This is a genomic window from Streptomyces sp. NPDC060064, from assembly GCF_042736455.1.
In the GTDB taxonomy this organism is placed as follows: Bacteria; Actinomycetota; Actinomycetes; order Streptomycetales; family Streptomycetaceae; genus Streptomyces.
In genome coordinates, this window is record NZ_JBHWWF010000049.1 from 1 (window position 1) to 45376 (window position 45376).

The 45376-nt window shown below is 68.8% G+C and carries 57 protein-coding genes and 2 pseudogenes; 31 read left to right on the forward strand and 28 right to left on the reverse strand.

The features are described from left to right. From ACFWDI_RS36255 to ACFWDI_RS36400, 30 genes and pseudogenes are all read left to right on the forward strand, one after another. Positions 1–414: pseudogene (locus ACFWDI_RS36255) on the forward strand (cell division protein FtsK); the annotation flags it as partial. A gap of 212 nt (positions 415–626) precedes the next feature. Then, positions 627–827: a hypothetical protein gene (locus ACFWDI_RS36260; RefSeq protein WP_385310757.1), complete on the forward strand. Its 201-nt coding sequence runs from the start codon at positions 627–629 to the stop codon at positions 825–827. A 178-nt stretch (positions 828–1005) separates the two neighbouring features. Further along, positions 1006–1260 (forward strand): hypothetical protein, encoded by a 255-nt coding sequence (locus ACFWDI_RS36265; RefSeq protein WP_385310759.1) that lies wholly within the window; start codon positions 1006–1008, stop codon positions 1258–1260. A gap of 16 nt (positions 1261–1276) precedes the next feature. Next, on the forward strand, positions 1277–1549 hold the full coding sequence (locus tag ACFWDI_RS36270; protein ID WP_385310761.1) for an HNH endonuclease signature motif containing protein: 273 nt from the start codon (positions 1277–1279) through the stop codon (positions 1547–1549). Between the two features lie 4 nt (positions 1550–1553). Beyond that, positions 1554–1991 (forward strand): hypothetical protein, encoded by a 438-nt coding sequence (locus ACFWDI_RS36275; protein ID WP_385310764.1) that lies wholly within the window; start codon positions 1554–1556, stop codon positions 1989–1991. 295 nt (positions 1992–2286) lie between these two features. After that, positions 2287–2574, forward strand: a complete 288-nt coding sequence (locus ACFWDI_RS36280; protein ID WP_385310766.1) for a hypothetical protein — start codon at positions 2287–2289, stop codon at positions 2572–2574. After that, positions 2507–4039, forward strand: a complete 1533-nt coding sequence (locus ACFWDI_RS36285; protein ID WP_385310768.1) for a terminase — start codon at positions 2507–2509, stop codon at positions 4037–4039. Before ACFWDI_RS36280 ends, ACFWDI_RS36285 begins: the two co-directional genes overlap by 68 nt. Positions 4040–4052: 13 nt before the next feature. Continuing rightward, positions 4053–5201, forward strand: coding sequence for a phage portal protein (locus ACFWDI_RS36290; RefSeq protein ID WP_385310769.1), 1149 nt, complete (start codon positions 4053–4055; stop codon positions 5199–5201). Next, positions 5198–5914 (forward strand): HK97 family phage prohead protease, encoded by a 717-nt coding sequence (locus ACFWDI_RS36295; RefSeq protein WP_385310771.1) that lies wholly within the window; start codon positions 5198–5200, stop codon positions 5912–5914. Before ACFWDI_RS36290 ends, ACFWDI_RS36295 begins: the two co-directional genes overlap by 4 nt. An 86-nt stretch (positions 5915–6000) precedes the next feature. Beyond that, entirely contained in the window at positions 6001–7218 is a 1218-nt protein-coding gene (locus ACFWDI_RS36300) for a phage major capsid protein (protein WP_385310772.1), read from the forward strand. Positions 7219–7282: 64 nt separating this feature from the next. Next, on the forward strand, positions 7283–7528 hold the full coding sequence (locus ACFWDI_RS36305; protein ID WP_385310775.1) for a hypothetical protein: 246 nt from the start codon (positions 7283–7285) through the stop codon (positions 7526–7528). 10 nt (positions 7529–7538) lie between these two features. Next, positions 7539–8090: a head-tail connector protein gene (locus tag ACFWDI_RS36310; RefSeq protein ID WP_385310778.1), complete on the forward strand. Its 552-nt coding sequence runs from the start codon at positions 7539–7541 to the stop codon at positions 8088–8090. Continuing rightward, positions 8091–8558, forward strand: a complete 468-nt coding sequence (locus tag ACFWDI_RS36315; protein WP_385310779.1) for a hypothetical protein — start codon at positions 8091–8093, stop codon at positions 8556–8558. A gap of 30 nt (positions 8559–8588) precedes the next feature. After that, on the forward strand, positions 8589–8801 hold the full coding sequence (locus tag ACFWDI_RS36320) for a hypothetical protein (protein WP_385310781.1): 213 nt from the start codon (positions 8589–8591) through the stop codon (positions 8799–8801). Positions 8802–8804: 3 nt separating this feature from the next. Further along, complete coding sequence (locus tag ACFWDI_RS36325) at positions 8805–9791, forward strand: phage tail tube protein (RefSeq protein WP_385310783.1); 987 nt, start codon at positions 8805–8807, stop codon at positions 9789–9791. Between the two features lie 13 nt (positions 9792–9804). Then, the gene (locus ACFWDI_RS36330) at positions 9805–10320 is read left to right on the forward strand and encodes a hypothetical protein (RefSeq protein ID WP_385310784.1); all 516 of its coding nucleotides are present in this window, start codon (positions 9805–9807) and stop codon (positions 10318–10320) included. Positions 10321–10329: 9 nt separating this feature from the next. Further along, positions 10330–10881: a hypothetical protein gene (locus tag ACFWDI_RS36335; RefSeq protein ID WP_385310786.1), complete on the forward strand. Its 552-nt coding sequence runs from the start codon at positions 10330–10332 to the stop codon at positions 10879–10881. Between the two features lie 73 nt (positions 10882–10954). Continuing rightward, positions 10955–13585: a hypothetical protein gene (locus tag ACFWDI_RS36340; protein ID WP_385310788.1), complete on the forward strand. Its 2631-nt coding sequence runs from the start codon at positions 10955–10957 to the stop codon at positions 13583–13585. A 4-nt stretch (positions 13586–13589) separates the two neighbouring features. Next, on the forward strand, positions 13590–15887 hold the full coding sequence (locus ACFWDI_RS36345) for a carbohydrate binding domain-containing protein (RefSeq protein ID WP_385310790.1): 2298 nt from the start codon (positions 13590–13592) through the stop codon (positions 15885–15887). A gap of 11 nt (positions 15888–15898) precedes the next feature. Next, positions 15899–16438 (forward strand): hypothetical protein, encoded by a 540-nt coding sequence (locus ACFWDI_RS36350; protein ID WP_385310792.1) that lies wholly within the window; start codon positions 15899–15901, stop codon positions 16436–16438. 3 nt (positions 16439–16441) lie between these two features. Further along, the gene (locus ACFWDI_RS36355) at positions 16442–16999 is read left to right on the forward strand and encodes a hypothetical protein (RefSeq protein ID WP_385310794.1); all 558 of its coding nucleotides are present in this window, start codon (positions 16442–16444) and stop codon (positions 16997–16999) included. Between the two features lie 67 nt (positions 17000–17066). After that, the gene (locus tag ACFWDI_RS36360; RefSeq protein WP_385310796.1) at positions 17067–18137 is read left to right on the forward strand and encodes a hypothetical protein; all 1071 of its coding nucleotides are present in this window, start codon (positions 17067–17069) and stop codon (positions 18135–18137) included. Positions 18138–18161: 24 nt separating this feature from the next. Continuing rightward, a complete protein-coding gene (locus ACFWDI_RS36365) occupies positions 18162–18380 on the forward strand; it encodes a holin (protein ID WP_385310798.1) in 219 nt (72 codons plus the stop codon). A 17-nt stretch (positions 18381–18397) separates the two neighbouring features. Further along, positions 18398–18691, forward strand: a complete 294-nt coding sequence (locus tag ACFWDI_RS36370) for a hypothetical protein (protein ID WP_385310800.1) — start codon at positions 18398–18400, stop codon at positions 18689–18691. Further along, entirely contained in the window at positions 18688–19308 is a 621-nt protein-coding gene (locus ACFWDI_RS36375; RefSeq protein WP_385310802.1) for a collagen-like protein, read from the forward strand. The genes ACFWDI_RS36370 and ACFWDI_RS36375 overlap by 4 nt, the downstream gene beginning before the upstream one ends. Before the next feature lie 103 nt (positions 19309–19411). Further along, positions 19412–20668, forward strand: a complete 1257-nt coding sequence (locus ACFWDI_RS36380) for a helix-turn-helix domain-containing protein (protein WP_385310804.1) — start codon at positions 19412–19414, stop codon at positions 20666–20668. A gap of 101 nt (positions 20669–20769) precedes the next feature. Beyond that, on the forward strand, positions 20770–21006 hold the full coding sequence (locus tag ACFWDI_RS36385; RefSeq protein ID WP_385310806.1) for a hypothetical protein: 237 nt from the start codon (positions 20770–20772) through the stop codon (positions 21004–21006). Further along, positions 21006–21278 (forward strand): hypothetical protein, encoded by a 273-nt coding sequence (locus ACFWDI_RS36390; RefSeq protein ID WP_385310809.1) that lies wholly within the window; start codon positions 21006–21008, stop codon positions 21276–21278. Before ACFWDI_RS36385 ends, ACFWDI_RS36390 begins: the two co-directional genes overlap by 1 nt. Positions 21279–21369: 91 nt before the next feature. Next, on the forward strand, positions 21370–21711 hold the full coding sequence (locus tag ACFWDI_RS36395; RefSeq protein ID WP_385310811.1) for a DUF397 domain-containing protein: 342 nt from the start codon (positions 21370–21372) through the stop codon (positions 21709–21711). A 3-nt stretch (positions 21712–21714) separates the two neighbouring features. Further along, positions 21715–21897, forward strand: coding sequence for a hypothetical protein (locus ACFWDI_RS36400; protein WP_385310813.1), 183 nt, complete (start codon positions 21715–21717; stop codon positions 21895–21897). A 612-nt stretch (positions 21898–22509) separates the two neighbouring features. Here ACFWDI_RS36400 and ACFWDI_RS36405 read toward each other — a convergent pair. Continuing rightward, entirely contained in the window at positions 22510–23022 is a 513-nt protein-coding gene (locus tag ACFWDI_RS36405) for a glycine-rich domain-containing protein (RefSeq protein ID WP_385310815.1), read from the reverse strand. A 546-nt stretch (positions 23023–23568) separates the two neighbouring features. Here ACFWDI_RS36405 and ACFWDI_RS36410 point away from each other — a divergent pair. Beyond that, complete coding sequence (locus tag ACFWDI_RS36410) at positions 23569–24330, forward strand: XRE family transcriptional regulator (RefSeq protein WP_385310817.1); 762 nt, start codon at positions 23569–23571, stop codon at positions 24328–24330. 56 nt (positions 24331–24386) lie between these two features. Here ACFWDI_RS36410 and ACFWDI_RS36415 read toward each other — a convergent pair whose 3' ends face one another. The 27 genes and pseudogenes from ACFWDI_RS36415 to ACFWDI_RS36545 form a co-directional block, all read right to left on the reverse strand. Then, positions 24387–25007 carry a collagen-like protein gene (locus ACFWDI_RS36415; protein ID WP_385310819.1) on the reverse strand — a complete coding sequence of 207 codons (621 nt, stop codon included), beginning with the start codon at positions 25005–25007 and terminating at the stop codon, positions 24387–24389. Next, positions 25004–25285, reverse strand: a complete 282-nt coding sequence (locus ACFWDI_RS36420; RefSeq protein ID WP_385310821.1) for a hypothetical protein — start codon at positions 25283–25285, stop codon at positions 25004–25006. The genes ACFWDI_RS36415 and ACFWDI_RS36420 overlap by 4 nt, the downstream gene beginning before the upstream one ends. A 35-nt stretch (positions 25286–25320) precedes the next feature. Beyond that, entirely contained in the window at positions 25321–25539 is a 219-nt protein-coding gene (locus ACFWDI_RS36425; RefSeq protein WP_385310822.1) for a holin, read from the reverse strand. 27 nt (positions 25540–25566) lie between these two features. Beyond that, positions 25567–26457, reverse strand: a complete 891-nt coding sequence (locus ACFWDI_RS36430) for a peptidoglycan-binding protein (RefSeq protein ID WP_385310824.1) — start codon at positions 26455–26457, stop codon at positions 25567–25569. 75 nt (positions 26458–26532) lie between these two features. Next, positions 26533–27951 (reverse strand): D-glucuronyl C5-epimerase family protein, encoded by a 1419-nt coding sequence (locus tag ACFWDI_RS36435; RefSeq protein WP_385310826.1) that lies wholly within the window; start codon positions 27949–27951, stop codon positions 26533–26535. Positions 27952–28014: 63 nt separating this feature from the next. Continuing rightward, entirely contained in the window at positions 28015–28572 is a 558-nt protein-coding gene (locus ACFWDI_RS36440; RefSeq protein WP_385310828.1) for a hypothetical protein, read from the reverse strand. A 3-nt stretch (positions 28573–28575) separates the two neighbouring features. Next, entirely contained in the window at positions 28576–29103 is a 528-nt protein-coding gene (locus tag ACFWDI_RS36445; protein WP_385310830.1) for a hypothetical protein, read from the reverse strand. Positions 29104–29114: 11 nt separating this feature from the next. Beyond that, positions 29115–31412 (reverse strand): carbohydrate binding domain-containing protein, encoded by a 2298-nt coding sequence (locus ACFWDI_RS36450; protein ID WP_385310832.1) that lies wholly within the window; start codon positions 31410–31412, stop codon positions 29115–29117. A 4-nt stretch (positions 31413–31416) separates the two neighbouring features. Continuing rightward, positions 31417–34044 carry a hypothetical protein gene (locus ACFWDI_RS36455; RefSeq protein ID WP_385310833.1) on the reverse strand — a complete coding sequence of 876 codons (2628 nt, stop codon included), beginning with the start codon at positions 34042–34044 and terminating at the stop codon, positions 31417–31419. Between the two features lie 73 nt (positions 34045–34117). Next, on the reverse strand, positions 34118–34669 hold the full coding sequence (locus ACFWDI_RS36460) for a hypothetical protein (RefSeq protein WP_385310835.1): 552 nt from the start codon (positions 34667–34669) through the stop codon (positions 34118–34120). A gap of 9 nt (positions 34670–34678) precedes the next feature. Continuing rightward, complete coding sequence (locus ACFWDI_RS36465) at positions 34679–35194, reverse strand: hypothetical protein (protein ID WP_385310837.1); 516 nt, start codon at positions 35192–35194, stop codon at positions 34679–34681. Positions 35195–35207: 13 nt separating this feature from the next. After that, positions 35208–36194 (reverse strand): phage tail tube protein, encoded by a 987-nt coding sequence (locus ACFWDI_RS36470; protein WP_385310839.1) that lies wholly within the window; start codon positions 36192–36194, stop codon positions 35208–35210. Positions 36195–36197: 3 nt separating this feature from the next. Beyond that, positions 36198–36410, reverse strand: coding sequence for a hypothetical protein (locus tag ACFWDI_RS36475; RefSeq protein ID WP_385310841.1), 213 nt, complete (start codon positions 36408–36410; stop codon positions 36198–36200). Positions 36411–36440: 30 nt separating this feature from the next. Next, positions 36441–36908: a hypothetical protein gene (locus ACFWDI_RS36480; RefSeq protein WP_385310843.1), complete on the reverse strand. Its 468-nt coding sequence runs from the start codon at positions 36906–36908 to the stop codon at positions 36441–36443. Further along, positions 36909–37460 (reverse strand): head-tail connector protein, encoded by a 552-nt coding sequence (locus ACFWDI_RS36485; protein WP_385310845.1) that lies wholly within the window; start codon positions 37458–37460, stop codon positions 36909–36911. Between the two features lie 13 nt (positions 37461–37473). Beyond that, on the reverse strand, positions 37474–37734 hold the full coding sequence (locus ACFWDI_RS36490; protein ID WP_385310847.1) for a hypothetical protein: 261 nt from the start codon (positions 37732–37734) through the stop codon (positions 37474–37476). 59 nt (positions 37735–37793) lie between these two features. Further along, positions 37794–39161, reverse strand: a complete 1368-nt coding sequence (locus ACFWDI_RS36495; protein ID WP_385310849.1) for a phage major capsid protein — start codon at positions 39159–39161, stop codon at positions 37794–37796. A gap of 146 nt (positions 39162–39307) precedes the next feature. Continuing rightward, positions 39308–39985, reverse strand: coding sequence for an HK97 family phage prohead protease (locus tag ACFWDI_RS36500; protein ID WP_385310851.1), 678 nt, complete (start codon positions 39983–39985; stop codon positions 39308–39310). A 10-nt stretch (positions 39986–39995) separates the two neighbouring features. Next, complete coding sequence (locus tag ACFWDI_RS36505; protein WP_385310853.1) at positions 39996–41153, reverse strand: phage portal protein; 1158 nt, start codon at positions 41151–41153, stop codon at positions 39996–39998. Then, entirely contained in the window at positions 41150–41326 is a 177-nt protein-coding gene (locus tag ACFWDI_RS36510; protein WP_385310855.1) for a hypothetical protein, read from the reverse strand. Before ACFWDI_RS36510 ends, ACFWDI_RS36505 begins: the two co-directional genes overlap by 4 nt. 11 nt (positions 41327–41337) lie before the next feature. Continuing rightward, positions 41338–42870, reverse strand: coding sequence for a terminase (locus ACFWDI_RS36515; RefSeq protein ID WP_385310857.1), 1533 nt, complete (start codon positions 42868–42870; stop codon positions 41338–41340). Continuing rightward, complete coding sequence (locus ACFWDI_RS36520) at positions 42803–43090, reverse strand: hypothetical protein (RefSeq protein ID WP_385310859.1); 288 nt, start codon at positions 43088–43090, stop codon at positions 42803–42805. Before ACFWDI_RS36520 ends, ACFWDI_RS36515 begins: the two co-directional genes overlap by 68 nt. A gap of 296 nt (positions 43091–43386) precedes the next feature. Then, positions 43387–43824 (reverse strand): hypothetical protein, encoded by a 438-nt coding sequence (locus ACFWDI_RS36525; RefSeq protein WP_385310860.1) that lies wholly within the window; start codon positions 43822–43824, stop codon positions 43387–43389. Between the two features lie 4 nt (positions 43825–43828). Continuing rightward, positions 43829–44101 carry an HNH endonuclease gene (locus ACFWDI_RS36530; protein ID WP_385310862.1) on the reverse strand — a complete coding sequence of 91 codons (273 nt, stop codon included), beginning with the start codon at positions 44099–44101 and terminating at the stop codon, positions 43829–43831. Positions 44102–44117: 16 nt separating this feature from the next. Next, positions 44118–44372: a hypothetical protein gene (locus tag ACFWDI_RS36535; RefSeq protein ID WP_385310864.1), complete on the reverse strand. Its 255-nt coding sequence runs from the start codon at positions 44370–44372 to the stop codon at positions 44118–44120. 177 nt (positions 44373–44549) lie between these two features. Next, positions 44550–44750 carry a hypothetical protein gene (locus tag ACFWDI_RS36540; protein ID WP_385310866.1) on the reverse strand — a complete coding sequence of 67 codons (201 nt, stop codon included), beginning with the start codon at positions 44748–44750 and terminating at the stop codon, positions 44550–44552. 212 nt (positions 44751–44962) lie between these two features. After that, positions 44963–45376, reverse strand: a pseudogene (locus tag ACFWDI_RS36545) (cell division protein FtsK); the annotation flags it as partial.

A 45376-nucleotide genomic window follows, 5' to 3' on the forward strand; every position in this document is an offset into this window, starting at 1 on the left:
CCCGCCTCGTACACCACCGTGAAGAACGACCTGCTCACCACGGCCGCCTTCAACTCCATGTGCATGAAGGGCCGCAAGCTCCGCGAGGACGCAGGCCAGCTCACCGGCGACGCCACCGGCGACATGACCGCGGCCGCCGAAGCCAACGGCGTCACCATCGCCCCCGTGCTGTCCGACTGCCTCACCGTCATGCGCCACAGCCCCAAGATGCACACCGCCGACATCCTCGCCCGCCTCGAGAACATGGACGAGGATTACGGCGACTGGGATGCCGAACGCCTCGCCAAGGAGCTCGAGGACGCGGGCGTGAAGCGCACCACCAAGCAGGTCAACATCGGCGGCAAGAACCTCGCCGGATACCGCCGCGAAGACCTCGAGAACGCCGTACCGGCCGAGCTCCTCACCGCCCGGTAGAGGGGGAGGGCACTACAACCCCCACTACGAGACCCCCCTCTGGACCCTCGCTACCCGGCGAGTGGATCTAGAGGGGGGTCTCTACCGCCGTAGAGCCCCCTGTAGTGGCCCGTGACCAGCCAAGTAGTGGGGCTAGAGGGGGCGATGGCCGACCCTCGAGGAGCCCGTGAGCGGCCCCATCGAGGTACGCGCCCATAGGTCACACTGAACCCATGGAGCCCCTGTACGCCCCGCCCGGCTACCTCACCGCCCACCAGGTAGCCAAGCTGCTCGGCATCGCCCTCGGCGGCGTCCGGCAGCTCGTACACCGCGGCCAGCTCACCCGCGCCGGCGGCAGCCCACGACAGCCCCTGTTTGCCGTCCACGACGTCACCGCCCTTGACACCAAGCGCCGCATGCGGGCTGCCGCTTGACGCGCAGGTCAGCGGGGTGTAACGATCTCGGTGTACAGCTGTGCCTAAAACCGGCTGACCACCAGCTCATGAAGACCCCGACCAGACGGGCGGTCGGGGTCTTCGCCGTTCCCCTGCCCCGATCACCCGACGTGCCCGATGATGTCCCCCTCATCACGCAACGTCCTTGGGGGAAGCCATGCCCAGCACCTACAGCGACATTCAGCGGGCCGTGAGCCGAGAGAAGTTCCAGATCTGGTTCGCCTGGCTGTGCGGCTGGATCATCATGCTGTTGATCGAAGACGCGACCAAGGACGTCCACATCGTCAGCGTCATCACTCAGACCCTGCTGGTCGTCCTCGGCATCCTGTCCACCGTCGCCGCGGTGACCATGACGAACCGGCTCAACCGCAAGGCTGCCGCTGCCCGCAAGGACGTCCTCGACGACCTGTAGACGGAGGTGAGCGCCCGTGGCCGGCAACCCGCGCAACGGGCGCCCCTACCGCCGTCTCTGCGCCGAGGTGAAGGCCCTCGGGATGCCGTGCGCCCGCTGCGGCCACAACATCGACCCCAACCTCGACCCGCGGCACCCGATGTCGTTCACGCTCGACCACATCGTCCCGCTATCCAAAGGCGGCAGCCTCCTCGACCCGGCCAACGCCCGCAGCATGCACCGCCGCTGCAACAGCGCCAAGGGCAACCGGACGGGCCCGCAGCCGCTCAACACGTCGCGGAGGTGGTGACCCGGTGCTGTACGTCATCAGCGGCCCGCCAGGCGCCGGCAAGTCCAGCTGGATCCGGGCGCACGCCAAGCCCACAGACATCGTCATCGACTTCGACCTGCTCGCCCTCGCCCTCGCCGGCCCCGGCGCAGCCAACCGGAACTACAGCCGCACCCTGGAGAAGGTGGTGCACAAGGCCCGGTGGGCCGTCATCCGGGAGGCGGAGCAGCACCTCGACAAGGTCGACGTCTACCTGATCAACACCAGCCCCAGCCCCCGTGACCGTGCCAACTATCAGCGGCTCGGGGCCAAGCTCATCACCGTCGACCCCGGCCGCGACATCGTGATGCAGCGCATCAAGGACATGCGCCGGCCCGGCATGGAAGCGGTAGCCGAGCGCTGGTACAAGCGGCACAAGCGCCGGTCACCCTCAGCGATGCCTCAGGCATCACGGACGTGGTGACCACTGCATCAGGCTGCCGACGGCGGCATGTCACGCAGAGCTATCAACGTCCGTGGGTGATCGAGAGGCACATCCGAGCCCTCGGATCATGATCGGCTGACTGAGCCCGGCCATTCTTTGGTCAGGAGCACGGGCGACCCAAAAGCCCTTGTCGCTCCCACTTTTTTGCGCGGCCGATTTGAAGATCGTTTACACCGATTCCATGATCCAATGTCGAACCGGGACGTAACGCACTGTCACCAGTCAGATCTGACGCTAAGTCACATTGCGGGACGCGACGGGCGGAGAGGTGATCATGTCAATCGCCGACGAGATCCGCGACGAGATTGATCAACTCGGGGCGGCGAAGTCCACCCCCGGCCTGGCCGCCGTCGCAATCCGGCTCGCCCAAGCACTCGATGCCATCCCCATAGACGAAGCCCCCACCTCTCAGGCCGTCGTGGCCGACAAGCTCACGGCCGCGATGACCAAGCTCCGCGCCCTGGCGCCGGTGAAGGAGGAGGGGGACGCGGTCCATGACATCGCTCGTCAGCGAGAGAAGCGCCGGGAAGCTGCCGCCCAAGCCGTCGGCCGGTCCGTCTGACGGCCCGCTCTACGGCGCCCAGCGCCCGCGGATCCTCACCGCCCCTCCCACCCAGGTCTCCAGCGCCGGGCAGGAAGCGGTCGACCTGGCTGCCCGAGCCGGGCTGAAGCTGGATCCGTGGCAGCAGTTCGTCCTCGACCTGGCCATGGCGGAGAACGCGGAGGGCGGGTGGGCGGCCGAAGAGGTCGCGATCAACCTTCCGCGCCAGAACGGCAAGGGCGCGATCATCGAAGCGCGCGTCCTGTGGGGCCTGTTCATCGGCGGCGAGAAGCAGATCCTGCTGAGCGCGCACGAGTTCAAGACGGCCATGAGCGCGATGAAGCGGATCGAGCGACTGATCCGCGGGTGCCCTGACCTGCACAAACGCGTCAAGCACTACCACAAGACGGTCGGCCGCGAGGGCGTCGAGCTGCACGACGGCCGCGAGCTGCGGTACATCGCGCGCTCCAGCGGCTCGGGCCGGGGCTTCACCGCCGACTGCGTGATCATGGATGAGTGCATGGTCCTCGGTGACGACGCCATGGCGGCGCTCGCCCCGACGTCTGACGCTGTCGACAACTCCCAGCTCTGGTACCTGGGCAGCGCCGGTATCGGCCATCCCTCGGTGCAGATGGGCAGGCTGAGGCAGCGGGCGCTGTCCGCGCTGGAGACTGGCGTGCCGGATCCGTCGCTGGCGTACATGGAGTGGTCGATCGACCCGCACATGGACGAGTGCCAGCCCGGGTGCACGGAGCATGACGACGTCGACTCGGTCGCCTCGCTGCTGAAGTCGAACCCCGCGGTCGGCTACCGGCTGCAGGTCGAGAAGACGATGAACCGGCGCCTGACGCTGGGCAATGCCCTGTACTCCCGTGAGCGGCTCGGTGTCGGCACTTATCCGGCGGATGCGGCCGAGACGTGGCAGGTCATCGGCGAGGACGCGTGGCGGGCGCTGGCCGACGCCAAGTCCTGCCCGGAGGGTGCGGTCGCGTTCGCGATCGACATGACGCCCGAGCGGTCGCATGCGGCCATCGCTGTGGCGGGGGCGTGGCGGGGCGGCACGCATGTCGAGGTGGTAGACCACCGGCCCGGTACGGGCTGGCTGATCGAGCGGGCGAAGGATCTGCACGCGAAGCACAAGCCGCGCGTGTGGGTCGTGGACGCGGGCGGCCCGGCCGGCTCGCTGATCGTGGACCTGGCCGAGGCGCTGGGGGTGGAGATCGTCAGCCCGAAGACACGCGAAGTCGCGCAGGCAACGGGCCAGTTCTACGACGCGGTCATCGAGCAGTCGCTGTCGCACATCGACCAGGCGCCCCTGGCTACGGCCCTGGCGGGCGCACAGAAGCGCTCCCTGGGCGAGGCATGGGCGTGGGCCCGCCGCAGCCCTGGCGTGGATATCAGCCCGCTGGTGGCCGCGACGCTCGCCAAGTGGGGACTGGGCGCAGAGGTCGAAGAGCCCGTCGATACCAACAACATGGTGTGGTGAGAAGGGTGGACCGATGAGCTGGTGGTGGCCCTTCCGTCGCAAGGAGAAGCGATCCATCTCGTACCAGGACGTGTGGGGTTCGGGCTCCGACCCTTCTCTGCTCGGCGGTGGCGGGCAGGAGCGGGCGCTGCGTCTGGCGCCCGTGTACGCCGCCACACGGCTGCTGGCCGACTCGGTGGCGTCCCTGCCGCTGCGCAGCTATCAGGAGGCGGGAGCGGGGCGCAGGCCGATCCTGTCGCCGCAGGTGTTCCGCCGTCCCTCGGTGGTCGGCACCCGCTACGACTGGATGTACCGGTGCATGACGTCGCTGACCCTGCGCGGCAACGCCTACGGCCTGGTCGTCGGGAGCGATCAGAACGGGTGGCCTTCACAGATTGAGTGGCTGCATCCGGACGACGTGCACGTCGAGGACAACTTCGCACCGCGGCCGGTCTGGTACTACAAGGGCCGGCGCCTCGAGGACGGGCAGCTGTTTCACATCCCGGCCTACACGCTGCCCGGCCAGATCCTGGGACTGTCCCCGATCGCCTACTACGCGGCGACGACGGACACGGGCCTGCTGGCTCAGCAGTTCGGGCGGGACTGGTTCGCCAACGGGTCGACGCCGGCGGCCGTCCTGGAGACGGAGAGGGAGGTCGACAGGCCTACCGCTCTCCTCCTGAAGGAGCGGTTCAAGGAAGCTGCCGCGGGTCGGGACGTGGCGGTCGTGGGCATGGGCGCGAAGTACCGGCCCATCTCCGTGCCCGCGAACGAGTCGCAGTTCCTGGAGACCATCAAGGCGTCGGCGAATCAGATCGCCGCGTTCTACGGGGTGCCCGCAGAGAAGATCGGCGGCACGACCGGCAACCCGCTCACGTACACCACGGTCGAGCAGAACAGCATCGACCTGCTGACGTGGACGCTCCGCCCGTGGCTGACCCGCCTGGAGGAGGCGTTCTCGCTCCTGCGGCCGGAGGCGGAAGAGGTCGCGTTCGACGCGGACGCCATGCTGCGGACCGACACCCTGACCCGCTACCAGACGTACCGCATCGCCCGAGCCATCGGCCTGAAGAGCGTCGACGAGCTGCGGGCCCTCGAGGACATGACTCCCCTGCCGAACGGCCAGGGGCAGGACTGGATGCCACTGGGCACGGTGGCCCCCGACGAAAGCGAGAATCCGTGAACGGCGACACTGAGCGCCGGTTCACCCGCGGCCTCGTTGAGGTCCGGGCCGCCGGCGACACCAGGACGATTGGCGGGTACGCCGCCAAGTTCAACACCTTGTCCCGCAACCTCGGCGGGTTCGTCGAGCGGATCGACCCTGGGTTCTTCTCGAAGAGCGAGGGCGACGGCTGGCCCGAGGCGATGGCCCGCTACAACCACGACGACAGTCGCCTGCTCGGCACTTCGGACGCGGGCACGCTGCGGCTGCAGACGGACGGCACGGGCCTCGACTACAGCGTGGATGTGCCGCACTCCCGCGAGGACGTGTACGAGCTGGTGCAGCGCGGTGACGTGCGGCGCTCCTCGTTCGCGTTCTACACGTTCGAGGACGACTGGAGCATGACCGACCAGGGCTTCCCCGTGAGGACGCTGCTGTCGGGCTCGCTGGTCGATGTGGCGCCGGTGAACACTCCGGCGTACCTCGACACCTCCACGGGGCTGCGGTCGCTCGCTGAGCGGGCAGGCGCGGCGCTGGAGGAGGTGCGGGCTGCGTCTGCGGCCGGCGACCTCAAGCAGTTCCTGGACGCGCCCGCGGCGCCGGCCGTCATCGACCTGGCCGCGTCCCGCGACACCACCAAGACATCAGCGCCGGAGGGCGGGCAGGGCGACACCCACCCGCCGCTGGCACTGCGGCAGCGGCGCGCCGAGCTGTACCGGCGCCGCACCTTCTGAGGCAGGGCGACACCCACCTCGACATCCATTCACCTGACACCCCGGCCGCCGGCTGCGGGTGTCTTCGTCATGCCCAGGAGGGCGACGTGAGCGAGTTCATCAAGCGGCTGCAGGAGCGCCGTGCCAACGTGTGGGAGCAGGCCAAGGCGCTGCTCGATGCGGCCGAGGGCGAGAAGCGGGACCTGTCCGCGGAGGAAGAGCAGACCTACCAGGCCCTGAACGCGGACCTCGACAAGATCGATGCCCGGGTCAAGGACATGGCCGACTCGGAGCAGCGGGCCAAGGACGCCGAGGCTTCGTTCGCCAGCCTGCTGGCCAAGCCGCAGACGGACGTCCGCAAGGGCGATGACGGGAACTCGGAGCTCCGGCAGTTCCTGCGCGGCGAGCGCCGCAACTACGACATCCGCCCCGAAGGCAAGGTCAACTACCGTGACCTCGTCAAGGGGACGGCGACCGCGGGCGGCAACACCGTCCCGACCACGTTCTACAACCAGCTGCTCGCCCACCTCATCGAGGTGTCCGGCATCATGATGGCCGGCCCGACGGTCCTCAACACCGCGACCGGCGAGAGCATCGAGGTGCCGGTCACCACCGCCCACTCCTCGGCGGCGATCACGGCCGAGGGCGCGACCATCTCCGAGTCGGACCCGGCGTTCGCCAAGCGGACCCTGGGCGCCTACAAGTACGGCGTCCTCGTGCAGATCTCCACCGAGCTGCTCACCGACACCGGCGTGGACCTCGAGGGCTACCTGTCCATGCAGGCCGGCCGGGCACTGGGCAACGCGTTCGGTGCGCACGCCATCACCGGCACCGGCTCCTCGCAGCCGACCGGCGTGGTCACCTCGGCCAGCACCGGCGTGACCGGCGGCACCGCCGTAGTGGGCGCGTTCACCGCGGACAACCTGATCGACCTGTACTTCTCGGTCATCGGCCCGTATCGCAACAGCCCGTCCTGCGGCTGGCTGATGCGCGACGCGACCATGGCCGCTGTCCGCAAGCTCAAGGACAGCCAGGGCCAGTACCTGTGGCAGCCGTCGGTGCAGCTCGGTGTCCCGGACCTGCTGCTGTCCAAGCCCGTCTACACCGACCCGACCGTGGCGGCCGTGGCGCTGTCGGCGAAGTCCGTCGTCTTCGGCGACTTCTCCTCGTACTTCGTGCGCCTGGCGGGCGGCATCCGCTTCGAGCGGTCGGACGAGTTCGCGTTCAACTCCGACCTGACGACCTTCCGCGCGATCCTCCGCGCGGACGGCCTGACCGTCGACCAGACCGGCGCCATCAAGGTGTTCGCCGGCGGCGCGAGCTGACCACCTCTGGCAGGGGGCAGCGTGCCGCGCTGCCCCCTCCCCAGCCCCGAAGGGAGAGACACCCATGCGCGTGCGCATGAAGGCCTCGCTGTCCGGCACCCGCGACGGCGTCGACTGGCCGAAGGCGGGCGGATCCATCGAGCTGCCCGACGACGAGGCCGAGCACCTGGTGGCGGCCGGCCTGGCGGTCACCGACGTGGCCGAGGAAGTACTGCCCGCGGAGGAGAACGCCGCGGCACCGGCCGACGAGGAGAAGGCCGTACCCGCCCGCAAGACCACAGCGCCCCGCAAGGCGACGGCCAAGAAGTAGGGAGGCCGCCGTGGCGCTGCTCACCCTGGCCGAGGCCAAGGCTCAGCTCGACATCGATACGACCACGAACGACACCGAGCTGCAGGCGTACATCGACTCGTTGACGGCGGTCATCGAGCGGTTCGTCGGCCCGGTTGAGAGCCGCGCGGTGTCGGAGGTCATCGAGGGCCGCGGCCCCACCCTGTGCCTGGCCCACGTACCTGTCGTGTCGCTGACGTCGGTGCTGCCTGTGCTGACCGGCGGGCAGTCCATCGACGTCGCCGACCTGGTGACGGACCTGCCCCTCGGGGTGGTCCGGCGCCGGAATGGTGGCTCGTTCCTCGGCGGGCTGTGGACCGTCTCGTACACGGCCGGGCGGGGCAGCGTCCCGCCGACCATCAACCTCGCCGCGCGGATCCTGCTGCAGCATCTGTGGAGCACTCAGTACGGGGCAGCCCGCGGCAACGTCGGCGGGGTCAGCGACTACAGCGTGAGCGAGCCTGTGGCGGGCTGGGGCTACGCGGTGCCCAACCGGGTGCTGCAGCTGCTCGAGCCGTACAAGGTTCCGCCGGGGGTGGCGTAGATGGCGACCACCTCGCGCGTGCCCGCTGCGGTCGATGCGCTGCTCGCGATCCTGCGGGCAGCGCCGGCACTCGAGGCCGTGCACATCGTGGACGGGCCGCCGTCCGTGAACCTCACCGAGCGGCAGCGGATCTATGTCGGGTGGCAGCCGTCGGGTGAGGCCTCGGTCGCGCTGACACAGGACTTCGCCGCGGCGGGCGCCCGGACTCGGGACGAAGCTTTCGAGATCTTCTGCTACGCCGAAAGCCGCGGCGGCGACAAGGACATGGCGCTGCAGCGGACCCGCGTCTTCGAGCTGGTCGCCGCGGTCGAGACGGCGCTCCGTGCGACGGACCTGGCGCCCGAGGCTCCGACCCTGAACGGCACCGTGCTGTGGTCGCACATCACCGCAGGCAACCTCACGCAGCAGCAGGACCAGGGCGCCCTTACCGGGCTGGACTTCACCATCACCTGCCGCGCCCGAATCTGACGAACACCCCACCCCAGTCAAGGAGTAGCCATGGCGCGTGTGCGCTTTCTCGGCCCGGAGCCGGTCACCGTGCCGGAGCTCGGGTCACGAGAGGTCCAGCCGGACGAGGTCGTACAGGTCCCGGACGAGCGGTTCGAGGGCTACGTCTGCCAGCCGCAGACGTGGGAGTCGGTAGAGGAGCCGGGCGGCAGCGTCACGGCGAAGAAGACCGCGGCCAAGAGCGCGTCGCAGAAGGAGGGCTGACCCATGGCGATCGGATCCGGGCTCGGCGCACAGCTCGGCATCGCGGCCGAGTCGACGTATGGCACCTACGTCGCGCCGACGAAGTTCCCCGAGTTCTCGAAGGAAAGCCTCGTCTTGAAGAAGACGACGGCGCAGTCTGCGGGCATCGCGGCGGGGCGGCTGATGCCGCTGTCGACGCGGCGCGTGCTGACGCAGAAGGAGGTGTCGGGCGGCATCGACCTCGAGGTGCCCAACAAGTCGTTCGGGCTGATCCTGCAGGCGCTCATGGGCACCTCCGTCACGCCGGTACAGCAGGCAGCGACCACGGCCTACCTGCAGACGCACACGCTCGCGGACAACTTCGGCAAGAGCCTCACGATCCAGAAGGGTGTGCCGCTGACCAGCGGCACGGTGACCCGCAAGAACTTCCTCGGCTGCAAGGTCATCAGCGCGGAGTTCTCGTGCGAGGTCGGCGGGATGCTGACCTGCTCGCTGGAGATCGACGGCAAGGACTGCGAGGAAACCTCGGTCCTGGCGACCGCGTCGTACCCGACCATGAGCCCGTTCCACTTCGGGCAGATGGCGCTCAAGACGGGGACCTACGCGTCGGAGACGGCGCTGGACGGTGTCCGCAAGGTCAGCGTCAAGATCGAGCGCCCGTCGGCCACCGACCGGTTCTACGCGAACCAGAGCGCCCTGAAGAAGGAGCCCATCCTCAACGACCTGACGAAGATCACCGGGTCGCTGGAGATGGACTACGTCGCCACCACCATCGACGACCTGCACACCACCGACGGGGCGACCAGCCTCGTGTGGGAGTTCGTCGGACCGATCATCGCAACCACCTATGCGGAGACGTTCCGGATCAAGCTCCCCGCGATCAAGGTCGACGATGCGCCGCCGACCGTCGAAGGCTTCGACGTCGTGCGCCCGAAGTTCTCGTTCACCGCCCTGTACGACGGGACCAACCTGACCGCCATCGAGTACATGTCGACGGACGTCACGCTCTGACGGAGGTGGCGCCGTGGCGCAGTCCGTACAGATCATCGGCACGGGCCAGCTGCTCGAGCTGAGCCGACGGCTCAAGGCGGCGGGCGGGCCGCGGCTCAAGGCCAACTTTGCCCGGAGGATCCGGCACGCTGCCGAGCCCCTCGCGACGGGCATGCAGCAGACCATCCGCAGCCTGCCCATCAAGGCCGACCCTCGCAAGGCCGGCAAGCGCGGCGGCCCGTCCCCGACGACGCGGCCGCTGCGGGCGACGGTCGCCGGCGCTGTCCGTATCAGCGTCCGTACCGGGGGGAATCCCGGCGCCCGTATCTGGGTCGACAAGGGTCGCCTGCCGGCCGACCTGCGGAACATGGCGTCGGCCATGAACCGGCCCGACGGCCGGATCAGGCACCCCGTGTTCGGCAACAAGAAGCGGTGGGCCAACCAGTGGACGACACCGCTGTGGTGGGAGAAGACGGTCCGCGCCCACAGGCCGCGCATGGAACGCGAAGTCGCCCGCGTCGTCGACGACGTCAAGAACGACCTCAGCTAGGAGAACCCCTTGTACATCGTCTACACGCCCGCGGGCGGTGAGCCCGAGCACTACAACGCCCGGTCGCTGCTGGTGTCCGAGGCGTCGATCGTGGAGCGGACCATCGACCGGAAGTGGCCCGCCATCAAGGAGGGCCTGTCCGAGGACGACCTCGACGCCATGCGCGGGGTGGCGTGGATCCTCAAGAAGCGGAGCAATCCCACCCTCAGGTTCGGGGAGTTCGACCCCGGCATCGAGGAGCTCGCCACGCGTCTCGACAAGGACGAGATCGAGAACTACGTGGCCGAGGCTGTCGCCATCGCCAGGATGAACCCGGACGTGACCGGCGAGCAGATCGCCGGCGCACTGCAGCACCTGCCTGGCGTGTCCATGGACCCGGCACATGCCGAGGCCGTCATCAAGGAAATGACGGAGGACCCAAAAGACGAGGCCGCCCCCGAGGCGACGGAGCCGGCCGACGCGGCGACCAGCCCGAGCCCGGCATTGCAGAGCGGCGACACCACTACCTCGGACTCTTCGGGCACCTCCAGCACCTTGGCCCCCGCGCCGTCGACGCCCTGACCGTCGGGGACTTCGACGTACTCATCGCCTGGATGGATGCCCACCTGGCCCAGCAGTCCGGAGGTGAGCAGTCATGAGCTCGACGACGATGAACTTCATCCTGCAGGGCCGGGACAGCCTGTCGGATGCGCTGAACCGTGCGGGCGACTCGGCGATCATGCTGCACAGTCGGCTCAAGGACACCGAGGACCACGGCGCCAAGGCCATCGAGGGCCTGAAGAAGACGGCGCTGTCGCTTGCCCCGGCCATCATCCCGGCCGCTGCGGCCATGGCTCCGCTGGTCGCGTCGACTGCGGCGGCGGGTGTGGCTGTCGCCGCCTACGGTGCGGCACTGGGCCCGCAGATCGCCGCCATGGCCGAAGCGTCGCAGGCGGAGAAGAAGTACACCGACGCGGTCGAGAAGTCGGGAGCAGGTTCCAAGGAAGCCGTTGCGGCGCATGAGGCGTACCGGCAGGCGATGGCGAAGTTGCCGCCGGCCACGCGTACCGCGGCGGCCGCCCTGTCGGTCCTGAAAGACCAGTACAAGAGCTGGTCGGATTCCCTGGCCCAGGACACCATGGGCCCGGTCGTCAAGGGCATGGCCATCTTCGGCGGGCTGCTGCCCAAGCTGACACCGCTGGTGAAGGGCACATCGGTCGAGCTGAACCGCATGATGACCCTGGTTGCCGGCGGGGTGGCGTCGCCCGGATTCGACAAGCTGATGGGGAAGTTCAGCGCGTTCTCCACCGGTGTACTGCAGCGGGCGAACGACAGCATCGTGCACCTGCTCCGCACGCTGGACACCGGCAAGGTCGGCGGCGGCCTGTCCGAGTTCATGGACTACGCCCGCGCGCAGGGCCCGCTGCTGGGCAGCGTCCTGAAGAACATCGGTACGGCGCTGATGAACGTCATGCGGGCGAGCGCCGACGTCGGCGTCGGGATGCTGCAGGCGGTCAACGCACTGGCCAAGCTGGTCGCGGCTGTACCGCCGGGTGTCATCACCGTTCTGCTGCAGCTGGCTGTTGCCATGCGTGTCGCGAAGCTGGCGGCGATCGGACTGGCCGCGAGCCGCGCCGCGGTGGCGGCATTCGGCGCGCAGCTGCTGGCGATGCGTACCGCAGCCGGCGGCGCGTCCGGCGGGCTGGCCTCCTTCACCGCGGCGATCGGTGCCATGTCGCGGGGCGCGAAGATTGCCATGGCCGGCACAGCGATTGGCCTGCTCGTCATCGCCATCTCCGCGTTGTCGCAGATCGGTAAGAAGGCGCCGCCCGACGTCGACCGGCTCACTACGGCGCTGGGCAAGCTCGGCCAGACCGGCAAGGTCACCGGCGAAGCGGCGGAGCAGTTCGGTACGCACTTCGAAAAGCTGAAGTCGCGGATCGACGAGGTGACCAACCCCAGCGTGGCGGAGAGCATCAACAACTGGGGAGCCAAGGTCACGGGCGGTCTGCTGGACGCTGGCGAGGCCACCGAGGAAGTCACCGAGTCTTTCGACTCGATCGACGAGTCTCTCTCCAACCTGGTCCGCAGCGGCAAGGCCGACCTGGCCGCGGCCGCGCTCGAGAACATGCTCAGCCGCATGAAGCCGGAACAGGCTGAGAAGCTGAAGGGCAGCATCGACAAGTACAAGGATGCGCTCGCTGATGCGGCGTTCGAGCAGGATCTCGCCGCACAGGCGATGGGCCTGTTCGGTGCGCAGGCCCAGTCGGTGCAGACGAAGCTCAATGCGCAGAAGCAGAGCGCGGACGGGCTCACGCAGTCCATCAACGCCCTGACCACCGCCACGCTCACCGCTCGCGGCGACATGCGCGGCCTTGAGGAAGCCATCGACGCCGCCGACGCGGCAGCGAAGAAGAACGGCAAGACCCTCGACATCAACACGGAGAAGGGCCGCGGCAACAGCGCCGCCCTTGATGCGATCGCCGCGTCGACGATAAAGGGGGCCGAATCCGCCAGGGCGAACGGTGCCGCCTGGTCGACCGTGAACGGCATCTATGACCGCGGCTACGACGCGATGGTCAAGGCCGCTCGGGCAATGGGCCTGGACGAGACCGCGGCCCGGAAGCTTGCCGACCAGATCCTCAAGACACCCAACAAAACGGCTCGCCTCAAGGGCAACATGGAGGACCTGCAGGCGAAGCTGAACAGCGCCAAAGCCCAGCTGAAGAAAGTTCCGGACTCGCGCAAGGCAGCGATCCGCGGCGAGATCTCCGACCTTCAGTTGGCGATCGCGCAGGCCAAGTACGCCCTCAGCAACATGGACAAGGACTACACGGTCTGGGTCCACTACAAGACCACCGGTTCGCCTTACCGGCCTTCGGGCGGCAGGGAGTACGCCACGGGCGGCCTCGTCGGCTTCCCCAGCGGCGGCCCCGTCCGTGGTCCGGGGACCGGCACGTCGGACAGCATCCTCGCCCGGCTGTCCAACGGCGAGTACGTCATCCCGGCCGAGCGGGTCGATCAGTACGGACTCGGCCTGTTCGACGCGATCCGGTCCGGTCGGCTCGGCATGTCCAAGCCCGCACCCCGGCCGATGGCTCCGACCCGGCCGGCTGACCCTGGCCGGGCTGCAGGCAGGGGTGGGACCACCACTGTGATCCATAACGAGATCCACATCCACGACGCCATCGACACCACGGCGGTCGGCCAGAAGCTCGAAACGATTCTGGCGAAGTACCAGCGGGACAAGGGCGGGTCGCCCCTCAACTTCAAGACCAAGGGGTGACGGGATGACGCGGCTGGTGGTGGAAGTGGGGTTCGGGTCGACGCTGTCCACCCCGCCCGCGTCGATCACGTGGACGGACATCACGCAGTACGTCGACATCGACAGCGCCGCGGTCACCATCAACCGGGGCGCGCAGGACGAGCAGTCCGAAACCCAGATGGGCAGCGCGTCGCTGACCCTGGACAACTCCGACGGCCGGTTCACCGCCGGCCTCGCGTCGGGCGCGTACTCCCCGAACGTCCTGAAGAACGTGCCGTGCCGCATCAGGGTCATCAGCACCGCGAAGAACCTGCTGCCGAACCCCAGCTTCGAGAGTGGGGTCACGGCGTGGATCAGCTCTGGCACCCCGACCCGGGCCACCTCGACGACGCATGTGCAGCACGGCGCGCAGGCCATGCTCATCACCTGGGGCGCTGTCGCATCCCAGACGATGACGTCTCCGCTGATCCAGGGTCTGAACATCGGCACCCGCTACACGTTCTCCGCCTACGTGTGGGTCCCGACGGGTGATGCTCCGGTGCGGCTGACCGTGGCGGACGTGACGACCGGTGCGCAGAACACCGTCTTCGACGCCTTCCAGCGGCTGACCGTTTCGTGGACGGCGACGTCGACGACGCATCAGGTGCGGGTCGGGGCGATCGGTACACCGGTCGCCGGGGACGTGGTGTGGGTCGACGCGGGTCAGATCGAAGAGGCCAGCTCGGCGACCACGTTCGACTCGGACGGCCCGCAGGATCACGAGCGGATCTATGGCGGGGTGAACGCCTGGCCGACGACGTGGAAAGGCCTGTACTCCACCGCCAGCATCACGATCTCGGATACGTTCAAGCCGCTGGCGAAGCCGAGCCTGCAGACGATGCTCACCGAAGAGGTGCTGCTCGATGACCCGCTGGGCTACTACCCGCTGACCGAGCCCTCGGACTCGACCAGCGCCGGTGACCTGTCCGGGACGACGGCCGGCCCGCTGAGCACTGTGGCGGTCGGCTCGGGCGGAGAGCTCGCGTTCGCCGCCAGTGATGCCGGACCGGACGAACAGGGTGCGCTCACCCTCACCCCGGCCACGATCAGCAACGGCAAGTTCCTGACCGGCGACCTGGGCGGCGACTTCGAGAACTCGTCCACGCTCGCGTTCGTCTTCGCCGAGTGCTGGTTCTCCACCGCCACCGTCAGCCGCGTCATCTTCGGCCTGACCTCCGCCGACAACCGCTATCAGCTCGTGTTCAGCCTTAGCGCCGGCGGGCTGCTCACGATCGAGTCCACCAATACCGGCGCCGCCCTGACCTCCTCATCGCCTGTCACGGGCAACCTCGCCGACGGCGCACAGCACCACATGGTGTACGACGAAGAGGCGGCGACCGTGTGGGTCGACGGCGTCGACTACGCGGTCGGCGTGGACATCATGTCCCACCTTCGGCTGCTGACCGTCGGCGCGTTCACGAACTCCCGCCTATGGTCCGGCAGCATCTCGCACCTCGCCCTGTACGCACCTGGCCCGAGCGGCGACATCACCCAGTACGTCGGCCACTACACGACCGGCACCACCGGACATGTGGGCGAGACCGCCGCCACGCGTGCATCCCGTATCGCCTCCTATGTGGGCGCCACCGTCACCGCGGTGGGGTCGACGTTCTCGGGCATCGCCTCGCAGGCCGCGCTCGGATCCTCGCCACTGCAGCACCTGCAGGAAGTGGCGCAGACCGAGGGCGGCGTACTGATCGCAGCGCGGGACAGCGCCGGCCTGATCCTGCAGAGCCGCGACCTCCGGTACAACCCGACCGCCGCCATCTCGATCGCCCACCCGGACACCGAAACCGACAGCGTCGCGTTCGACGACGACGACCAGAAGCTGTGCAACATCGTCATCGGCAGCCGGCCGGGTGGCGCCACACAGCGGGTCATCAACCAGGCCAGCCGCGACACCTACGGCCCCTATGAGAAACAGCTGACGCTCCTCAAGACGACGGACGCCGAGCTGGTCGACGCAGCGCAGTGGACAGTGAACCGGTTCGCCGACCCGCCGCCGGAGATGAGGCAGCTGCCGCTCGAGGCGTACACCCTGCCGCTCGCCACGTACCGGGCACTCCTGGACGCGGACGTATCCACCGTCTTCGGCGTGACAGGCCTGCCGGCCCAAGCCCCGGCATCGACCACGACCGTGACCGTCGAGGGCTACACCGAGACGATCAAGAACAAGCAGCACCTCATCAACTTCCGCGTCAGCCGTACCGACACGGCCACGGTGTGGGTCCTCAACGACAGCACGTACTCGGTGCTCGGCACCTCGACACGCCTGGCCTATTGACAGGGGGGACGATGGCACGTCTTGAACAGCGGCCGCGCCGCACGGTGCGCCGGGCGGAAGACTTCTACTCGCCACCGCCGCAGGAGCCCGCGAACGCGTGGGACCTCATGCCGCCGGCGGAACGCGTCGTCGCCTACATGGAGCGGGTGCAGCAGCGGCGCCTGCCCTGCCCGAAGCAGGTGACGCCGGGCGAGGTGCTCATCGCACGTATCGACGCCGGCCGTTGGGTGGCGCAGTGCCCGCACTGCTCGTCTGCGCAGGTCGTCTCGCCCGGCGATCCGCGCATGTGGTGCGTCGAGTGCCTGCCGGACGGCTGGTCCCGTGTCCGGTTCCCCGCCGACCCGGCCGCCACCGAGGCCACTGTCGAACTGCTCCCGTCGCGAGAGCGGTTCTGGTGGGCGGACGACGACACCGCGTGGAACCGTCGGCCGCCGCCGCCCGAGCCCCTCACGCCGAAGCAGCAGAGGGCGGCCGCACAGCGGGATGTGGACAACCTGCCGGGCAATGAACCTCCCGCCGACGAACCTGCGCCCGTCGAGAGGAAGGTGTGACCGGTGCCTCTCGCCACACCTCGCACCTACGTCGTCGGTGAGGTCATGACCGCGGCCATCCTCAACGCCGAGATCCGCGACCAGTTCAACTCCCTGATCGCCGACTTTCAGCAGGTCTACAAGACGGCCGACGAGTCGGTCACCAGCAGCACCGTCCTGCAGAACGACAACCACCTATTGGTCAGCCTCGTTGCGAACGCGCGGTACGAGATCATCGTGCGCCTGGCCGTGAACGGCGCCTCGGGTGGCGACGTCAAGACCGCGTGGACCATGCCCGCGGGCGTCACCTCGCAGCGGTACAGCTTCGGCCCGGACGTGTCCTCGGCGACGAGCACGGCGGGCACCACGGTCCGGGCGAGTGCCATCACGAACGGGCACCTCGTCGAGATCAACTACGGCATCTTCTCCACCGGTCAGCAGAGCTACATCGAAGAGACGCTGTACGTCATCACGGCCGGGACCGCCGGGACCGCGCAGCTGCAGTGGGCGCAGAACGCCAGCTCCGCCACTGCCACCACCGTCGAAGAGGGCTCGTACATCACGGCCCGCCGCATTGCCTGACCGCTCTACCCCGCAGCCCCGAGCCCATCGGCCGGGGCTTTCTTCATGCCCAGAATTGGGGGAGACCGTGGCCAAGACAGGCCCGCAGAAGTACCCGGGCGCCTCGACTGCGTACTGGTGGCAGTCGAAGTTCGGAGGCTCCGCGATGGAGTCGAACGTCGGCGTCATGCACACCACCGAGGGGCGGACCGTCCCCGACTACGGCGGCGGCGCATCTGCGCCCAACTTCACCGCCATGCCTGACATTTCGAACAAGCGGCTGCGCTGGTTCCAGCACTTTGACTTCGATGTGTCGTCCCGCGCCCTCGTCAACAAAGCGGGCGGCGTGGACACCAACACCGCGAACGCCGTGCAGATCGAACTCGTCGGCACCTGCGACGAACGGCACGCCACCAGCTGGGACGGAAAGCGCGCCGGCGTCGACTACATCTTCTGGCCCGACGCCCCCGACTGGGCACTCGCCGAACTCGGCAAGTTCGTCAAGTGGGCGCACGACGAGCACGGCATCCCGCTCCGCTCCACCGTCACGTGGAAGCCCTACAACAAGGGGCAGGCCGGCGGCTCCTACGGCGCCAACGGCGTCCGCCTGAGCGGCTCCCAGTGGAACGCCTACTACGGCTGGCTCGGCCACCAGCACGTTCCCGAGAACGACCACGGCGACCCGGGCAACCTCGACTTCGCCCGCGTCCTGGCCCACGCAACCGGCATCACGACGAAGCCGACCGCCCCCGCCCCGTCCAAGGAGATCAGCGTGCCCGACGCTCCCGACATGCTCGACGCCAACAACGCCAACGACGTGGACCTGCCCGTGGCGTGGACACTCCTCGCGCTGCCGGCCGAGGGCGGCGTGATCCTCATGGGGCCGGGCAGCTACGACGCCGGCGTACACCTGTCCCTCACCGGCCTGCCGCCCGGCACCCGCGTACAGGGCCGCTTCCACTGGAACAACGGCCACGACCGGATCCGGTCCGACCGGCGCCCGCAGTACGCCTACGCCGCGGCCGACGGAACTGTCGAGTTCCGGTACACCGACGCCGGCACGCTCGGCCTGGCCACCGACCTGCGCTTCGAGGTCCGGCCCGACGCCCCGTGCACCCTCATCCACCGCGCCGTCAACGGCCCGCACTGGACCGTCTGAACCCTCGAGAGGAACGGAACTGTCATGGCTGCACCTGTTGAGAAGAAGGTCACCGCCGCATCCGCCGCGACGTACCTGGGATCCACCGGGCTCCTCGCGAGCCTCGCCGCGGCGCAGGGCAACGCCGAGCTCGTCGGCTTCCTCCCGGACGCCGTCGCCCCGTTCATCCTCGCCGTCATCCCCACGGCGATCGCTTTCGTCTCGGGCTGGGCGGCGAAGCACAGCCCGCGCATCCACGCCTGATCTGATCGGAGCAAGCCGTGGCCGATGAGCCGTCGAATGGGGAGCTCGGGCGGCTCATCCAAGCCCTGCGCGACGACTGGCGCGAGGACATGGGGCAGCTCAACCAGCGCCTCGACAAGGTCGTCCCGATGAACGTCTACACGGTCGAGCGGAACCAGCTGATGGACCGCGTCGTCGCGCTGGAGACGCATCGAGAGAAGGACGCCGAGCGCCTGGTGGCGACCCGCCGATGGATGCTCGGAGTCGTCATCACCGTGGTCGTGGCCGTGCTGCCATACCTGGCAACGATCGTGAGGGGGGCGGCGGCTTGAAGCGGCGAACCGATGAACCGAGGCGGTCCTGGCCGGGCAACATCGTCGCAGTGCTGGGCGCCCTGCTGGCCGGGGCTGCACTGCTGACGGTGCAGAACCTGGCCAGCGACCTGCGCGAGGCGAACGCCGCCCGCGACGCGCTCGCAGCCCAGGTGCAGCAGCTGGGCGGCACGCCCGTCGCCGGAGAGCCGGGCAGCCGCGGTGAGCCTGGTCTCACCGGACAGCCCGGTGAGAAGGGCGACCCGGGAGAGCCCGGCCCGATCGGACCCACCGGACCCATCGGTCCGTCCGGCCAGCCAGGCGATGACGGCACGAACGGCATCGGCCAGACCGGAGCCGCCGGCAGCCCGGGCGCGGACGGGCAGTCGGTTGTCGGTCCGCAGGGTCCGGCCGGCGACACAGGCCCGCCTGGTCCACAGGGCGAGCAGGGGGCGCCTGGCGCCGACGGTAAGGATGGCCACGACGGACAGGCGTGCCCGGCCGGCTACAGCTGGCAGGCGCCGAAGGATGACCCCGACGCGCTCGTCTGCCGCAAGGACAGCGCGCCGCCGCCCAGCGAGAAGCCAGGCCTGCTGTCCTCCGGCGCCCTCAATCCGCAACGCCGCCAGTACCCGTAACGCAATACGTAACGCAATGCGCCCCTCTCACCTTCGGGTGGGAGGGGCGCCTTTCGCTGTCTCCCCACGGGGCCCGCACCGGCCTTACGCTGACCGTGCTGCTGTGGCAACAGAGAAGGGGCACACCGTGGATATCCCCGACGACCTCACTACCGGCCAGCGAATCCGGCTCCTGCGCGAGTCCCGAGGCATGTCCCGCGAGATGCTCGCCGGCATGTGCGGCCGCGGCACGGACTGGCTGAAGAAGATTGAGAACGGGGAACGGCAGCTCCGCCAGAACGCCCTCGTTCACCGGCTCGCCGCCGCGCTCCAGCTGTCGGACGCATCGGTCATCACAGGGACTTCAGGCGTCAGCCAGCCCGTACAGCTCGGCCGCCTGCACCACCCCGGCATGCCCCCGATCTGGGACGCCGTGATGAACCGGCGCCTCACCATCGCCCGCCCGACGCGGCCGGTCGACGTCGCGGCACTCCAGGGGCGCGTGGATCAGACCTGGATCCTGTGGCACTCCTCCGGCAACAACCGCACGGAGGTGCTGCGGCTCCTGCCGGCGCTCATCCGGGACGCTGAGACGGGCGTGCGCTCCCTCGAGGGAGACGAGCGACGTGCCGCGCTGGTCGCCACCTCCGACATCTATCGCCTCACCGGGCAGGCCACCGCCTACATCGCGCCTGCCGAGCTCGCGTGGGTGGTCGCCGACCGGGCGCTGTCCGCCGCGCAGGACGCTGACCAGCCGGCCGCGATAGCTGCCGCGGCCTGGAACATGGGCAACATCCTCCGCGAGACGTCGTACCCCGAGGAGGCGTTGCAGGTCGTGACCGAGGCGGCCGACCTGATCCGCCCGCACCTGGAGGAGGCGCCCGACGACTGGCGCGGGGTGTACGGCGCGCTGCAACTGCACGCCGCGGTGACGGCCGCGAGGGACGGACGGTCCGGGGATGCGTGGCGGTACTGGGGCGCCGGCGACCAGGTCGCCAAGTCCCTACCCGCCAGCTACGTACACCCGTCGACAGTGTTCGGCAGGGCCAACGTGGACTTCCACGCCGTGAGCGTGGCCACCGATCTGCGCACGTCCCGCAAGGCACTGACCCTGGCCGACGACATCGACCCGGACGCCATGCCCTCGGTCGAGCGGCGCGCCCGCCTGTGGGTCGAGGTTGCCCGCGGACACCTGCAGCGCGGCGACCACACGGCGGCACTGCATGTGATGCAGCTCGCCCATCAGATCGGTGCGGAGACTGTCCAGTTCACCCCGTCGGCGCTCACTGCGGTCACGGACCTGTGGCAGGGCGCCCCGCGCGCGCTGCGTCCGGAGGCTGCCCGCCTGGCCGAGAAGATCGGTCTCCGCGAAGTGGGCTAGGGGGACAGTTTGGGTACCGGGGACACTCTGTCCCCGTTACCCGCCGGTATCTCTCTTATGGTGACGGTCCGTCAACGGCCGCTCACCACACGGGAGATCAGATGGCCGCCACGCCCTGGCATGCCTCACCCCGCCCCAACGCCTCACCCAGCGGGGATACGACCACCGGCGAGATCCGCGTGCCCCTGGAGCTCTGGTCCGTGGACCGCTCGCAGGGAAACGCCGACCTCGTGCTGTCGCGCGTCGAGGCTGAGCACCTGCACGCGCACCTGTCGTACCTGCTGCGCCGGGACAAGGTGGCCCAGGTCAGCTCGGCCCGCGTCTCCGGGCTCGTGTGATGGCAGTCCGCTCGGTCATCAAGATGGCCGACTGGACGATCGGCGCGGACCGTACTCCGGGCGCCTCGCCGCCGATCCGCGAAGTCGAATGCACCAGCTGCCGCGAGCGCTCCGACGCCGACACCGGGCAGCTCGGCCCGGACGTGTGGGCCATTGGCCACGCCGGGGCCACTGGCCACACCGGTTTCCGCGAAGTCGTGACCGCGTTCCTCCGCGTCGTCCCCGCCCCTGGTAACCCGCTGCACCAGGAGCAGCAGAGCAGCAGCCACTGAGCCCCCGTCCCGGCCGGAGCACCTCGCCAGGAAACCCGGCCGGGACGGGTTGCAAGGACAGAACACATCCCACGAGAAAGGACACACCACTGTGGGCAGCATCAGCAATGGCCACGCCACGAAGGCATTCGAGAACCTCAACGCTCTCGGGCTGGACTGGCGCAAGAGCAGCCGGACGGACCTTGACCCGATCCTGAAGGACTGCGTCATCGTCGCCGAGGCGCCGGACGCCAAGGACCACCCGCACTTCAGCATCCCGGACGGCACCCGCATGGTCGCCCTCTCCGACGACAAGGACGAGGCCAGCGCCGTCCTGTACTTCAGCCGCGCCGAGCTCACCAAATTCGCCGAGGGCATCAAGGACGGCGAGTTCGACGACCTCATGGCCACCGACGCGGAGATGGAGCAGGCCGCCGCCGTCGCGGCCGTCTGATCCATGGACACGCAGCAGGTAGGACAGGCGTTCGCGAGCATCGAGCAGTTCCGCCACACCCCGTGCCGGGAATGCCAGAGTCAGCAGACTGTCCCGCTGATCAATCAGGGCGTGGTCATCGTCTCCTGCGAGAACTGCGGAGGCGCCACCCGCAAGGGCCGTCTCAGGCAGCCGGCCACCGCCTAGTTCCCTGACCGCCCCGGTCTGTCTGCGTCCCCCGTCGCGGACAGGCCGGGGCTCTTTCATGTCCGGGCTGGGTGCGAGACAATGGCTAAGACACCTGGTCAGCCCAGGTGCGGGAACTACGGATTGCGTGAGCGCTGCGTGAGCGGGGATCCCGGAGCGACCCAGAATTGCCGGAGTGAGCCGGAGTGAACAGACTTCATATCCAGGCGTTTTCAGGGTTACCGGAGTGAGCCAGAGTCACTCAGTCGCACAGCCCAGGACTTTTAATCCGTTGGTTGTGGGTTCGAGTCCCACACGGCCTACCGCTAAGCCCCAGGTCAGAGCACATCTGATCTGGGGCTGACTGCGTTTCGGGGGCCTTGAAGATCGATAGCTCGGCCGTCGCTCGGCCGAAGTGCAAACGATCAAGGCACGAAAGAGCCCCGGCCTGTCCGCGACGGGGGCGCGGGCAGACCGGGGCCGATTGAGCGTCAGGCCTTGGGCGGGAGGACGAATCCCCTCACGGGCCTGGGTTGCGGATCGCGTGAGTTGGGCGTCTGCGCGCGCTTCCACGCTGCGACGAGCTCCGCGTACCGCGGGTCAATCCACTCGGCCATGAGCCACCTCCTGCGCTCAGACTACGGGCGGCTGAGGGGTCGGCATGGGGCGGATCGTGCACTCCGGTGCGTGCTGGCACTTCGCCGCCACCGACACGAGCGTCTCGTCCGACGGCGCGCTCCACAGCTCCGGGTCGGCCATGTACCCCACGCTGGCGATCATCTCCCGTGTGCGGTCGAGGATCGCCGGGTCGTAGTGCGTGGGGTCGTAGCCCGGGTAGTGGTGGACGAAGCTGCCGAGCTCGTCGCACAGCTCGGCGTACATCGCCGTGTGGAGGATCAGCGCATGCCATCCCTCGTCGACGATCCGGGACGGGGCGAGCCCGACCGCGGAGTACCGCGAGCAGGCGACCACGAACTTGAGGGCCTCCTCGATAATGCGGCCGGCCATCTCCTCGGCCATGTCCGGGTTGGCGTCCATCACGGTCTTACGGCAGCTGGTGAACTGCTTGTCCGTGATCAGCTGCCGGGCTAAGGCAGGGATCGGACTGCCGGGCGGGTCCGGGTACGGGGACGGAGGTACGCTCACGGTGATCTCCTCTGGTTGGGGATCGCTCCGCCCCGGCTGGGGTTTCCTGGCCGGATGCATCGGCCGGGGCGGGCGTCACTGGGTTGGCCGACGTGCAGTCGGCAGGGTTGGCGCACATGACGATGCGGATATCCGCGCCGGACGCGCGGGTTATCCAGCGGACTGTCCCGTTGCTCGTGTGCTGGCCGCAGGCGATGCACGTCCCGGGCCCTCGTTCGGGCTCGTCGTCCCACATGGGGCTCATCGGGTGCTTGCCCGGCCTGTGCAGCGGGGGCAGCGGCAGGGCGGGAAGGCGCCGGTTGCCATCGGCCCATCGGCCGGGGTGAGGGTGCACGCCTTGACCGGTGTACGGGTGTTCGTCTCCCGGTCTACCCGGTAGACGCTGATGGTCAGGCCCTTGCCCGTACTGCTGTTGCCTGTAGTCGTCACGGATTCAAGATGGCGCGGCCACGGAGAGTTGCGCGGCGTCGGTGCAGGCGTCAAAGCGGCGACATACGGGGCGTCATTTCGGTGTCACTCTGAGCGGTCGAGGTCTACCGTGAGCGCATGACCACACCGAACGCCGCGCTCAGAGCGGTGCGCATGGGAATGCTGATGTCTCAAGACGATTTCGCCCGCGCCGTCCGGGATGCCGGCGCCCGCGTGGGCCAGCCCAACGATGCCAACAAGCGGCTCGTGCAGCGGTGGGAATCCGGCGCCACCACAGCCCCCCGCCCCGTCTACGCCCGTGCCCTCGAGTCCGTCACGGGCATGCCCATCGAGTCGCTCGGGTTCGCGATCACCGTGCCGGTGGCGCGCGTCACCGACGACGGGCAGGGAGGGCACGACATGGAACCGTCCGCCTCTGGTGTCGCCCCGCCGGCCGCCCGCCCTCAGTCCGAGCCACGCGCGCCCCGAGGCAACTACTCGGGGGTGTGGCTGTCCCGGTACGAGTACTTCTCGAGCGGCCGTGACGCGGCCTTCGCGGGGCTGCACTACGTGGTGCTGCTGCAGCACGGCAACCGGCTGACGGTGCGCAGCCTGCCCGGGTCGTCAGACTCGCCGCTCACCATGGACCTGGAATTCGACAGCCATGTGGCCACCGGCACGTGGACCGAGCAGACCGAGACCGATGGCTACTACCGGGGCGCCCGCTACCACGGGGCGATTCAGCTGCTCGTCGAGCCGACCGGCCGCCGCATGACGGGCAAGTGGGTGGGGTTCGGTAAGGAGTTCGATGTGAATACCGGTCCGTGGGAGCTGGTCTTTCAGGACGGGTCGACGAACAAGGCGACGCTCGAGGCGTACAACAAGCGTCCTGACGCCTGACCCTGGACGCACGAATGCGCCCCCTCCCACCCGAAGGTGAGAGGGGGCGCATTGCGTTACGGGTACTGACGGCGGGTCGGGTCGAGCGCACCGGAGGACAGCAGGCCCGGCTTGTCGCTGGGCGGGGGTGCCCCGTCCTTGCGGCACACGAGGGCGTCGGGGTCGTCCTTCGGCGTCTGCCAGCTGTAGCCGGTCGGGCAGGCCTGCCCGTCGTGGCCATCCTTACCGTCGGCGCCAGGCGCCCCCTGCTCGCCCTGCGGACCAGCCGGACCGGTGTCGCCGGCCGGACCCTGCGGACCGACGACGCTCTGCCCGTCCGCGCCAGGGCTGCCAGCGGCTCCGGTCTGGCCGACCCCGTTCGCGCCGTCATCGCCCGGCTGGCCGGACGGACCAATGGGCCCGGTCGGACCGATCGGACCGGGCTCGCCCTGGTCGCCCTTCTCGCCGCGCTGTCCGGCGAGACCGGGCTCGCCGCGGCTGCCCGGCTCTCCGGCGACGGGCGTGCCGCCCAGCTGCTGCACCTGGGCTGCGAGCGCGTCGCGGGCGGCGTTCGCCTCGCGCAGGTCACTGGCCAGGTTCTGCACCGTCAGCAGTGCAGCCCCGGCCAGCAGGGCGCCCAGCACTGCGACGATGTTGCCCGGCCAGGACCGCCTCGGTTCATTGGTTCGCCGCTTCAAGCCGCCGCCCCCCTCACGATCGTTGCCAGGTACGGCAGCACGGCCACGACCACGGTGATGACGACTCCGAGCATCCATCGGCGGGTCGCCACCAGGCGCTCGGCATCCTTCTCCCGATGCGTCTCCAACGCCGTGACACGCTCGGTGATCGTGGTCTTCTCGATGGTGTAGACGTCCACCGGGACGACCTTGTCGAGGCGGGCGTTGAGCTGCCCCATGTCCTCGCGCATGTCCTCGCGCAGGGATTGGATGAGCCGCCCGAGCTCCCCGTTCGACATCGACGGCTCATCGGCCACGGCTTGCTCCGATCAGATCAGGCGTGGATGCGCGGGCTGTGCTTCGCCGCCCAGCCCGAGACGAACGCGATCGCCGTGGGCACGATCGCGAGGATGAACGGGGCCAGGGCGTCGGGCAGGAAGCCGACGAGCTCGGCGTTGTCCTTCGCCGCGGCGAGGATCGCGAGGAGACCGGTCGACGCGAGGTACGTCGCCACGGTCCCCGCGGTGACCTTCTTCTCAACAGGTGCAGCCATGACAGTGATCCGTTTCTTCAGGAGGGGTCAGACGTTGGGGACGTGGAGCTTGTCCCAGGAGGTCTTGCCGGGGGTTCCGTCTGCGGCGCCGCCCGTGTATCCGAGCTTGCGCTGCCAGGCGGCGTAGGACAGTTCGTCGCCACTGCCCCACACGTCGCTGTTGGCCGAGGACTTGTAACGCCCGCAGCCTTCGGCGACGAGCCGCTTGTGCATCGCGGCAATGACCGGGCTGCGACGTCCGGAGTGGAAGAACGCCGCCCCGGGGAACGGCTCGTACTTCACGGCCGGCTTCGGGGTCGGCGGCTTGGCGGGCGGCTTGGGCATGGTCGCCTTCAGCCGGTCGGCGATCTGGCCACGCAGCCAGTCCATGCCGAACCCGCGGGGGTCGACCTTGCCGGGCTGCCACTCGAGGTGGCCGACGACCGAGCGGTACGTCCAGCCGTGCGCCCGGCAGATCGCGGCCGCCGCCCGCTCGATCGCCTCGAGCTGGACGGCTGGCCACGGGTCGGCGCCGTTGCCGAGGTTGATGCACTCGAAGCCGTAGAAGTGGCGGTTGCCGTCGGTGTTCGCTTCGTTGTCCGGCGGCAGCGGCTGCTCGTCGATGACGGCGCGCAGCACGTCGTCGTCGCCGAGACCCGCATGATTCGTGCGGCCGTTGCCGACGAGGTGGACGACGCCTTCCTTGTCGATGACGCCATGGCAGAGCGGGCCGGGCAGCTCGGAGTGGCCGTTGTAGCAGAGCTCCACCGAGCTCGTGGTGCCCGAGGTCACGGTGTGGTGGATCATCACGCCGTGCATCGGACCGAACGGGCCCTTGTGGTTGCGGTTGTGGGTGCGCCAGCCGGCGTGCTCCTGCACCCGCAGGCCCTCGTCGCGTAGTGCCTTTATCAGTCGGTCAGCGGTCATCGGTTCGGCCATGAGCCCTCCAAGTCCGGGCATAGAAAAGGCCCCGGCCAACGGGCGGGGCTGCGGTGTTGCGGCTGGGTGGGCGGCTCACCCCACGGCGGGCTCGGCGTCGATGGTGACGGAGCCAGCCGGGACCCAGTAGCCGGTGAGTCCGCCCGCGGTGATCTGGAACATGGGCCGGCCGTTGACGATCGCCCGCCTGTCGGTCGGTGCGTTCGACGGGTTGGCGAAGGCGACGGTCTTGACGCTCAGTACGGTGCCGTCGGCCGCGACGCGGTACGTGTCGACCGGCACGCTGCCGCCGGGGAACGTGACCGTGCGCGTCGGCCGGTAGACGGTCGTCAGATGCTCGCCAAGGAGGTACGCCTTGGACCAGGACTCCCCGACCCACCAGCCCGCATACGCGCCCGCGCTGATCAGGTAGTAGATGCCGCGGCCCTGGATCCGGCGCCGCATCGACGCGGGCGCCTGCGTGTCCTGGGCGAACGTGACGCCCTTCGACTCGAGCAGTGCGTCACCCTTGCCTGATACCCAACCACCGCTGGCCGCGGTGTCGAACTGGTACAGCACGTGCGAGCCAGCCTCGAACGCCACCGTGCCCGCGACTCCGGGCGCCGGGTAGTCGTCGACGAGCCGGTCCACATGGTCGGCGAAGTCCGGGCTCGAGGTCTGCCAGTTCAACTGGCCGAACAGCTCGATGTGGTGCTGGTGATAGGTGTACGCCGGGATGCGGTGCGTCTGGCAGTAGAAGCTGCACCACTTCGCGTTCCGCAACAGCGGCCAATAGCGGGCGATGGTGGTTGCGCACGCGTCGTACAGGGCTGCGGCCTCTGGGCTGCTGGTCGCCTGGTAGTAGTCCCAGACGCCGAACATCGCGTAGATCATCCCGTTGTACGTGTAGTCCCCGGCGCCCGGCTCCGCGCCCGGGTACTCCTGGATCCACAGATATCCGGCGCTGTCCACGTTGGTGGCCCACGGGTAGCCGTCGTCGACGACCTGCAGCGATGCGAACGCCGCATCGGCCGCCGCTAGGTACGCGGCCCGCTCGTCGTCGGTGAGCGCGTCGAGTTCGGCGAGCTGCACAAACAGGCTGATGGCCTCGCCCTGCGCCATGCCCGAGTACCAGGGCGCCTTGTAGGAGACGCCGGAGTGCACGGTGTGGGTGAAGTCGAAGCCGTAGGGGAACCACCAGGCGCTGCGATCCTCGAAACGGCGGGCTATGAGCCGGTCGGCCTGCGCCTTCGCCCGGGTCAGGAACAGAGCCTTGCGTGCGGGGTCGGTCTCGGTGCGGTAGCTGGCAATGCAGCCCAGCCCGAACTGGCACTGGCCGACAGGGTGGTCGTAGCCGGTACTCCCGCCGCCCGGGTAGTACAGGTATACGCCATCCGCGTTGAGCCGGTACGCGCCGCTGCTGGGAGAGGCGTTCTCCCACGCGACGGGCCGGTCACGCCAAGGCCGCATCTCCTCGGGCAGGTCGGGGGAGAGCTGGTAGCCAGCCTGGTTCATGAAGTCTCCGGACATGAGAGAAGCCCCGACCAGCTGGCGGGGCGAGTGTTGGGGCAGGTCAGGTCAGGCCTTGCGGATCACCGTCATGTACGACCCCGCCTCGACCGTGGTGGCCGTCGCGTCGATGACGTTCTGCGCCCACTGGAGCTGAACCGTGCCAGCCGTCCCACCGGTGGAGATGTAGAGAATCTCCTCGATGAAGGACTGCTGCGAGGTCGAGAACACCCCGTAGTTGATTGCCGTTGCGTGCCCGTCGGTCAGGCCGTTCGACCGCACCGTCGTGGCCGCGCTGCTACCGGCGGACGACGTGTCGGGCCCGCGACAGAACCGCTGTGACGTCGATCCGGCGGGGACGGTCCACGCCAGTTTGATGTCGCCCGAGGCGGAGCCGTTGGCGCACATCCTCAGGACGATCTCGTATTCGGCGTTCGCCAGGACGCTGACCAACAGATGGTTGTCGTTCTGCAGGGTCGCCGAGCTGGTCACGGATTCGTCGGCGGTCTTGTGGACGCTGGCATTGTCCGCGATCAGCGCGTTCATCTGGTCGCGGATCTCGGCGTTGAGTTCGGCCGCGGTGACAACCTCACCGACGACCCATGTGCGGGGCGTTGCCAGGGGCATCGGTCACACCTCCGGTTCGACGGGTGGGGGTTCCTCGGCAGGTGCGGGCGGGTTGTCCACGTCCCGGGCTGCTGCGGCCCGCTGCTGCTTCCGCGTCAGCGGCTGTCGTGGGCGGCGCCGGTTCCAGGCCGTGTCGTCGTCCGCCCACCAGAACCGCTCTCGTGTGGGCTGGCCCTCGACAGTCGCCTCGGTGGCGGCCGGGTCGGCGGGGAACCTCACCCTGGACCAGCCGTCGGGCAGGCACTCGACGCACCACATGCGCGGATCGTCGGGCGTCACGACCTGTGCGGACGAGCAGTGCGGGCACTGCGCCACCCAACGCCCGGCGTCGATGCGGGCGATGAGTACCTCGCCCGGCAGCACGCCTTGGGGGCGAGGCAGGCGCCGCTGCTGCACCCGCTCCATGTAGGCGATCACGCGCTCCGCTGGTTGCAGGAGGTCCCACGCGTTCGCGGGCTCCTGCGGCGGTGGCGAGTAGAAGTCTTCCGCCCGGCGCACCGTGCGGCGCGGCCGCTGTTCAAGACGGGCCATCGTCCCCCCTCTCAATAGGCCAGGCGCGACGAGGTGCCGAGCACCGAGTACGTGCTGTCGTTGAGGACCCACACCGTGGCCGTGTCGGTACGGGAGACGCGGAAGTTGATGAGGTGCTGCCTGTTCTTGATCGTCTCGCTGTAGCCCTCAACGGTCACCGTCGTGGCCGATGCCGGGGCTTGGGCCGGCAGGCCGGTCACGCCGAAGACGGTGGACACGTCCGCGTCCAGGAGTGCCCGGTACGTGGCGAGCGGCAGGGTGTACGCCTCGAGCGGCAGCTGCCTCATCTCAGGCGGCGGGTCCGCGAACCTGTTCACCGTCCACTGCGCCGCGTCGACCAGCTCGGCGTCCGTCGTCTTGAGGAGCGTCAGCTGTTTCTCGTAGGGACCGTAGGTGTCGCGGCTGGCCTGATTGATGACCCGCTGCGTGGCGCCGCCCGGCCGGCTGCCGATGACGATGTTGCACAGCTTCTGGTCGTCGTCGTCGAACGCGACGCTGTCGGTGTCGGTGTCCGGGTGGGCGAGCGAGATAGCGGCGGTCGGGTTGTACCGGAGGTCGCGGCTCTGCAGGATCAGGCCGGCGCTGTCCCGTGCCGCGAGGAGTACGCCGCCCTCGGTCTGCGCCACTTCCTGCAGGTGCTGCAGCGGCGAGGATCCGAGCGCGGCCTGCGAGGCGATGCCCGAGAACGCCGACCCCACCGCGGTGACGGTGGCGCCCACATAGGAGGCGATACGGGATGCACGCGTGGCGGCGGTCTCGCCCACGTGCCCGGTGGTGCCGGTCGTGTAGTGGCCGGTGTACTGGGTGATGTCGCCGCTCGGGCCAGGCGCGTACAGGGCGAGGTGGGAGATGCTGCCGGACCACAGGCGGGAGTTCGTGAACGCGCCGACCGTCAGGAGCCGCAGCCGGGACACGATGTCCACGCCGACCGTGTAGGAGACGCCGTCAACCCACACGAGCTGTGCCTCTTCGTCGTACACGAAGTGGTGCTGGGTACCGTTCGCGAGGTTGCCCGTGGCGGGCGATGAGGAGGTCAGGGCCGCGCCGGTGTTGGTCGACTCGATCGTGAGCAGCCCGCCGACGCTAAGGCTGAACACGAGCTGATAGCGGTTGTCGGTGGAGGTCAGGCCGAAGATGACGCGGCTGACGGTGGTGGTGGAGAACCAGCATTCGGCAAAGACGAACGCCGCCGAAGACGAGCTCTCGAAGTCGCCGCCCAGGTCGCCGGTCAGGAACTTGCCGTTGCTGATCGTGGCCGGGGTGAGGGTGAGCGCACCCTGTCCGTCCGGTCCCGCATCACTGGCGGCGAACGCCAGCTCCCCGCCCGAGCCGATCGCCACAGTGCTCAGCGGGCCGGCCGTCGTGCCGGACAGGTCACCGGCGCTGGTCGAGTCCGAGGGCTCGGTGAGCGGGTAGTAGCCCAGCGGGTCATCGAGCAGCACTTCCTCGGTGAGCATCGTCTGCAGGCTCGGCTTCGCCAGCGGCTTGAACACGTCCGAGATCGTGATGGCCGCGGTGGAGTACAGGCCTTTCCACGTCGTCGGCCACGCGTTCACCCCGCCATAGATCCGCTCGTGATCCTGCGGGCCGTCCGAGTCGAACGTGGTCGCCGAGCTGGCCTCTTCGATCTGACCCGCGTCGACCCACACCACGTCCCCGGCGACCGGTGTGCCGATCGCCCCGACCCGCACCTGATGCGTCGTCGACGTCGCCGTCCACGAAACGGTCAGCCGCTGGAAGGCGTCGAAGACGGTGTTCTGTGAACCGGTCGTCACGTCCGCCACGGTCAGCCGCACCGGAGCATCGCCCGTCGGGACCCACACGTAGGCGGAGAACGTGTAGCGGCTGCCGATGTTCAGGCCCTGGATCAGCGGCGACGTCATCGTCTGGGATGCGACGGCGCCCCAGGTGATGAGCATCGCCTGCGTGCCGTGCTGCACGTGCGTCGTCGAGGTGGCGCGGGTCGGGGTGTCCGAGCTGATCCACGCCGTGACGCCGCTCTCGAACGAGGGGTTGGGCAGCAGGTTCTTCGCGGTGCTGATGACCCTGATCCGGCACGGCACGTTCTTCTTGACGTTCGGGTAGTACGCCCCCGACGCGAGGCCGGCGGTGAACCGCCCGGTGCTGTTGTCCAAGGTCAGCGACGCGCTGCCCATCTGAGTTTCGGACTGCTCGTCCTGCGCGCCCCGGCTGATGGTGACCGCGGCGCTGTTGATGTCGACGTACTGCGTAATGTCCGTCCACGTGATCGACGCGGCCGGGGTGGACAGCGTCGACCCGAACCCCACTTCCACCACCAGCCGCGTCATCCCGTCACCCCTTGGTCTTGAAGTTGAGGGGAGCCCCGCCCCGATCGCGCTGGTACTTCGCGAAAATCGTCTCGAGCTTCTGGCCGACCGCCGTGGTGTCGATGGCGTCGTGGATGTGGATCTCGTTATGGATCACTGTGGTGGTCCCACCCCTGCCTGCAGCCCGGCCAGGAGCAGCCGGGAGGGTCGCAGCCATCGGCCGGGGTGCGGGCTTGGACATGCCGAGCCGACCGGACCGGATCGCGTCGAACAGGCCGAGGCCGTACTGATCGACACGCTCGGCCGGGATGACGTACTCGCCGTTGGACAGCCGGGTCAGGATGCTGTCCGACGTGCCGGTTCCCGGGCCGCGGACGGGGCCGCCGCTGGGGAATCCGACCAGGCCGCCCGTCGCCATCTCCCGCCCACCCGAAGGCCGGTAGGGAGAGCCGGTCGTCCGGTAGTGCAGGGTGATCGTGTAGTCCTTGTCGAGATTGCTGAGGGCGTACTTCGCCTGCGCGATCTTGAACTGAAGGTCGGAGATCTCGCCCCGGATCGCCGCCTTGCGCGAGTCCGGAACCCTCTTCAGCTGCGCCTTGGCGTTGTTCAGCTTGGCCTGCAGGTCCTCCATGTTGCCCTTGAGGCGAGCCGTCTTGTCCGGCGTCTTCAGGATCTGCGAGGCGAGCTTCCGGGCCGCGGTCTCGTCCAGGCCCATGGCCATCGCGGCCTTGACCATCGCGTTGTAGCCGCGGTCGTAGATGCCGTTGACGGTCGACCAGGCAGCACCGTTCGCCCTGGCGGACACGGCCCCCTTGATCGTCGATCCGGCGATCGCATCGAGGGCGGCGGAGTTGGCGCGTCCCTTCTCCGTGTTGATGTCGAGCGTCTTGCCGTTCTTCTTCGCCGCCGCGTCAGCGGCATCAATGGATTCCTCAAGGCTGCGCATGTCGCCGCGAGCCGCGAGCGTCGCAGCAGTCAGGGCATTGATGGACTGGGCGAGCCCGTCCGCGCTCTGCTTCTGCGCGTCCAGCTTCTTCTGCACCCCAACGGCCTGCGTGCCGAACAGACCCATCGACTGGGCGGCGAGCTGCTGCGCGAACGCTTGATCGGCCAGCGCGCTGCGGTAGTCGCCGAGCTCCTTGTTCAGCTCGGCAGTGGTCATGCCCTGGCTCTTCGCACGCGCCGCGAGTTGATCGAAGGCTGCGGCAGCGAGCTCGGTGTTGCCGGACTTGACCATGTTCGCAAGGGACTTGTCGACGTCGTCGAGGACGCCCTTCCACTCTTTGACAGGCGTGCTGTCCATGCCGAAGAAGTGGGTGATGCCCTGCTGGATCTGAGCCAGCTCGTCCGGGCGGGCCATCCCTCTCAATGCCTCGTCGAACTCCTTGAAGTCCGAGCCGAGAACCTTCGCCGCCTCGCCGGACAGCTTGCCCGACTGGCCGAACTGGCCGAGCGAAGTGGTCATCCGGTCCAGGTCCGTTGGTGCGCGCTTGCCGATGTTCGCCAGCTCGGAGATGGCGATGACGAGCAGGCCGATAGCCGTGCCCGCCAGCGCGACCTTCGCCCCACGCGACATGGCGCCGATCGCCGCGGTGAAGGAGGCCAGTCCGCCCGACGCACCGCCGGCTGCGGTGCGCATGACGACCAACTGTCCGCCGAATGCCGCGATCGCGGCACGGCTTGCGCCCAGTCCGATCGCTGCCAGCTTCGCGACGCGCATCGCTACCGACAGCTGCAGCAGCACGGTGATGACACCGGGCGGTACCGCGGCCACCAGCTTGGCCAGGACGTTCACGGCTTGCAGCATCCCGACGCCCACGTCGGATCCGGCTTTCATGAGGTTCATCAGCGCTTGGCCGATGTTCTTCAGGGTGTTGCCGACCAGAGGACCCTGTGCGCGGGCGTAGTCCATGAACTGGCTGAGGCCGCCGCCGACCTTGCCCGTGTCGAGCGTCCGCATGAAGTGGACCAGGCCGTTGTTCGCGCTCTGCAGGACACCCGTCGAGAACCCGGTGAACTGCTTGATGAGCCGGTCCACTCCGGGCGAGGCCATCCCTCCGCCGACGAGCGTCATCATCCGGTCGAGCTCTGCCGACGTGCCCTTCACCAGTGGCGTCAGCTTCGGCAGCAGCGCGCCGAAGATGGCCATGCCCTTGGTGACCGGGCCCATGGTGTCTTTGGCGAGGCCGTCACTCCAGCTCTTGTACTGGTCTTTCAGGACCGACAGGGCGGCGGCCGCGGTACGCGTGGCCGGCGGCAGTTTCGCCATTGTCTGCCGGTACGCCTCGTGGGCGGCGACCGCTTCCTTGGAACCTGCTCCCGACTTCTCGACCGCGTCGGTGTACTTCTTCTCCGCCTGCGACGCATCGGCCATGGCGGCGATCTGCGGGCCCAGTGCCGCACCGTAGGCGGCCACAGCCACACCCGCGGCCGCAGTCGACGCGACCAGCGGAGCCATGGCCGCAGCGGCCGGGATGATGGCCGGGGCCAGCGACAGCGCTGTCTTCTTCAGGCCTTCGATGGCCTTGGCGCCGTGGTCCTCGGTGTCCTTGAGCCGACTGTGCAGCACGATCGCCGAGTCGCCCGCGCGGTTCAGGACATCCGACAGCCGGTCCCTGCCCTCGAGGATGAAGTTCATCGTCGTCGAGCTCATGACTGCTCACCTCCGGACTGCTGGGCCAGGTGGGCATCCATCCAGGCGATGAGTACGTCGAAGTCGGCGACGGTCAGGGCGTCGACATCTCGGGGTCCGAGGTGCTGGAGGTGCCCGAAGAGTCCGAGGTAGTGGTGTCGCCGCTCTGCAATGCCGTGCTCGGGCTGGTCGCCGCGTCGGCCGGCTCCGTCGCCTCGGGGGCGGCCTCGCCTTTTGGGTCCTCCGTCATTTCCTTGATGACGGCTTCGGCGTGCGCCGGGTCCATGGACACGCCGGGCAGGTGCTGCAGCGCGCCGGCGATGGCCTCGCCGGTCACGTCCGGGTTCATCCTGGCGATGGCGACAGCCTCGGCCACGTAGTTCTCGATCTCGTCCTTGTCGAGACGAGTGGCCAGCTCCTCGATGCCGGGGTCGAACTCCCCGAACCTGAGGGTGGGATTGCTCCGCTTCTTGAGGACCCACGCCACCCCGCGCATCGCGTCGAGATCGTCCTCGGCCAGGCCCTCCTTGATGGCGGGCCACTTCCGGTCGATGGTCCGCTCCACGATCGACGCCTCGGACACCAGCAGCGTCCGGGCGTTGTACTGCTCGGGCTCACCGCCCGCAGGCGTGTAGACGATGTACAAGGGGTTCTCCTAGCTGAGGTCGTTCTTGACGTCGTCGACGACGCGGGCGACTTCGCGTTCCATGCGCGGCTGGTGCGCGCGGACGGTCTTCTCCCACCACAGCGGTGTCGTCCAGTTGTTGTGCCAGCGCTTCCTGTTGCCGAACACCTGATGCCGGATCCGGCCGTTGGCGCTGTTCATGGTCGAGGGCATGTCCCGCAGGTCGAGCGGCAGCGAGGCCCGGTCGATCCATACGCGGGCGCCGGGATTGCCCGAGGTGCGGATGCTGGTGCGGACAGCGCCGGCGACCGTCGCCCGCAGCGGCCGCGTCGTCGGGGACGGGCCGCCGCGCTTGCCGGCCTTACGGGGGTCGGCCTTGATGGGCAGGCTGCGGATGGTCTGCTGCATGCCCGTCGCCAGCGGCTCGGCAGCGTGCCGGATCCTCCGGGCGAAGTTCGCCTTGAGCCGCGGCCCGCCCGCCGCCTTGAGGCGCCTGCTCAGCTCCAGCAACTGCCCGGTGCCGATGATCTGTACGGACCGCGTCACGGCGCCACCTCCGTCAGAGCGTTACGTCGGTGGCCATGTACTCGATGGCGGTCAGGTTGGTCCCGTCGTACAGGGCGGTGAAGGAGAACTTGGGGCGCACGACGTCGAAGCCTTCGACGGTCGGCGGAGCGTCGTCGATCTTGATGGCGGGGAGCTTGATGCGGAACGTCTCGAAGTACGTGCTGGCGATGTTCGGGCCGACGAACTCCCACACGAGACTCGTCGCCCCGTCGGTGGTGTGCAGGTCGTCGACCGTGGTGGCGACGTAGTCCATCTCCAGCGAACCGGTGATCTTGGTCAAGTCGTTGAGGATGGGCTCCTTCTTCAGGGCGCTCTGGTTCGCGTAGAACCGGTCGACGGCCGCCGGGCGCTCGATCTTCACGCTGACCTTGCGCACACCGTCCAGCGCCGTCTCCGCGCCGAACGTCCCGGTCTTGAGCGCCATCTGCCCGAAGTGGAACGGGCTCATGGTCGGGTAGCTGGCGGCAGCCAGGACCGAGGTTTCCTCACAGTCCTTGCCGTCGATCTCCAGCGAGCAGGTCAGCATCCCGCCGACCTCGCAGCTGAACTCAGCTGAGATGACCTTGCAGCCCAGGAAGTTCTTGCGGGTCACCGTGCCGCTGGTCAGCGGCACACCCTTCTGGATCGTGAGGCTTTTGCCGAAGTTGTCGGCGAGGGTGTGCGTCTGCAGGTAGGCCGCGGTCGCCGCCTGCTGCACCGGCGTGACCGTCGTACCCATGAGGGCCTGCAGGATCAGCCCGAAGGACTTGTTGGGCACCTCGAGGTCGATCCCGCCGGCCACCTCCTTCTGCGTCAGCACGCGGCGCGTCGAGAGCGGCATCAGCCGCCCGGCAGCGATTCCCGCGGACTGCGCCGTCGTCTTCTTCAAGACGAGGCTTTCCTTCGAGAACTCGGGGAACTTCGTCGGCGCCACGTAGGTGCCATACGTCGACTCGGCCGCAATGCCGAGCTGTGCGCCGAGACCGGATCCGATAGCCATGGGTCAGCCCTCCTTCTGCGACGCGCTCTTGGCCGCGGTCTTCTTCGCCGTGGCGCTGCCGCCCGGCTCCTCTACCGACTCCCACGTCTGCACCTGGCAGACGTAGCCCTCGAACCGCTCGTCCGGGACCTGTACGACCTCGTCCGGCTGGACCTCTCGTGACCCGAGCTCCGGCACGGTGACCGGCTCCGGGCCGATGAAGCGCACGCGCGCCATGGCTACTCCTTGACTGGGGTGGGGTGTTCGTCAGATGCGGGCGCGGCAGGTGATGGTGAAGTCCAGCCCGGTGAGGGCGCCCTGGTCCTGCTGCTGCGTGAGGTTGCCTGCGGTGATGTGCGACCACAGGACCGTTCCGTTCAGGGTCGGAGCCTCGGGCGCCAGGTCCGTCGCACGGAGTGCCGTCTCGACCGCGGCGACCAGCTCGAAGACGCGCGTGCGCTGCAGCGCCATGTCCTTGTCGCCGCCGCGGCTTTCGGCGTAGCAGAAGATCTCGAAAGCTTCGTCCCGAGTCCGGGCGCCCGCCGCGGCGAAGTCCTGTGTCAGCGCGACCGAGGCCTCACCCGACGGCTGCCACCCGACATAGATCCGCTGCCGCTCGGTGAGGTTCACGGACGGCGGCCCGTCCACGATGTGCACGGCCTCGAGCGCCGGGACGGCCCGCAGGATCGCGAGCAGCGCATCGACCGCAGCAGGCACGCGCGAGGTGGTCGCCATCTACGCCACCCCCGGCGGAACCTTGAACGGCTCGAGCAGCTGCAGCACCCGGTTGGGCACCGCGTAGCCCCAGCCCGCCACGGGCTCCGAGACGCTGTAGTCGCTGGCCCCGCCGACGTTGCCGCGGGCTGCCCCGTACTGCGTGCTCCACAGGTGCTGCAGCAGGATCCGCGCGGCGAGGTTGATGGTGGGCGAGACGCTGCCCCGTCCGGCTGTGTAGACGAAGATCCACGGCCCGCCGTAGAACGTGCCGCCGTCCAGACGGCGGACGATGCCCGCGTCGCCGTCCAGCACCAGGTCCCCCACGTCGATGGCCAGCCCGCCGTTCAGGACCGGCGTGACCGAGGCGAGGGACACGGCCGGCACCTGAGCCAGGGCCAGCATGGTGCCGCGGCCGCTCACCGTCTCGGTCACCGACCGGTTCTCCACCGGGCCCGTGAACCGCTCAATGACCGGGGTCAGCGCGTCGATGTACGCCTGCAGCTCGGTGTCGGACGTGGTCGTGTCGATGTCGAGCTGGGCCTTGGCCTCGGCCAGGGTGAGCAGTGCCACGATGCCCCCTCGGTCAGGCGGTCTCGGGCGGCCGGGTGACCGCGCGCTCCAGCGGGGCGCCCAGCCTGTTCAGTTCCGCGTCCACGTCCTTGAGCCGGTCGGTGCGGTCGTAGCGGACGTAGCCCTCGCGCTCGCGCTGCAGCGCGTCCACGTAGGCCTGGTCCGGCGCGGGCGCCTCGGGCTCGGGTGCGGCAGGCTCCTGCGCGGGCTCCTGCTCTTCGGGCTTGGTGGGTGCGGCCGCAGCCTTCTTCGCTGCTGTCTGCCGTGCGGACACGATGTGCCTCCTTCCTGCGGATGACGGGCAGCGCGCAGCTGCCCGTCATCCGGGGCGGGTCAGAACGTCGGGGTGATCAGGCCGGTACCGGCGATGACCGAGATGGACTTCGGGTACCGCTCCGAGTGCAGCGCCGCGTAGTTGAAGAACCGCAGCAGCACGGACAGCTGGTCGGCCTTCGTCTCCCGGAACGCCTCGGACCGCGGAGTGCCCTCGAAGAGGATCACGTCGTCCGAGCGCAGGATGATGATGCGGTCCTCGTTCGTGCCCGCGCCCAGGTTCACCGGGATGTTCGGGTCGACGTAGACGGGCAGGCCCTGCAGCGTTCCGACGAACCCTTCGGAGATCACGTCTCCCATGGCGGCCAGGACGTTCTGCGGCATGTTCGCCACCGGCACGACCAGCGGGCGGCCAGCGGTGTCGACCTGCGCGGTGAACCAGGCCCACCGGCGCGGGTGCATCAGGATCGTGTCGGCCGGCATGAACCGGCCGGTGTGGATCTGCTGGATGCCGTCCGCGACCTTCGGGTACAGCTCGCCCACGGTCGGGGTGGCGTCGGTGTACGTGATGGCGTTCAGGCCGGTCACGCTGAGCAGACCGCGCTTGTTCGCCGCGTTGTTCGTGAGGACGAACGTGTCGAGCCTGACGGCGTAGTCCGCGGCCAGGTCCGCCAGCAGGATGGCGTCCATGTTGATGGGCGACTGGTCGAGCAGCTGCTGCGCGACGACCTGCTTACCGGCGATCGTGGTCACGGCGGCCGAGACGCTGGACGTGGTCGCGTCCGTGTCGGACACGGCGGTGTTCTGCGTCGCCTGCTCCGCGGTGGACGTGCCGGTCGCGACCTTCGGCAGGCTGATCGTGTCGGTGCCGGGCGGCAGCGGCTGCGGCCGGACACGGTCCGCGGCAACCCGGCCGGCGCGGGCCAGGGCGACATAGTCCTGGACCATCCACAGCGGCGGGACGAACTCGCCGCCGGCGCCGTCGGTCGTGGTGAGTGCCCGCTGCTCCTGGACCTCGCGGTCGTTGCGGGCCAGTCGCTCGATCGACTCCCGGTTGCCCTTGACCTGGGCGCGGAACAGGTCGCGGAAGTACGAGGTCTGTCCGCCCTTGCGGTACGTCTCCGGCTCAGAGATGACCTGCACCCGCTCGCGGCGCTCGCCCGCCTGCTGGTGCTCGGCGAGCACCTGCGCGGCGCGCTGCTCCCGCTGCTCGTCTCCTTCGAGGTCCGCAATCTTCGTGCGGTACTCCTCGATCTCGATGTCCTTCGCCTTGAGCCCGTCGCGCTTCTCGTTGAACTTGGCGACCTCGTCGTCGTTGAGGCTGCGGTTCTCAGCCGTGGGCGCGGTGAGGACGGAGTCCATCTCGGTCTTCAGCGCGGCCCGGGCTTCGAGCGCGGCCGTCATCTGCTTACGCAGGTAGGCGAGCATGGCTCGCTCCCTTCATGGTTGGGGTGGTGATGGGTCGCGCCTGCGGATCCGTTCGGGTGGTGGTCCAGGTGGTGGCGCCGTCACGGCATGCGTGAGCAGCGCTCCGGCGTGGACTCCGGCGCGTCAGGTGATGCAGGCGGAAACGGCTACAGGGCGAGTGCCTCGGCCTGTGCCTGGTACAGGGACAGCGGGTGCCGGTCCGCCTGGGGGGCGGGCTGCAGTCGCCGCTGCAGACGCTCATACAGCGCCCGTGCGTCCGCCTCGTCGAGGCGGTCGAAGTCGGCGCTCCGCATCGCGGGCGCCACGGTCGTGGCGGGGTTGGCACCGAAGTTCACGACGCTCACGTCACCGCGGTGCAAGTCGACTTCGAGGATGTCGCGCTGGTCGTAGTCCGGGGACCACTGCTGCCGGGTCACCCGGAACGCGAACGACATCTCGTCCACGCTGCCCTCCTCGAGGGCGAGCAGCATGTCGTTGACGTCGGACCGCTTGGTGTTGACGTCGGCCTCCATGTGCAGGCCCGTGGTGTCCTCCGACAGGCGCAGAGAGCCGGCCTGCGTGTACGCCATCGCGAGGCCGCCATGGTTCAGCAGCAGCTGCACCTGCGGCGTCTCGGACAGGGTCTTGGCGAACGCGCCCGTGCGGACCACCTCGGAGTACGGGCCGAGCCAGTCCCACATCTCGAACGGGGCCTCGGTCACCGAGGCGTAGCCCTCGACGGTTGAGACCCCCGACTTGCCCTGCTTGGCGCGGACCTCGAGCTGGACCGGGAACGCGCGCCGCACGATCCCGGACGTCTTGGCCCGGTCGCTCTTGACGCTCATCGCGCCCCCTTCACTTGATGGCCTCTTCCGGCCCCGGCGGGCCGAGCTCGTTGGGCTCATCGCCCCAGTCGACGGGCTGCATGTCCTCGTCGTCACGCACCTCGTTGACGACCTTGAACCTGTTGCGGAGCGCGATCGCGTGCGCCCGGTAGCGGGTCAGCAAGTCCGTGCGGGCCAGGGCCGACCGGTTGAACTTCACGTACTGCCCCTCGGGCAGCAAGCCCGTGAACATCCGCTCGCCGCGCACCAGCCACCGGTCGAGCGAGTAGGTCAGCAGGTCCAGTGACCGCTGCTCGACGTTGGCATAGGTCATCGACCCGCCGGTCTCGTAGCCGAGGATCTCCGGCATGCCCGGCCCGTAGATGCGGGCGCACTCCGCGGACGTGTACTTCTGCGTCTCGAGGAACTGCGACTCGTTCGCCGCTACCTGGATCGCCTGGTACTTCCAGCCCTGGCCGAGGACGACCGGCTCACGCGTCCCGCGCATCGAGGACATGAACCGGTCCTTCGCGGTACGGGCCTGCTTCGGGTCCAGGGCCGAATCGTTGGTGAGCATCCCCGAGGGGTGCGCCCCGTCCTCGAACCACTGCATGCCGAAGCGGGCAGCAGCCAGGCCCTGCCCGATCGTCATGGCGTGATGCTGCACCGGCGACAGGCCGAGCAGCCGCCCGGCGACCGAGTACGCGCGCTGGTGCCACATCTCATCCGCGGGCACGTCCTTGCCGCAGACGCGCCAGCGGGGCAGGCCGTCCTTCTCATCGCGCCAGCCCTGCACTTCGTCGGGGTGGTAGAGCACGATCTGTGTCGGGTTCCCGAGCCGGTCGCGTTCGGCGGTGCGGCCGTAGGCGTTGCCGCGCAGCAGCAGCGACATCTTGTACTGGTACAGCCAGTCGCCGATGCCGTAGCCGTCGCCCGCCGGGTCGGTCAGCACAGCAGGCTTGGGCACCGGCTTCCTGGCCTTGCCCTCGCCCTCGTAGACGTCGATCGGCAGCGTGGACACCAGGCTGGACACCAGGTCCGTGGCGGCCCATACAGCGACCTTCTGCAGGCTCGCCTCACTGCGGGACAGGTTGATGCTGGCGAACGTGGAACCGGTCGCAGAGTTGCGCGGGATCTCCGGCTCGGCGAACGGCGCCCGCTTCTCACGGCCGGGGAAGAACAGGCTCATCGGTTCCTCCAGTCGGCCGCCAGGCAGAACGCCCCGGCCAGGGCCAGCCCCGCCGGCTCGTACACCAGCCAGCCCGCTGCCGAGATCAGCACAGCGCCAGCAACACCCGGCGTCTTCGCGACCACCCAGCCGGCCGCCGCGGCGAGGGCGCCCACCAGCTTTGCCCTGTCCATGCGGGCCCCTCTCAATAGATGTTGTCCATCGGGTCGACCGCGTCCTCGACCTCGGCGCCCAGCCCCCATTTGGCGAGCGTCGCGGCCACCAGCGGGCTGATGTCCACGCCCGCGCTCCGGCGTGCCCACGCCCACGCCTCGCCCAGGGAACGCTTCTGTGCGCCCGCCAGGGCCGTAGCCAGGGGCGCCTGGTCGATGTGCGACAGCGACTGCTCGATGACCGCGTCGTAGAACTGGCCAGTGGCCTGCGCGACTTCGCGCGTCTTCGGGCTGACGATCTCCACACCCAGCGCCTCGGCCAGGTCCACGATCAGCGAGCCGGCCGGGCCGCCCGCATCCACGACCCACACGCGCGGCTTGTGCTTCGCGTGCAGATCCTTCGCCCGCTCGATCAGCCAGCCCGTACCGGGCCGGTGGTCAACCACCTCGACATGCGTACCGCCCCGCCACGCCCCCGCCACCGCGATCGCCGCATGCGACCGCTCAGGCGTCATGTCGATCGCGAACGCGACCGCACCCTCCGGGCAGGACTTGGCGTCGGCCAGCGCCCGCCACGCGTCCTCGCCGATGACCTGCCACGTCTCGGCCGCATCCGCCGGATAGGTGCCGACACCGAGCCGCTCACGGGAGTACAGGGCATTGCCCAGCGTCAGACGCCGGTTCAGTGACTTCTCGACCTGCAGCCGGTAGCCAACCGCGGGGTTCGACTTCAGCAGCGAGGCGACCGAGTCGACATCGTCATGCTCCGTGCACCCGGGCTGGCACTCGTCCACGTGCGGGTCGATCGACCACTCCATGTACGCCAGCGACGGATCCGGCACGCCAGTCTCCAGCGCGGACAGCGCCCGCTGCCTCAGCCTGCCCAGCTGCACCGAGGGGTGACCGATGCCGGCGCTGCCCAGGTACCAGAGCTGGCTGTTGTCGACGGCGTCCGACGTCGGGGCGAGCGCCGCCATGGCGTCGTCACCGAGCACCATGCACTCATCCATGATCACGCAGTCGGCGGTGAAGCCACGACCGGAGCCGCTGGAGCGGGCGATGTACCGCAGCTCGCGCCCGTCGTGCAGCTCGATACCCTCACGGCCGACCGTCCTGTGGTAGTGCTTCACGCGTTTATGCAGGTCAGAGCACCCACGGATCAGACGCTCGATTCGCTTCATCGCGCTCATGGCCGTCTTGAACTCGTGCGCGCTCAGCAGGATCTGCTTCTCGCCGCCGATGAACAGGCCCCACAGGACGCGCGCTTCGATGACCGCGCCCTTGCCGTTCTGGCGCGGAAGGTTGATCGCGACCTCTTCGGCCGCCCACTTACCCTCGGCGTTCTCCGCCATGGCCAGGTCGAGGACGAACTGCTGCCACGGATCCAGCTTCAGCCCGGCGCGGGCAGCCAGGTCGACCGCTTCCTGCCCGGCGCTGGAGAGCTGGGTGGCCGGGGCGACGAGGATCCGCGGGCGCTGGGCGCCGTAGAGCGGACCGTCAGACGGACCGGCCGACGGCTCGGGCGGCAGCTTCCCGGCGCTTCTCTCGCTGACGAGCGATGTCATGGACCGCGTCCCCCTCCTCCTTCACCGGCGCCAAGGCGCGGAGCTTGGTCATCGCGGCCGTGAGCTTGTCGGCCACGACGGCCTGAGAGGTGGGGGCTTCGTCCACGGGGATGGCATCGAGCGCTTGGGCGAGCCGGATCGCGACGGCGGCCAGGCCGGGGGTGGACTCCGCCGCACCGAGTTGATCAATCTCGTCGCGGATCTCGTCGGCGATTGACATGATCACCTCTCCGCCCGTCGCGTCCCGCAATGTGACTTGGCGTCAGGTCTGACTGGTTACAGTGCGTTACGTCCCGGTTCGACAGTGGATCATGGAATCGGTGTAAACGATCTTCAAATCGGCCGCGCAAAAAAACGGGAGCGACAAGGGCTTTTGGGTCGCCCGTGCTCCTGACCAAAGAATGGCCGGGCTCAGTCGGTCGATCATGATCGAGGGCACGGATGCGCCTCTCGATCACCCACGAGACGTTGATAGCTCTGCGTGACATGCCGCCGTCGACAGCCTCATGCAGTGGGTCACCATGTCCGTGATGCCTGAGGCATCGCTGAAGGTGACCGGCGCTTGTGCCGCTTGTACCAGCGCTCGGCTACCGCTTCCATGCCAGGCCGGCGCATGTCCTTGATGCGCTGCATCACGATGTCGCGGCCGGGGTCGACGGTGATGAGCTTGGCCCCGAGCCGCTGGTAGTTGGCGCGGTCACGGGGGCTGGGGCTGGTGTTGATCAGGTAGACGTCGACCTTGTCGAGGTGCTGCTCCGCTTCCCGGATGACGGCCCACCGGGCCTTGTGCACCACCTTCTCCAGGGTGCGGCTGTAGTTCCGGTTGGCTGCGCCGGGGCCGGCGAGGGCGAGGGCGAGCAGGTCGAAGTCGACGACGATGTCGGTGGGCTTGGCGTGGGCCCGGATCCAGCTGGACTTGCCGGCGCCGGGCGGACCGCTGATGACGTACAGCACCGGGTCACCACCTCCGCGACGTCGGCAGCGGCTGCGGGCCTGTGCGGTTGCCCTTGGCGCTGTTGCAGCGTCGGTGCATGCCGCGGGCATTGGCGGGGTCGAGCAGGCTGCCGCCCTTGGACAGCGGGACGATGTGGTCGAGGGTGAACGACATCGGGTGCCGCGGGTCAAGGTTGGGGTCGATGTTGTGGCCGCAGCGGGCGCACGGCATTCCGAGGGCCTTCACGGCGGCGCAGAGTCGGCGGTAGGGGCGCCCGTTGCGCGGGTTGCCTGCCACGGGCGCCCACCTCCGTCTACAGGTCGTCGAGGACGTCCTTGCGGGCAGCGGCAGCCTTGCGGTTGAGCCGGATAGTCATGGTCACTGCGGCGATCGTGGAGAGGGCGCCGAGGACGACGAGCAGGGTCTGCGTGATGACGCTGACGATGTGGACGTCCTTGGTCGCGTTTTCGATCAACAGCATGATGATCCAGCCGCACAGCCAGGCGAACCAGATCCCGAACTTCTCTCGGCTCACGGCCCGCTGAATGTCGCTGTAGCTGCTGGGCATGGCTTCCCCCAAGGACGTGCGGATGAGGGGGACATCATCGGGCACGTCGGGTGATCGGGGCAGGGGAACGGCGAAGACCCCGACCGCCCGTCTGGTCGGGGCCTTCATGAGCTGGTGGTCAGCTGGGTTTTGGGCACAGCTGTACACCGAGATCGTTACACCCCGCTGACCTGCGCGTCAAGCGGCAGCCCGCATGCGGCGCTTGGTGTCAAGGGCGGTGACGTCGTGGACGGCGAACAGGGGCTGTCGTGGGCTGCCGCCGGCGCGGGTGAGCTGGCCGCGGTGGACGAGCTGCCGGACGCCTCCGAGGGCGATGCCGAGCAGTCTGGCGACCTGGTGGGCGGTGAGGTAGCCGGGCGGGGCGTACAGGGGCTCCATGCGCCCAGTGTGACGTATGGGCGCCCGCCTCGATGGGGCCGCTCACAGGCTTCGCGGGGGTCGGCCATCACCCCCTCTAGCCCCACTACTTGGCAGGTCACGGGCCACTACAGGGGGGTCTACGACGGTAGAGGCCCCCCTCTAGATCCACTCGCCGGGTAGCGGGGTTCCAGAGGGGGGCGTCGTAGTGGGGGTTGTAGTGCCCTCCCCCTCTACCGGGCGTCGAGGAGCTCGGCCGGCACGGCGTTCTCGAGGTCTTCGCGGCGGTATCCGGCGAGGTTCTTGCCGCCGATGTTGACCTGCTTGGTGGTGCGCTTCACCCCCGCGTCCTCGAGCTCCTTGGCGAGGCGTTCGGCATCCCAGTCGCCGTAGTCCTCGTCCATGTTCTCGAGGCGGACGAGCAGGTCGGCCGTGTGCATCTTGGGGCTGTGCCGCATGACGGTGAGGCAGTCGGACAGCACGGGGGCGATGGTGACCCCTGCGGCTTCGGCGGCCGCGGTCATGTCTCCGCTGGCGTCGCCGGTGAGCTGTCCTGCGTCCTCGCGGAGCTTGCGGCCCTTCATGCACATGGAGTTGAAGGCGGCCGTGGTGAGCAGGTCGTTCTTCACGGTGGTGTACGAGGCGGG

What these genes read in the sequence shown, in the direction of transcription:
- ACFWDI_RS36350 (WP_385310792.1), top strand. Translation starts at nt 15,899, where the DNA reads ATGGCACGTCTTGAACAGCGGCCGCGCCGCACGGTGCGCCGGGCGGAA.
- ACFWDI_RS36410 (WP_385310817.1), top strand. Translation starts at nt 23,569, where the DNA reads ATGACCACACCGAACGCCGCGCTCAGAGCGGTGCGCATGGGAATGCTG.
- ACFWDI_RS36505 (WP_385310853.1), bottom strand. Translation starts at nt 41,153, where the DNA reads ATGAGCCTGTTCTTCCCCGGCCGTGAGAAGCGGGCGCCGTTCGCCGAG.
- ACFWDI_RS36425 (WP_385310822.1), bottom strand. Translation starts at nt 25,539, where the DNA reads ATGGCTGCACCTGTTGAGAAGAAGGTCACCGCGGGGACCGTGGCGACG.
- ACFWDI_RS36450 (WP_385310832.1), bottom strand. Translation starts at nt 31,412, where the DNA reads ATGACGCGGCTGGTGGTGGAAGTGGGGTTCGGGTCGACGCTGTCCACC.
- ACFWDI_RS36510 (WP_385310855.1), bottom strand. Translation starts at nt 41,326, where the DNA reads ATGGACAGGGCAAAGCTGGTGGGCGCCCTCGCCGCGGCGGCCGGCTGG.
- ACFWDI_RS36265 (WP_385310759.1), top strand. Translation starts at nt 1,006, where the DNA reads ATGCCCAGCACCTACAGCGACATTCAGCGGGCCGTGAGCCGAGAGAAG.
- ACFWDI_RS36290 (WP_385310769.1), top strand. Translation starts at nt 4,053, where the DNA reads ATGAGCTGGTGGTGGCCCTTCCGTCGCAAGGAGAAGCGATCCATCTCG.
- ACFWDI_RS36455 (WP_385310833.1), bottom strand. Translation starts at nt 34,044, where the DNA reads ATGAGCTCGACGACGATGAACTTCATCCTCGAGGGCAGGGACCGGCTG.
- ACFWDI_RS36390 (WP_385310809.1), top strand. Translation starts at nt 21,006, where the DNA reads ATGGCAGTCCGCTCGGTCATCAAGATGGCCGACTGGACGATCGGCGCG.
- ACFWDI_RS36325 (WP_385310783.1), top strand. Translation starts at nt 8,805, where the DNA reads ATGGCGATCGGATCCGGGCTCGGCGCACAGCTCGGCATCGCGGCCGAG.
- ACFWDI_RS36435 (WP_385310826.1), bottom strand. Translation starts at nt 27,951, where the DNA reads ATGAACCAGGCTGGCTACCAGCTCTCCCCCGACCTGCCCGAGGAGATG.
- ACFWDI_RS36430 (WP_385310824.1), bottom strand. Translation starts at nt 26,457, where the DNA reads ATGGCCGAACCGATGACCGCTGACCGACTGATAAAGGCACTACGCGAC.
- ACFWDI_RS36285 (WP_385310768.1), top strand. Translation starts at nt 2,507, where the DNA reads ATGACATCGCTCGTCAGCGAGAGAAGCGCCGGGAAGCTGCCGCCCAAG.
- ACFWDI_RS36480 (WP_385310843.1), bottom strand. Translation starts at nt 36,908, where the DNA reads ATGGCGACCACCTCGCGCGTGCCTGCTGCGGTCGATGCGCTGCTCGCG.
- ACFWDI_RS36515 (WP_385310857.1), bottom strand. Translation starts at nt 42,870, where the DNA reads ATGACATCGCTCGTCAGCGAGAGAAGCGCCGGGAAGCTGCCGCCCGAG.
- ACFWDI_RS36520 (WP_385310859.1), bottom strand. Translation starts at nt 43,090, where the DNA reads ATGTCAATCGCCGACGAGATCCGCGACGAGATTGATCAACTCGGTGCG.
- ACFWDI_RS36420 (WP_385310821.1), bottom strand. Translation starts at nt 25,285, where the DNA reads ATGTCGAACGGGGAGCTCGGGCGGCTCATCCAATCCCTGCGCGAGGAC.
- ACFWDI_RS36495 (WP_385310849.1), bottom strand. Translation starts at nt 39,161, where the DNA reads ATGCTCGCCTACCTGCGTAAGCAGATGACGGCCGCGCTCGAAGCCCGG.
- ACFWDI_RS36340 (WP_385310788.1), top strand. Translation starts at nt 10,955, where the DNA reads ATGAGCTCGACGACGATGAACTTCATCCTGCAGGGCCGGGACAGCCTG.
- ACFWDI_RS36440 (WP_385310828.1), bottom strand. Translation starts at nt 28,572, where the DNA reads ATGCCCCTGGCAACGCCCCGCACATGGGTCGTCGGTGAGGTTGTCACC.
- ACFWDI_RS36500 (WP_385310851.1), bottom strand. Translation starts at nt 39,985, where the DNA reads ATGAGCGTCAAGAGCGACCGGGCCAAGACGTCCGGGATCGTGCGGCGC.
- ACFWDI_RS36445 (WP_385310830.1), bottom strand. Translation starts at nt 29,103, where the DNA reads ATGGCCCGTCTTGAACAGCGGCCGCGCCGCACGGTGCGCCGGGCGGAA.
- ACFWDI_RS36320 (WP_385310781.1), top strand. Translation starts at nt 8,589, where the DNA reads ATGGCGCGTGTGCGCTTTCTCGGCCCGGAGCCGGTCACCGTGCCGGAG.
- ACFWDI_RS36345 (WP_385310790.1), top strand. Translation starts at nt 13,590, where the DNA reads ATGACGCGGCTGGTGGTGGAAGTGGGGTTCGGGTCGACGCTGTCCACC.
- ACFWDI_RS36385 (WP_385310806.1), top strand. Translation starts at nt 20,770, where the DNA reads ATGGCCGCCACGCCCTGGCATGCCTCACCCCGCCCCAACGCCTCACCC.
- ACFWDI_RS36365 (WP_385310798.1), top strand. Translation starts at nt 18,162, where the DNA reads ATGGCTGCACCTGTTGAGAAGAAGGTCACCGCCGCATCCGCCGCGACG.
- ACFWDI_RS36540 (WP_385310866.1), bottom strand. Translation starts at nt 44,750, where the DNA reads ATGGAGCCCCTGTACGCCCCGCCCGGCTACCTCACCGCCCACCAGGTC.
- ACFWDI_RS36315 (WP_385310779.1), top strand. Translation starts at nt 8,091, where the DNA reads ATGGCGACCACCTCGCGCGTGCCCGCTGCGGTCGATGCGCTGCTCGCG.
- ACFWDI_RS36280 (WP_385310766.1), top strand. Translation starts at nt 2,287, where the DNA reads ATGTCAATCGCCGACGAGATCCGCGACGAGATTGATCAACTCGGGGCG.
- ACFWDI_RS36535 (WP_385310864.1), bottom strand. Translation starts at nt 44,372, where the DNA reads ATGCCCAGCAGCTACAGCGACATTCAGCGGGCCGTGAGCCGAGAGAAG.
- ACFWDI_RS36400 (WP_385310813.1), top strand. Translation starts at nt 21,715, where the DNA reads ATGGACACGCAGCAGGTAGGACAGGCGTTCGCGAGCATCGAGCAGTTC.
- ACFWDI_RS36260 (WP_385310757.1), top strand. Translation starts at nt 627, where the DNA reads ATGGAGCCCCTGTACGCCCCGCCCGGCTACCTCACCGCCCACCAGGTA.
- ACFWDI_RS36305 (WP_385310775.1), top strand. Translation starts at nt 7,283, where the DNA reads ATGCGCGTGCGCATGAAGGCCTCGCTGTCCGGCACCCGCGACGGCGTC.
- ACFWDI_RS36470 (WP_385310839.1), bottom strand. Translation starts at nt 36,194, where the DNA reads ATGGCTATCGGATCCGGTCTCGGCGCACAGCTCGGCATTGCGGCCGAG.
- ACFWDI_RS36475 (WP_385310841.1), bottom strand. Translation starts at nt 36,410, where the DNA reads ATGGCGCGCGTGCGCTTCATCGGCCCGGAGCCGGTCACCGTGCCGGAG.